We start from the raw sequence: 55,441 nt of genomic DNA, 5'->3' as shown, positions 1-55,441 counted from the left end.
CCGCCTGCGACGCCAGCGTCTGGACTGCCGCGCGCGACGGCCTGCTGCCGCGATAGGCGAGGGCACCGGCCGGAGCCGGGGGTCTCCCTGCCGCGTGCGGCAGGGCTGCTATTCGGCGCCGGTGCTCGTCGGCGCTGTGCCGGTGGCTGGCGTGTCGTATTTGGCGTCGAACAGCCGGCCTTCGGCCAGCACGACGCAGATCAGCGACGAGACCGACAGGATGATGAAGCCGACCAGCATCGGCAGCACCGTGCCGTCGTAGAAATAGCCGATCGCCGCGCCGAACAGGCCGCCGCCGAAGGTCTGCATGAAGCCCAGCACCGAGGAGGCGGTGCCGGCGACATGGCCGAGCGGGTCCATGGCCAGCGCGTTGAAGTTCGTGCCGATGAAGCCGAACAGGCAGAAATTCAGCGTCATGATGGGCACGAAGAACCACAGCGGTGCCGCACCGCCCATGGCGTAGGCGACGACGAGGTGCAGCGCGGCCAGCGACAGGAAGCCGATCAGCGCGCCGTGCGACAGGCGCCGCATGCCAAGCTTCTCGACCAGCTTCGCGTTCAGGAACGAGGCCGCCGACATGAAGACGGCGGTCGCCGAGAAGACGACGGTGAAGATCGGGCCGAGGCCGTAGAGGCCGGTATAGATCTGCTCGGCCTGGTTGATGAAGCCGAACAGGACGCCGAAGATCAGCGCCGTGGAGACCGTGTAGCCGAAGGCGACCCGGTTGGTCAGGACCATGCGGAACGCCTCGACGATGCGCTTTCCGGTGAGCTCGCGCCGGTCGTCCGGGCTCAGGGTTTCCGGCAGGCGCAGGGCGGCCCAGACCGTGACGAAGGCGCCGAAGATGGCGATGGCCACGAAGATCTCGCGCCACGAGCCGAACAGCATGATCGCCTGGCCGATATTCGGCGCGATCACCGGGATCGCCATGAACACCATCATCACCAGCGACATGACGCTGGCCATGCGGCGGCCGCCGAAGCAGTCGCGCACCACCGAGATGGCGATGACCCGGGTCGCGGCCGCGCCGATGCCCTGCAGGGCTCGCAGCGCCAGGAGGATGCCGAAGGTGGGCGAGAAGATCGCGGCGATCGAGGCGAGGATGTAGACGGCGAGGCCGAAGAACAGGATCGGCCGGCGGCCGAACCGGTCGGACAGCGTGCCGTAAAGGATCTGCGCGCCGCCGAAGCCGAGAATATAGGCGGTGATCACGAACTGGCGCTGGTTGGCGTCGTCGACGCCGAGGGCCGCGCCCATTTCCTGCAGCGAGGGAATGAAGATGTCGATCGCCGCCGCGTTGAGCGCCATCAGGCAGGCGACCATGGTGACGAGTTCCCAATAGGGAAGCCCGCGCGTTTCGGCGTTGGGGGACGCGTTGGACATCATCAGCCTCGTGGGATCGATCCGCGCAGATGTATTTCGCACTGCACAAAACCGCAAGCATGGCTTAGCAATTCGGCGGCCTGAAGCGGGCGACGCTGTGTCAACCGAAAGCGGCCCGCACGCTCAAGAACGCACGGGCCGCGGATCGGGATATGGGGCAGGCGCGCAGGATGTCCCGCGGCGCGCCGAAGGGTCAGCCGGCGGCGGGCGCCGGTGCGGTGGTGGCGATGCCCTTGTCGACCAGGAAGGTCTGCAGCTCGCCGGCCTGGAACATCTCGCGGATGATGTCGCAGCCGCCGACGAACTCGCCCTTCACGTAGAGCTGCGGGATCGTCGGCCATTCGCTGTAGGTCTTGATGCCCTGGCGCAGTTCGTCGGTGGAGAGGACGTTCACGCCTTTGTACTCGAGGCCGAGATAGTCGAGGATCTGCACGACCTGGCCGGAAAAGCCGCACTGCGGGAAGGCGGGCGTGCCCTTCATGAAGACCACGACGTCGTTGGTCTTCACTTCGTTGTCGATCCATTCGTTGATGGCGGTCATGGATGCGGTCCTTTGCTCAGGGTTCGCGGACACTGGTGCAGCGGCCTTCAGCGCTTCTGCCGTGCGTCCATTTCAATCGCCTCGCTCGTCGAAAGCAAGGTGTCGGTCAGGCGGCCGGTCGGGCCGGCACGCAAGCGCGCGGCAATCCGCGCGGGGTTTGTCCTGCATCGTGCGGCCATGTCGTCCGTTGTCAGACGGCGGGCGCGGCACGATGCGAAATCGTCGGCGACGGGAAATCTCGTCCTCGTCACCCCGACATATTACTTCGGCGCACTGGTTTGTAGGGCCAGGGCGTGCAGTTCGCCGCCCATGTTGCCCCGCAGCGCCTGGTAGACCATCTGATGCTGCTGGACGCGCGACTTGCCGCGGAAGCTCTCCGAGACGATCTCGGCAGCATAATGGTCGCCGTCGCCCGCCAGATCGCGGATCGTCACGTCGGCATCGGGGATGGCGTCCTTGATCATCGTCTCGATGTCGCGGGCGTTCATGGGCATGGGCTGGATCTCCTTCGGCCGGGTCCGGAATCGCGGCCGGGCCTGATGATAGGTATCGCCCGGTCCGCGATCAATCGGGCGGACCGGGGAGGGGCCTTCGCTCAGGCGGCGGCGGCCGGCTCGACGATCTCGCCGGACATATAGGCCGGGAACCAGGTCTCGTGGGCGATCGTCAGCTCTTCCACCGACACGTCGAGGCGCCCGGCGACGACCAGCCGGTCGCCCTCGACCGTACCGAGGGGGCGGACCGGTACGCTCGCCGCAGCCGCTTCTGCTTCCACCGCGGCGACATCCCCGGCCTTCAGCGCGACGACGTAGCGGGCCTGATCCTCGCCGAACAGGCGGGCATGGTCGGAGCCGTCGCCCGCATCGACGCTGGCGCCGCGACCGGAGGCCATGCACATCTCGGCCAGCGCGATGGCAAGGCCGCCGTCGGAGAGGTCGTGGCAGGCGGCGACGCGGCCGTCGCGGATCAGGCCGCGCACGAAGTCGCCATGGCGCTTCTCGGCGGCCAGATCGACCGGCGGTGGGGAGCCGGCCTCGCGGCCGTCGATCTCGCGCAGATAGACCGTTGCGCCCAGATGCGTGCCGTCGGCACCGATCAGCATCAGCGTCTCGCCATCCTGCATGCCGCCGATCGTGGCGGTGCGGCTGCGATCCTCGATCAGGCCAACGCCGCCGATGGTCGGGGTCGGCAGGATCGCCTGGCCGTGGGTCTCGTTGTAGAGCGAGACATTGCCCGAGACGATCGGGAAGGCGAGGGCCTCGCAGGCCGCGCCGATGCCCTCGACCGCCTTGACGAACTGGCCCATCAGTTCCGGCTTCTCGGGATTGCCGAAGTTCAGATTGTCGGTGGAGGCGAGCGGCTCGGCGCCGACGGCGGTGAGGTTGCGCCAGCATTCGGCGACCGCCTGCATGCCGCCCTGCAGCGGGTCGGCCTCGCAATAGCGCGGCGTCACGTCGGAGGAGAAGGCCAGCGCCTTGGTCGGATGGCCGTCGACGCGAACGACGCCGGCGTCGCCGCCCGGCCGCTGCAGCGAATTGCCCTGGATCAGCGTGTCGTACTGCTCGAACACCCAGCGGCGCGAGCACAGATCCGGCGAGCCGAGCAGCTTGATGAGCGCGGCGCCGTAATCGGCCGGCTCGGCGATGTCGGCGGCGGCGATCGGTGCGGCCGGCACCGGCTCGATCCACGGCCGGTCGTATTCCGGCGCCTCGTCGCCCAGTTCCTTGATCGGCAGATTGCCGACCTCGCGGCCCTCCCACATGATGCGGAAACGCAGATCGTCGGTGGTGCGGCCGACCACGGCGAAGTCGAGGCCCCATTTGACGAAGATTGCCTCGGCCTCGTCGCGCTTGTCAGGACGCAGCACCATGAGCATGCGCTCCTGGCTCTCCGACAGCATCATCTCGTAGGCGCTCATCTTCGCCTCGCGGACCGGCACCTGGTCGAGGTCCAGCTCGATGCCGAGGTCGCCCTTGGCGCCCATCTCCACGGCCGAGCAGGTCAGGCCCGCCGCGCCCATGTCCTGGATGGCGATGACGGCGCCGGTCTGCATGAGCTCGAGGCAGGCTTCCAGAAGGCACTTCTCGGTGAAGGGGTCGCCGACCTGCACGGTCGGGCGCTTCTCCTCGATGGTGTCGTCGAATTCGGCGGAGGCCATGGTGGCGCCGCCGACACCGTCGCGGCCGGTCTTGGCGCCGAGATAGACCACCGGCAGGCCGACGCCCTCGGCCTTGGAGTAGAAGATCGCGTCGGTCTTCGCGAGGCCGGCGGCGAAGGCGTTGACGAGGCAGTTGCCGTTGTAGCGCGGGTGGAAATTGACCTCGCCGCCGACGGTCGGAACGCCGAAGGAATTGCCGTAGCCGCCGACGCCCGCGACGACGCCGGCCACGACGTGGCGGGTGCGCGGATGGTCGGGGGCGCCGAAGCGCAGGGCGTTCATCGCCGCGATCGGCCGGGCGCCCATGGTGAAGACGTCGCGCAGGATGCCGCCGACGCCGGTCGCCGCGCCCTGATAGGGCTCGATATAGGAGGGGTGGTTGTGGCTCTCCATCTTGAAGACCACGCAGAGCCCATCACCGATATCGACGACGCCGGCATTCTCGCCGGGGCCCTGGATGACGCGCTCGCCCTTGGTCGGCAGGGTGCGCAGCCAGCGCTTGGAGGATTTGTACGAGCAATGCTCGTTCCACATGGCCGAGAAGATGCCGAGTTCGGTCAGGGTCGGCTCGCGGCCGATCAGGGCCAGGACGCGATCGTACTCGTCCGGCTTCAGCCCGTGCGCGGCGATCAGTTCCGGGGTGATGGGGGTCTCGGCGTTCATGGCGTGTCCTGGGGCGACGTTCCGGCAAGGTCCTGCGCGCCTGTTACCATCTGGCGCGGCGCACACAAAGGGGCTTGGCCGGTGTTCCCCCGTTGCTGGCGGACATCCGGCCCGGCGACCGGCCGGACGGCGAGACGCTCTGCCGCACCCGATGCCGGTTTCGCGCCGGTCCGATCGATGGTCTCATCCTGCCCGGGGACCGGCACAGGCAGGGAGAACCCGATGGCGACCATGGCGAGACGAGCGGCTTTGCAGCTTGCCGCATCCCTGTTCCTCGGCCTGATGGTCATGGCCGGCGCATCGCAGGACGCCGGCGCGGTGTTCTCCGGCGAGATGAGCCCCACCGTGCGCTCGGGCGACGCCGATTATGCCGATGGCGTCGAAGCCTTCGACGCGAAGAACTGGCCGGCCGCCATCACCGCCTTCGGCAAGGTCGTGGATAGGCGGCCGCATCACGACAACGCCTGGACGCTGCTGGCCTATTCGCTGCGCAAGTCCGGCAATCACGAGCGCGCCCTCGACGCCTATGGCCGGGCGCTTTCGATCAATCCGCATCACCGGGGCGCCATGGCCTATCTCGGCGAGGCCTATCTCGATCTCGGACGGGTGCGCGACGCCGGCATCCTGTTGATCCGGCTGCGCGGGGAGTGCCGGCGCGTGGCGCTGACCTTTTCGGACGGCGCCTTCGAGAATGGCTGCCGCGAATATACGGCGCTGGAGGCCTCGATCCGGTCCTACAAGGACGATCCCGCGGCGCGGGTCGAGCCGGTCAAGCAGCGCTGGTAGGATCGGCGGGCGGCCGGAGCCGCCACGGCGAGCGCCTCGCGCCTAGCGCTGGCCGGCCGGAATATAGGCGATGTCGCCGGCCCGGCAGGATGCCGTATCGGCCGGGCGGCGCAGCACCAGCGTGTCGTCGTCCACCTGCGAGATCGCATCGCCGTCGAGCCGGCGGGTGAACAGGATCAGCGCATGGTCCATGCCGCCGCCGGCAGCCGGCGAGCGCAGGCAGAGGCCATAGCCGCCGAGATCGCGGTCGGTCAGGAAGGTCGCGGACCGCTCGGCGCTGCGGCGGCGATAGATGCCGGCGGCGGTGGCGTTCGCATAGTCGATCTCGGCCGGGCCGGGACGGGCGGGACCGGCAAAGGCCGGCGCCGCGACCGGGGCGGCAAGCCCGGCCAGCGAGGTAGATTCGCCCGACAGGCAGGCGCTGAGGCCGAAGCCCGCCAGCATCGCCGCTAGGGTCCGCAGGCGTCGCATGTCAGGCCGAGCAGCCATCCGCGCCGGCACGCCAGCGGGACAGGTCGGCAGAGATGCGGGCCGCGACGGGCTCGCCCATCAGCGGACCGTAGGTGTCGATGGCGGTCGAGCCCTTGCGGCCTTCGACGACCAGAAGGGGCTTCGATTCCGGCTTGCCGCGCGGCACCAGCAGGAAGCGCGGCCGGCCCGAGAAGGACGAGAGTTCCGGCGCGAGGCTGTAGGGCGCGAAGGCGGCGTCGCCGGATTTGAACCAGCAGCGATTGGCCGTCAGGGTCAGGCGTTCCATCCGGTCGAGACCGGTGTCGTCGCCCGTGGCGGCATCGCCGATCGCAGCGCCCGGCTTGGCCGCGCAGGCGCCCAGCAGTGCGGACAGGGCGAGGGCGGCCAGAAGCGCGGCGGGCCGCAGGGCGGGCTGGCTCACGCGGCGAGACGCGAGGTGATGCCGAGCGCGCTCTCGAAGATTGCGCGGCCGTCGGTGCCGCCATGCTCGGGTTCGATGAGGTTCTCGGGATGCGGCATCATGCCGAGGATGTTGCCGTCGGCGTTGACGATCCCGGCGATGTCGCGGATCGCGCCGTTCGGATTGGTGCCCTCGGCGTAGCGGAAGACGACGCGGTTCTCGCCGTCGAGGCGGGCCAGCGTCTCGTCGTCGGCGAAGTAGTTGCCGTCGTGATGGGCGACCGGGCAGCGGATGATCTGGCCGTCGGTGTAGTTGCCGGTGAAGCGGGTGGCAGCGGTCACCACTTCGAGCTTCACGTCGCGGCAGACGAAGCGCAGCGTGTTGTTGCGCATCAGCGCGCCCGGCAGGAGCCCGGCCTCGCACAGGATCTGGAAGCCGTTGCAGACGCCCAGCACCGGCACGCCGCGCGCGGCCGCCTCGGCGACCGCCCGCATCGCCGGCGCACGCGCCGCGATGGCGCCGCAGCGCAGGTAATCTCCGAAGGAGAAGCCGCCCGGGATGACGATGAGATCGACATCCGGGATCGTCGTCTCCGTCTGCCAGACCGTCTGCGGCGCCCGACCGGTGATGGCGGTCAGGGCGGCGATCATGTCGCGATCGCGATTGAGGCCGGGGAGAAGGACGACGGCTGTTTTCATGGGTGCGGCTCGAAAGGTGAGGACGATCCGGCGGCTGCCTCAGGCGACAGCCACCGCTCTGAACGGTCGAAACGAGGCCGTCGACGCTCTCAGGCGATCTCGACGGTGTAGTTCTCGATCACCGGATTGGCGAGCAGCTTGTCGCACATGGCGTCAAGCTGGGCCTGTGCGGTCTCGCCATCGGTGCCGTGGAGTTCCACGTCGAAGACCTTGCCCTGGCGGACCGATCCGACGCCGTCGAAGCCGAGATGGCCCAACGCGCCCTCGATGGCCTTGCCCTGGGGGTCCAGAACGCCGTTCTTCAGCGTGACGACAATGCGTGCCTTCATCACGATATCCGCCTGTCTCTCGAATAGACCAGTTTCAACGCCGGTACCGGCTGCTTGACGGCACGGCGCCGCCTCACTTGACCAGTACCGGCCCCGAGGGGCGGGGTGGCTCGTTTTCGTTCATGATGCCGAGACGCCGCGCGACTTCCTGATAGGCCTCGACGAGGCCGCCCATGTCGCGGCGGAACCGGTCCTTGTCGAGCTTCTCTTGGGTCTGCACGTCCCACAGGCGGCAGGAATCGGGAGAGATCTCGTCGGCAACGATGATCCGCATCATGTCGCCCTCGTACAGGCGCCCCATCTCGATCTTGAAATCGACGAGCTGGATGCCGACGCCGAGGAAGAGACCGGAGAGGAAGTCGTTGACCCTGATGGCCAGCGCCATGATGTCGTCGATCTCCTGCGGGCTCGCCCAGCCGAAGGCCGTGATGTGCTCCTCGGAGACCAGCGGATCGTCGAGCGCGTCGGCCTTGTAGTAGAACTCGATGATCGAGCGCGGCAGCACCGTGCCTTCCTCGATGCCGAGACGCTTGGCCAGCGAGCCGGCCGCGACGTTGCGCACCACCACTTCCAGCGGGATGATCTCGACTTCCTTGATCAGCTGCTCACGCATGTTGAGCCGCTTAATGAAGTGAGTCGGGATGCCCATCTTGTTCAGGTGGGAGAAGATGTATTCGGAGATGCGGTTGTTGAGGACGCCCTTGCCGTCGACAACCTCGTGCTTCTTCTTGTTGAAGGCGGTGGCATCGTCCTTGAAGAACTGGACCAGGGTGCCGGGTTCGGGGCCCTCGTAGAGGATCTTGCCCTTGCCTTCGTAGATACGGCGGCGACGTGTCATTATGCAGCTCTATCGTGGTGGAGGCGCCGGCCCTGGCCCGGCGCGAAGACGTCTGACGACTATGCCGCTCATTAGCCCAAACGGCGGACCTTAACAATCGTCGAGGGATGGCTTGCTCGGGAAGTCGTGCGGTTGTGCGCACAAATCAAGGGCGCAGGCGCCTGTTCACGACCGAATGCGGCTTCAAAACATCGGCCGCAGCCGGTAAGGATCAGCTAGGCCGAAGGGTTTCGTCCGGCCGATTGTACAAGGAGGATACGATGTCGCTGAACGACCGCGAGCGGGACTTCGAGTCGCGCTACGCCCATGACCAGGAACTTCGCTTCCGTATCGAGGCCCGGCGCAACAAGCTGCTCGGCCTCTGGGCGGCAGAGCTTCTGGGCAAGACCGGCGACGACGCGAAGGCCTATGCACAGGAGGTCATCAAGGCGGACTTCATCGAGGCCGGCGACAACGACGTCTTCCAGAAGATCCGCAAGGATTTCGACGACGCTGGCGTGGACCAGTCGGACCATCAGATCCGGCGGCACATGGCCCAGTTCCTCGGCGAGGCCGAGACGCAAGTCCACACCGAATAGAATGGCCCTTCCCAAACTTCGCAGCCGCCTCGGCGAAGGCGGCTTCGTGCTGTCGTGCTGGCTCGGCATGCCCGAACCGCTCGTGCACGAGGCGTTCCTGCGCGCCGATTTCGACGTGGCGACCTTCGACGTCCAGCATGGCCTCTTCGATGTCGGCTCCCTGCGGGTGGCGATCGAGCGCGCCGTCCTCCTCGACAAGCCGGCGCTGGTGCGCCTGCCGATCGAGGACCGGTCGCTGGGCGCGCGGTGCCTGGATTTCGGCGCCACGGGCCTGATCATGCCGATGATCGAGACGGCCGATGATGCCCGCGCCTTCGTTGCGGCGGTGAAATATCCGCCGGTGGGCCTGCGCTCCTACGGCCCGACCCGTGCGGCGCAGCTGCACGCTTACGGGAACCGCGGCGGCTACGTGCCCGAGGCCCGCACCGAGACGCTGGCCTTCGCCATGATCGAGACCGCCGCTGCCCTCGACAATCTGCCGGAGATCCTCGCCATCGAGGGGCTCGACGGGATTTTCGTCGGCCCGTCGGATCTGTCGATCGCCCTGTCCGGGGACGGCACGCTCGATCCGGGCAGCGAGAAGACGGAAGCCACGATCCGCGATCTCGCGGCATCGGCTGCCGCGGCCGGCAAGATCGCGGCGATCTATGCGATGACGGCCGAGGACGCCAAGCGCTATCGCGGCTACGGCTACCGGATGGCCTGCGTCGGATCGGATTTCGGCGTGCTGTCGGCCGGGGCGGCTGCCCTGGCGAAGGCGGCGTCCGCCTGAGCCTGACCTGAAGTGCCTGACGCCGTTCGCGGCGTCAGGCCGGCACGGTCAGCCGCGACATGAACTTGCCGAAGGTCAGGAGACCTTCCGGCCATGGCCCATGCCCGCTGTCGGCATTGATATGGCCTGCCTCGCCGGCATCGATGAACAGCGATCCCCACGCGCCGGCAATGTCCTCGGCGCTTTCCAGCGACGAGAAGGCATCGTCGCGACTGGCGACCACGACGCTCGGAAAGGGCAGCGGGTCGCGGGGATAGGGGCCGAAGGTCATCAGATGGCGCGGCCGGATCGCATCGTTCTCGACGTCTGGAGGCGCGACCAGGAACGCGCCCGAGATCCGGTTGCGGAACTGGGGGATCGCCTGCACCGTGGCGGCGACGCCGAGCGAATGAGCGACCAGCACGATCGGCCGCGTCGATTCGTTGACGGCGTCGGCGATGGTCCGGGTCCAGTCGTCGCGCACCGGCTTGGTCCATTCGGCCTGCTGGACGCGGCGCGCGGTCGACAGCTTGCGCTCCCACCGACTTTGCCAGTGGTCTTCGGGTGAGCCCTTGTATCCGGGCACGATGAGAATATCGGCATCTGCAACTCGCATCGGACCCAGATGCGGTCGGTCGTCAGATGTGTCAAGGCGCGGCTTGCGAAACCCGTCCCGGTCCCTAACCAGTTGCTACCTTGAGAAGTTGTCGCGCCAGGGCAGGTGACAGGCCGACGAGGCGGCGCAGCAGCGCCGTCTGCCCGACCCAGATCTCCGGCTCGGCCCGGGCCAGGCCGCGCATGATCCGGTCCGCCGCCTTGTCCACCGGCATGCGGCCGCGCGGGACGCTTGCGGTCATCGGCGTCTCGACCACGGGCAGCAGGATCTCGGTGATGGCGAGCCGGCCGCCCGCCTTCTCGGCCTGGTAGCGCATCGACTGGGTGAAGCTGCGCAGGCCCGCCTTCGTGGCGCAATAGACCGGGTGGGGAACGGTCGGGGCGACGGCCAGCCCGCTGGTGTTGTTGACGATCATCGCGCTGTCCAGCCGGCTCAGCGGCGCGAAGAGACGCTGGCAGATGCGGATCGGTGCCCACAGATTGACGGCGATCTGGGCCTCGGCGTGCGCGTCCAGCGTCGCGGGGTCGCTGCGGGCGAGATCGCCGCGCTCGGATATGCCGGCGTTGTTGATGACGACGGAGAGGTCCGGATGGCGGGCGAGGAGACCGTCGAGCGCGCCGTCCAGCGCCGTCATGTCGGCCAGATCGACCGGCTCGTGAATGCGCGACGGGTGAGCGGGATCGGGCGGGCGCCGCGACCAGACGACGACTTTGCAGCCCAGCGCCGCCAGCCTTTCGGCGAGCGCGGCGCCGACGCCGCTCGACCCGCCGGTCAGGAGGATCGTCCGGCCCGAAAGGGCAAAGCGCCGCGCCATTCGGGCCGTCAGTCGGCCGGAAGGGTGACGGGCGCTTCGTCCGAGGGGGGCTCGCTGGTCTCGGTCGAGACGCCGGCCGCGTCGCGCGTGCCCTCGTCGGGGGTGGCGGTGAAGAACAGGAAATAGGCGATCGCGGCGACGACGATGACGGTCAGTGCGATCCAGAGCGTGTGATGGCGCCGGTTCGGGCGCGAGGGGCCGCGGGGTGTGGACATGGCTCTTCCTCCCGGTTGATCGGCTGCGACCGGCGGTTGCCGGATGCCGGGCGCAGCCCTCATCCTGCCAACCGCCGGTGGCGTCGATTGTTCCGGATGCGGCGCGTCAGCCGGCGCGGCCGAAGACCCGTTCGAAGATCGTGCCGACATGCTTGGTGTGGTAGCCGAGGTCGAACTTTTCGCGGATGGTCGCCTCGGGCAGCGCCTTGGTAACCTCCGGATCGGCCAGGAGCTCGGTCAGGAAGTCCTTGTCCTCTTCCCAGACCCGCATGGCGTTGCGCTGGACCAGCCGATAGGAATCCTCGCGCGACACGCCGGCCTGGGTGAGCGCCAGCAGCACCCGCTGGGAATGGACGAGGCCCTTGAACTTGTTGAGATTGGCCAGCATCCGGTCGGGATAGACCAGCAGCTTGTCGACGACGCCGGTGAGGCGGGCAAGGGCGAAGTCCAGCGTGATCGTCGCGTCCGGGCCGATATAGCGCTCGACCGAGGAGTGGGAGATGTCCCGCTCGTGCCAGAGCGCGACGTTCTCCATCGCCGGCATGGCGTAGGAACGGACCATGCGGGCAAGGCCGGTGAGGTTCTCGGTCAGCACCGGGTTGCGCTTGTGCGGCATGGCCGACGAGCCCTTCTGGCCGGGGGAGAAATACTCCTCGGCTTCCAGCACCTCGGTGCGCTGCAGATGGCGGACTTCCGTTGCGAGGCGCTCGATCGACGAGGCGACGACGCCGAGGGTGGCGAAGAACATCGCATGGCGATCGCGCGGGATGATCTGGGTGGAGACCGGCTCGACGGTCAGGCCCATCGCCTTGGCGACATGCTCCTCGACCCGCGGATCGATGTTGGCGAAGGTGCCGACGGCGCCGGAAATGGCGCAGGTGGCGATCTCGGCGCGGGCCGCGACCAGTCGCTCGCGGCAGCGCTCGAACTCGGCATAGGCGAGAGCCAGCTTGACGCCGAAGGTGGTCGGCTCGGCATGGATGCCATGCGAGCGGCCGATGGTGATGGTGTCGCGATGCTCGAAGGCGCGGCGCTCCAAGGCGGCCAGCAGCGCGTCCATGTCGGCGAGCAGGATGTCGGCCGCCTTGGTCAGCTGCACGTTGAAGCAGGTGTCGAGCACGTCGGACGAGGTCATGCCCTGATGCACGAAACGGGCGTCGGGGCCGACGATCTCGGACAGATGGGTCAGGAAGGCGATGACGTCGTGCTTGGTCTCGGCCTCGATCGCGTCGATCCGGTCGATGTCGAAGGTCGCGGCACCGCCCTTTTCCCAGATCGTCTTCGCGGCGCTCTCCGGGATCACGCCCAGCTTGGCCAGCGCATCGCAGGCATGGGCCTCGATCTCGAACCAGATCCGGAATTTCGTCTCCTGCGACCAGACGGCGACCATGTCGGGGCGGGAATAGCGAGGGATCATCGGCTGATATCTTTCGAAGACGAGCAGGAGAAGGGATGCGCGCCGTCTACCAGACGTTTCGAATCGCCTCAACGGACTCGGTGTTCAGTCCATCGGTACGGGATTGGCGATGTAGCGCAGGTCCGGGCCTTCGAAGCCGACCTGTTCGACGGCGATGATGGCGACCGCGGCGAAGCTGCCGTCGGGGCGCTCGAGCACCCGCACTTCGGCAACGCTGTAGTCGAGCGGGCAGCCGCGGCTCTGGGGAATGCTCGTATCCTCATGGACGAGGCGCGCCGTGGCGCCGGGCTCGGCGGCGATCCGCACCAGCCGGTAGCCGGCCGTCTCGCCGAAATCGCCGCAATGGCTCGGACCGGCGAGGGACAGCGTCTCGATCCGCAACTCGACGGGACGATCCGGCGAGGGGGCGATGGCGCGGGGCAGGAACTGCGCCCGGTGCGGATCGTCCGACAGTTCGGTCGCCGGCTTCGCGAAGACGAGCAGGCCTGCATCGGGCCGGGGATCGTGCTCGGCGAACAGCGGCGCGGCCCGGCTGCGGGCCTCCTCGCGCGCCATGTCGAGGGTCGCGTTCTCGTCGTCCAGCCGCACGCGGATGGGCGAGGGGACGATGAACCGGTCATCGGCGAGGTCCAGGAAGAAGATCTCGGCATAGGGAAAGCCCGATCCGTCATGGATGCCCGACTGGCCGAAGGCGTAGACCTGGCCGTCGGACGAGAAGCCGAAGGATTCGAGGCTCGCGAAATCGCCGGCCTTCGCCATTGTCGGGCCAAGGGCGAGGGCCGCCAGGACCAGCCAGCGGAAAAGACCCGTCGTGAACCGCGTCGGCATGTGGTCTCTCCCGATGTCGTTGTGTCCGGTCCGCCTAGGCCGTCGACCAGACCGGCAGCCGATCATACGCTGTCGCACGGGCCGCCGATACGCCCCGGGCGATGGCGCGCGCCATGGTCGCTGCGGCCGCGGCGGCGAGCTCCATCCGATCGATAGGGGCCGGCGCGATGCCGCTGGTGCCGGTGGCGGCGGCAAAGACCAGGTCGCCGTCGAAATCGGTATGGGCGGGCCAGATTGCTCTCGCGAAGCCGTCCTGCCCGGCGATCGCCAGGCGTTTGGCCGCGGCCTTGTCGAGCACGGCGTCGGTGACCACGATCCCGATCGTGGTGTTGCTGCCAGGGCGCGGGTCGAGCTTGGTGCGAACCGTGGCCGCATACGCCGGCAGGGGCATGGGCAGGCCGAGCCCGCCGAACTCGTCCGCCATCTCGAAGGGGGCTGCCCAGAAATGCCGGCCGGTGCCGATGGTGGGGGAGCCGACCGCGTTGACCGCGACGAGTGCCGCGACGACGATGCCGCTCGGCAGGAGCGTCGAGGCGGTGCCGAGGCCGCCCTTGAAGGTCGCGGTGGTGCAGCCGATGCCAACGCCGGCGGTGCCGATGGCGAAGTCGGCGGACGCGCTGCTGGCTGCGGCATAGCCGAAATCGCGATAGGGCGGATAGCGGTCCCAGCCGGCGCGCTTGTCGCCGCCATTGGCGAGGTCTAACAGGATCGCCGCCGGCACGATGGGTACGCGCACATCGCCGACGGCAAAGCCGCGGCCGGCCTCCCGCAGGAAGGCCTGCACCCCCGAGGCGGCATCGAGGCCGAAGGCGGAACCGCCCGACAGCACCAGCGCGTCAATGCCGGCAACGGTGTTTTCGGGCGCGAGAAGATCGGTCTCGCGGGTCCCCGGTGCGCCGCCGTGAACGGCGACGGAGGCGACCGCCGGCCGGTCGAACAGCACCGCCGTCGTGCCGCTCTTGAGGGCCGCGTCACCGCCATGGCCGACGCGCACGCCCGCGATATCGGCGAGGCTGTTGCGTGGTCCCGGACGCCAGACGCCGGACAGGGTCTCAGCTCCCGCCGGTTTCGGCGAAGCGGCCGCCGCGCCATTCGAACACCCGGTAGAGATCGAGGTCGGAATCGCCCTTGGCATCGAAGCCGATCTCGCCGAGACGCGTCGGGAAGCTGTCGGCGCTGAGGATGTCGGGCAGGGGGCGGCCAGCCTCGGCGGCGCGGCGGGCGGCCGTCACGGCGATCTCGGTCGCGGCGAAGGCCGGGCCGAAATAACCCTGCGGCGGCAGGTCCGCATTCGCCTCGTCGGCGGATGCCAGCTCGGGGAAGCTGGTGCGCGGTGCGACGGCGATGACGCCCTCGGGCAGCGGCGCGTCGAGGCTGGTCTCGTCGAGCAGTTCCTCGCCGCCGATCACCTGCAGCGCCAGGCCGTTGGCGGCTGCGTCGCGGATGATGATCGCCACGTCCGGCCGGTTGCCGGCGATGAAAAAGCGGCTGATGCCGGTTCGTTCCAGCCGGCGCACGAGGCCGAACTGCTTCTCCTCGGCCGGGCGGTAATTGTCGACGCTCTGGGGTTCGATGCCGCGGTCGCCGAGGAGTCGGCGCACCGTGTCCGCAAGGCCGCGCGCGGCGATGGAGCCGTCGTCGATCAGGCCCAGCGGCTCGCCCGCCCAGCGATCGGTCAGGGTCCTGGCGATCGCCGCGGCCTCGGCGTCGGAGCGCGGCGCGATGCGCCAGACGAGATGGCCGGTGCGCTCGCGCCGGTCGGTCAGGCGGTTTGCGCGCACGCCGACATCGATCACCGGAATGCCGGCCTCGGTCAGCACCGGCAGCGCCGCCTCGATCGCCTCGGCGCAGAGAAAGCCCACCACGGCGCTCGCATTCATCGCGACGAAGGTCTCGGCGGCCTGCCGCCCGCCCTCGGTCGAGCATTTCGTGTCGGCCTCGACGATCTCGATGCCGGCGCCCTGGCCAGTCGTGCCGGCGGCGGCCCGCGCACCGGCGACGAGCTGGGTGCCGAGAATCGCCTGGCTGTCGCTCAGCGGCGCGGCGACGCCGAGAAGGACCGGCGTCCCTGCGGTCGTGTCATCGGCCGTCTGGGCGGTCGCCGGGGACGCGGACCAGAGGCCGGCAACAGTCAGGATGGCGAGGAGGGCGGCGGGGCCGAAGGGGCCGGGACGGAACTGCAGCATGGTCATGGGACAAGCCTACAGCAGCGGGCGGTCGAGCGGAAACGGCTTTCGCCGGCAGGCGGGCGCGCACACCGCAAAGGACAGTGCGTTGCCGGCGGGAATGCGGCGCGCCCCCGTGCGAAACCGATCCGCGCGCCCTATGTTTACCCGCAAAGCTCCGGGATTCGGTCCCGCAATGTATGGACGATGGTTTGCTGACGACTTCGACAATCGACCGCGACAGCTTCCGCGACGCGATGAGCCGCTTTGCGGCGGCGGTACATCTGGTGACCACCGACGGGCCGGCCGGCCAGCGGGGCCTGACGGTCTCTTCCGCCTGCTCGGTCTCCGATTCGCCGGCAACGCTCCTGGTGTGCCTCAACATGTCGAGCCCGGAGAACGACCGCTTCGAGGCCAATGGCAATTTCGCCGTCAATCTGGTCGCCGCCGCCGACGAGCCTGTGGCCCGGGCCTTTGCCGGCGAAGGCCAGCTGGCGCCCGAAGAGCGGTTCGCCAAGGCCGAGTGGGACACGCTGCAGACCGGCGCGCCCGTCCTCACATCGGCGCTGGCAAGCTTCGACTGCCGGCTGATCGAGGCGAGCGTCGTCGCCACCCACCGTGTGCTGATCGGCGAGGTCGTGGCGGTTCGCACCAATCCAAGGGCGGCGTCGCTGGTCTATCTCGACCGGGCCTACCGCCACCTCTGAGCGGCCGCGAGCCGGCCGACGACGCCATCTGCGTGAAGGAAGCGACGTGACACATTCATTGCCGGCATCCATCGACGAGACCGAACAGCTGCTCGACAGCCAGAACTACGTGGCGGACCGGGCGCTGGCGACGGTGCTGTTCCTCGCGCTGAAGATGGGCCGGCCGCTGTTCCTGGAAGGCGAGGCGGGCGTTGGCAAGACCGAGATCGCCAAGGTGCTGGCCGCCGCGCTCGACCGGCCGCTGATCCGGCTGCAGTGCTACGAGGGGCTCGACGTCTCCTCGGCGCTCTACGAGTGGAACTACGCCGCGCAGATGATCGAGATCCGCATGCGCGAGGCCTCGGGCGACATTTCCCGCGACGCCATGCGCTCGGAGATCTTCTCCGAACGCTTCCTGATCCGCCGGCCGATCCTGCAGGCGCTGGAGGGCGAGCCCGGCCGCGCGCCGGTGCTGCTGATCGACGAGCTCGATCGGACCGACGAGGCCTTCGAGGCGTTCCTCTTGGAAATCCTGTCCGACAACCAGGTGACCATCCCCGAGCTCGGCACCATCCGCGCCGCCGAGCCGCCAATCGTCATCATCACCACCAACCGCACCCGCGAGATCCACGACGCGCTGAAGCGCCGCTGCCTTTATCACTGGGTCGATTATCCGGCCTCGGACCGCGAGCTTGACATCGTGCGCCGCAAGGCACCTCGCGCCAATGCCGAGCTGTCGGCCGAACTCGTCGCCTTCGTCCAGCGGCTGCGTGGTATCGACCTGTTCAAGGCGCCGGGCGTCGCCGAGACGATCGACTGGGCCAATGCCCTCACCGAACTGAACGCCATCGCCCTCGATCCGGCCCATGTCTCCGACACGCTCGGGGTGCTGCTGAAATACCAGGACGACATCCAGCGCATGGAGCGGGGCGAAAGCCGCGAGATCCTGACCGAGGTGAAGCGCGAACTGGCGAAGGCGTCCTGACGCCATGGCGAATGCGGACCCGGAGGATGGCGCGCCGGCAATTGCCGACCCCGAGGGCCGGCTGGCCGACAATATCGCTTATTTCGCCCGCGCGCTGCGCAAGGCGGGGCTGAAGCTCGGTCCGTCGGCCACACTGGACGCCATCGCGGCGGTGAAGGCGGCGGGCCTCTCCTCGCGCGACGATTTCTACTGGACCCTGCATGCCGTGCTGGTCTCCCGGCACGAGGACGACGCCGTCTTCAACGAGGCGTTCCGGCTGTTCTGGCGCTCGCGCGAACTCATCGAGAAGATGATCGCGATGTTCTCGCCCACCGCGCCGCCGCGGCCCTCCAAGCCCGAGAAGAAGCGCGCCGGCGAGGATCGTGCCGCCGAGGCGATGTTCGAGGGCGCCAGGGAGCGGGTGACGAAGCAGGAAAAGCCGGAGATCGAGATAGACGCGAGCCTCACCGTCTCGGGCAACGAGGTGCTGCGCCAGAAGGATTTCGCCCAGATGAGCGTCGCCGAGGTCGAGGAGGCCAAGCGGGCGATCGCCGCCCTGCGGCTGCCGCGGGACCGGGTGCGTACGCGGCGCTTCCGCAGCGATCCGCGCGGCGCCAAGATCGATCCGCGGGCGATGATGCGTGCGTCGATGCGCACCGGCGGCGATCTCGTCCTGCCGAAGTTCCGCTCGCCGCGCGAAGTGCATCCGCCGCTGGTGGTTCTGGCCGACATCTCCGGCTCGATGAGCCAGTACAGCCGGATCTTCCTGCATTTCCTGCATGCCCTGACCGAGCAGCGGCGGGGCGTGCACACCTTCCTGTTCGGCACGCGGCTGACCAACGTGACCCGCCAGATGCGCCACAAGGATCCCGACGAGGCGCTGGCCGATTGCGCCGGCGTGGTGCGCGACTGGTCCGGCGGTACGCGGATCGGCGAGGCGCTGGCCGAGTTCAACCGGGTCTGGTCGCGCCGGGTGCTGACGCAGGGCGCGGTGACGATCCTGATCACCGACGGGCTGGAACGCGACAGTGTCGACGACCTCTCGCAACAGATGGAGCGGCTGCATAAATCCAGCCGGCGGCTGATATGGTTGAACCCGCTGCTGCGGTTCGACGGTTTCTCGGCCCGGGCGAAGGGCGTGCGGGCCATGCTGCCGCATGTCGACGAGTTCCGCGCGGTACACTCGCTGGAGGCGATGAGCGCGCTTTGCGCGGCCTTGTCGGAGGGCGGCGACCGCAATACCGATCCGCGCCGCTGGATCGCGGCGGCCGATCGCGCAGCCGCGGCGGCCTGAGCCGCAGGCCGACCGGCAGGATGCTTGAAGGAAGACGCAAGATGAGCCAACCAGAATTCGACGTCCTGAAGACCGCGGAAGCCTGGGCGGGCGAGGGGCGCAGCCTCGCGCTGGCCACCGTCGTGGAGACCTGGGGCTCGGCGCCGCGTTCGACCGGCAGCCATCTGGTGATCGATGCCGAGGGCAATTTCGAGGGCTCGGTCTCCGGCGGCTGCGTCGAGGGGGCGGTGGTCGCCGAGGCCGTGGACGTGATCGAGGCCGGCGCGCCCCGCATGCTGGAATTCGGCGTCGCCGACGAGACCGCCTGGCGCGTCGGGTTGTCCTGCGGCGGCCGGATCCGGGTCTATGTCGAACGGGTGAACTGATGGACCGGGCGCTTCTTTCCGCACTCAATGCCGAGCGCGAGGCCCGGCGCGCCGCGGTCGTCGTCACCGAGCTCGCCACCGGCACCCAGCGGCTGGTGCGCGAGGCCGAGGTGGCGGCCGATCCGCTGGCCGAAGAGATCGGCCGGGTGATCCGCTCCGGCAAGTCGGGGATCGTCCAGACCGGCGACGGCGAGGCGTTTTTGAACGCCCATCTGCCGCCGGCCCACCTCGTGGTGATCGGCGCCGTCCATATCAGCCAGGCGCTGGCGCCGATCGCGCGGCTGGCCGGCTACGATATCGAGATCATCGATCCGCGCACCGCCTTCGCCACGCCGGAGCGCTTTCCCGACATCGCCCTCCATGCCGAATGGCCGGAGGACGTGCTCAAGGATCGTCCGCTCGATGCCTATACGGCGGTCTGCGTGATCACCCACGATCCGAAGATCGACGATTATCCGGTGATCGCGGCGCTGAAGGCCGGCTGCTTCTATATCGGCGCACTGGGCAGCCGGAAGACCCATGCCAAACGCGTCGACCGGCTGGTGGAGGCCGGCATCGCGCCGCATCAGATCGACCGGATCGAGGCGCCGATCGGTGCCGATATCGGCGCCGCCACGCCGGGCGAGATCGCCGTCGCCATCATGGCCTCGGTCGTCGAGGCCTTCCGCAAGCGCAAGATGTTCGCCGATCGCCGGGGCGAGACCGAGGCCGCATGATCTTCGGGGAGGTCGCTCTTGCCGATGCCGAGGGCGCGATCCTCGCCCATTCCAAGGCGCTCGACCGCAACCGGCTGAAGAAGGGCACGCGGCTGTCGGCCGACGATGTCGCGCGGCTGCGCGAGGCCGGGATCGCGACGGTGGTCGCGGCGCGGCTGGAGCCGGGCGACCTGACCGAGGACGAGGCCGCCGCCGCGATCGGCGCGGCACTGGCCGGCGCCGGCGTGCGGGCGGGAGCGGCCGCCACCGGGCGGGTCAATCTCTTCGCCGAGCCCGCCGGGCTGTTCCTGCCGGATCGCGGCGTCGTCGATGCGCTGAACGCCATCGACCCGGGCATCACGCTGGCGACACTTGCCGAACATGCCCCGGTCGGCGCCGGCCAGATGGTGGCGACGGTGAAGATCATTCCGCTCGCCGTCCCCGGCGCGGCCGTCGACAGGGCGGTGCGGCTCGTCGCGGACAGGGCGGCCTTCCGGCTGGCGCCTTTCGCGGCGCGGCGCGTGGCGCTGATCCAGACCGAACTGCCGGGCGTCAAACCGAGCGTTCTCGACAAGACGCGGCGAGCGACGGAGGCGCGGCTGGCGCTCTCCGGCTCGATCATCGGCGAGGAGATCCGCTGCGCCCACGACACGGCGGCGCTGAAGGACGCGCTCGAAGGGCTCGGGCCCGCCGACATCACGCTGGTCTTCGGCGCCTCGGCGGTGATCGACGCCGGCGATGTGATCCCGGCGGCGATCGTGGCGGCCGGCGGCGCTGTCGACCATCTCGGCATGCCGGTCGATCCCGGCAATCTCCTGCTGCTCGGCCGGCTGGAGGGGCGTCCGGTGCTGGGCGCGCCGGGCTGTGCCCGCAGCCCCAAGGAAAACGGATTCGACTGGGTTTTGAATCGCCTGCTGGCCGATCTTGCGGTGTCGGGCGAGGACATCCGCCGCATGGGCGTCGGTGGGCTCCTGATGGAGATCGCCTCGCGTCCGCAGCCGCGCGAGGCGCTGCCGAAGGAAAGCGAGACGCGAGGCCCAGCAGATGCCGGATGATGCCCGGCCGGTCGTCGACGTGGTGATCCTCGCCGCGGGCCGGTCCAGCCGCATGGGCGGGCCGAACAAGCTGCTCGCCACCTTCGACGGGGTGCCGCTGGTGCGCCGCTCGGCCGAGACCGCGCTCGCATCCGGCGCTCGCCATGTTCGCATCGTCGTCGGCCATATGCGCGCAGAGATCGGCGCGGCGCTGGCCGGGCTCGACGTGTCGCTCATCGAGAACCCCGCCTATGCCGACGGCCTGTCCACCTCGCTGAAGGCAGGCTTTGCCGCTTCCGTCGAAGCGGGGGCGGACGGCGTGCTCGTCATGCTCGCCGACCAGCCGCAACTCAGGCCCGCCGATCTCGACCGGCTGATCGCCGCGTTCGCGCCTGTGGGCAAGGGCGCGATCGTCGCCGCCTCGGATGGTGGCAGGCGGCGCAACCCGGTGCTTCTCTCCGCTGGCTTCGCCGACGAGATCGCGGCGATTGCCGGCGATGTCGGCGCGCAATCGGTGATCGCGGCGCATCCGGACGCGCTGGTCACGGTGGAGATCGGCGCGGCGGCCAGCGTCGATGTCGATACGCCGGAGGCTATGCGCGCGGCGGGCGGGGCGATCGCCTCCGGCTGACATGCCGCCTCGGCGCGCCATCGCGTCGCAGTTGATCGTTCGGCCCGCGGCGGCATCTGCCGGTCTCGACGCAATCAGGGAAGGCCGGCACGATCATGGGCAGATATCTCATCTACGGCGGCAATGGCGGTATCGGCGAAGCCATCGCCCGGCGCCTGGCGACGGCCGGTCACGACCTTGTCCTTGCCGGCCGCAACGACGAGGAACTGCAGGCGCTGGCCGGCGAGATCGGGGCGCAGACAGTGACCTGCGACGTGACCGACGACAACGCCATCGCCACCGCGGCCGAGGCGGCGGGGGAAATCCTCGACCGGCTGGTCTATGCGGTCGGGACGATCAATCTGAAGCCCTTCGCCAGGTTGAAGGGCGAGGACTTTCTTAATGATTTCAACCTGAACGCGCTGGGTGCTGCGAAAGCGATTCAGGCGTCACTGCCGGCATTGCAGAAGGCGCGGGACGGGGCGAGCGTCCTCCTGTTCTCCACCGTCGCGGTGGATCAGGGTTTTGCCGCCCATGCCTCGATCGCCATGGCCAAGGGCGCCGTCGTCGGGCTGACCCGCTCGCTCGCCGCCGAGTTCGCGCCGCAGATCCGGGTCAATGCCATTGCGCCGTCGCTGGTCGACAGCCCGCTCGGCAAGCGCGTCGCATCCAACGAGAAGATGGCCGAGGCGGTGGCGAAGATGCACCCGCTGCCGCGTCTTGGCCGGCCCGACGACATCGCGGCGATGGGCGAGATCCTGCTCACCGATGCCGGGTCCTGGATCACCGGGCAGGTCATCGGCATCGACGGCGGGCGTTCGACCCTGCGCGTCGCGCGCGGCTGACCGGGGCAGGGGCGGGGAGCCCGGTGCCGGGTTCGGTCTGCGTCACGGATGCGCGATCGGCTTGCCAGGCTTTAACGAAGCGTTAACCATAGGGGCAGAGCATCCAAGTGCCGGTTCATGCCGGCCGGCACAGCCAAGGAGCTTGCCGATGCACACCCGCAACGTCGATCCCCAGTTCGAGAACATGCTGAAGGGCTTCGGCCTGACGACCGCCGAAGTGCTTTACCGGATGCCGGACCATCCGGATTTCCTGCAGAGCTTTTCCTGGCAGTTCGAGGACATGGCCCCGAGCTATCCACGCCTGAAGCGCTTCCTTGACCATTGGGACCGCGAGATCGAGGCGGCGATCCACTCGGTCCGGGTCATGCATGCCGGCCTGATCCGGCCGCGCGAGATCCGGCTGGTCAAGGATGGCGGTCACCTGCACTGAGCGAAAGCGCGCCTGGCATCGCCGCTGCCGGACGAGGCTGCGGCGGGCCGGTGTCTCTCATCCTCAGATCAGGCGCAGGCCCTTCAGGCTGGCATGGCCGTTCTTGCCGATGATGATGTGGTCGTGGACGGCGATGCCGAGGGGCTTTGCCGTGTCGATGATGGTGCGGGTCATCTCGATGTCGGCCCGCGACGGGGTCGGGTCGCCCGACGGGTGGTTGTGGACGAGGATGATGGCGGTGGCCGACAGTTCCAGCCCGCGCTTGACCACCTCGCGGGTATAGACCGGCGTGTGGTCGACCGTGCCGGTGCCCTGCACCTCGTCGGCGATCAGGGCGTTCTTCTTGTCGAGGAACAGGATGCGGAACTGCTCGCGGGTCTCGTAGGCCATGGCGGCCTTGCAATAGTCGAGCACCGCCGACCAGGACGACAATACCTCGCGCTGCCTGACGGCCGAGCGCATGGCCCGCTGGTTGATCGCGGCGACGATGGCGATGTCGCGGGCAACGCTCTCCTTGACGCCCGGCACCTCGGTCAGCCGCCGCGGCGGGGCGTTCAGCACCTCGCCCAGCGAGCCGAAGCGAGCGATCAGCGCCTTGGCGATCGGCTTGACGTCGCGGCGCGGAATGGTGCGGAAGAGGACGAGTTCGAGGAGTTCGTAATCGGCGAGGGCATCGGCGCCGGCCTCCGTGAAGCGGGCGCGCAACCGGTCGCGGTGGCCGAGATGATGGTCGGTCTTCGCCGGATCCCGGGATTTGCGGGAGCGTCCGCCCGATGGCGCGCCGGCCTCCTGAAGACCGGTGAAACCCGGTTCGTCGTCGGAGGCCGCGGCGGTCATCGTGCCGGAACTAGCTGGCCGCGGCGGCGGTCAGCGGCTCGACCGTCAGGCCCGGCGTGTCGAAGCCACCCGGCGACAGGGTGAACACCTCGCAGCCGGTTTCCGTGACGCCGACCGTGTGCTCGTACTGGGCGGACAGCGATCGGTCGCGGGTCACGGCGGTCCAGCCGTCGGAGAGGATCTTCACATGCGGGCGGCCGATATTGATCATCGGTTCGATGGTGAAGATCATGCCGGGGCGTATCTCGGCGCCTTCGCCGCGGCGGCCGTAATGCAGGATGTTCGGCGCGTCGTGGAACAGCTTGCCGACGCCATGGCCGCAGAAGTCGCGGACCACCGAGCAGCGCTCGGATTCGGCATAGGTCTGGATCGCCTCGCCGATGTCGCCGATATGGCCGCCTGGCCGCACCGCCTCGATGCCGATCATCAGCGAGCGGTAGGTCACGTCGCACAGCCGTTCGGCGGCGCGCTTGACACGGCCGACCGGATACATGCGCGAGGAATCGCCATGCCAGCCATCGACGATGAAGGTGACGTCGATATTGACGATGTCGCCTTCCTTCAGCGCCTTGTCGTTGGGAATGCCGTGGCAGACCACGTGGTTGATCGAGGTGCAGACGCTCTTGGTGTAGCCGCGATAGTTCAGGGTCGCGGGCACCGCGTCGTTGGCGAGGCCGAACTCCATCACGTAGCGATCGATCGCATCCGTCGTCACGCCCGGCTCGACGATGCCGGCCAGCCCGTCGAGGCAGCGGGCGGTGAGCTGGCAGGCCTTGCGCATGCCGGCGAAGGCCGCTTCGTCATAGAGACGGATCGCCCCCGTGTTGCGGGTCGGATTCGCTTCGGCTTCGAGATAGGTGGTCATGGCTGGCGCGCGCTGTCGACGATCGGAAGGATGGTCGTGGGTCGGATATCTGACAGATTGATGTCGCACCGAACGGCATGGGCTTCAACCCCTCGTTCGCGGGCGAGGGCGAATGCCGCGGCATAGGCCGGGTCGAGATCGGCGGCAAAGGCCACCCGGTCGCAGTCGCCGCGCTGGACGACATAGAGCATCATCGCCCGGTCGCCGGCCGCCACGCGATCGCCGAGTTCGTCGAGATGGCGGGCCCCGCGGGTGGTCACGCAGTCGGGAAATTCGGCCAGCCCCGGCCGGCGCATCAGGTGGACGTTCTTGACCTCGACATAGATCGGCTGGCCGTCCGGCGCCTGGTAAAGCAGGTCGACGCGCGACCGGCGACCGTAGTTCACCTCGCGGCGGGCCGCGCCGAAACCGGCCAGCGGCGGCACAAGTCCGGCGGCGATGGCCTCTTCGGCAAGACGGTTCGGCAGGGCGGTGTTGATGCCGACCAGCGTGCCGTCGGCCTCGACGATCTCGAGGGTCAGCGGCAGCTTGCGCTTCAGATTGGCCGAGCGCGACAGCCAGACCCGCGAGCCCTCCGCCTTCAGCCCCATCATCGCGCCGGGATTCGGGCAGTGGACGGTGACAGGCTCGCTCTCGCCGTCGATCACCACATCGGCGAGGAAGCGCTTGTAGCGCAGGACGAGGCGCGCCGGGATGAGCGGGGAGGGGAAGCTGACCATGGCTGCCGATAGCGGCGGTGGTCGGCCGGCGTCAATGCGGCGCGCCGGTTCGGGGCCATTGACGACGACGGCGACGACGAAGGACGCCGCGCGTCGCGCCCGGCTGGGATCGCCAGCTCAGGCCTTGATCTGCACGTAGCTGCCGGGCGCGTCCTCGATCGGCTTCAGCTTGCGGCCGCCGGGCTTGCGCGCCTTGACCTTGGTGCCGGACAGGGGCGCGATCCATTCCTGCCAGTGCGGCCACCAGGAGCCGGGCGTCTCCTTCGCCGCCAGCAGCCAGTCCTCGTATGTGTCGACCTCCGTGGGGGCAGGGCCCGTCCAGTACTGGTACTTGTTCTTCTCGGGCGGATTGACGACGCCGGCGATGTGGCCCGAGCCGGACAGGACATAGGTGACGTTCGAGCCGAAGGCCCGGCAGCCGGTGAAGACGCTGCGCGCCGGGGCGATGTGGTCTTCCTTGGTCGCCAGATTGTAGATCGGGATATCGACCTGCGAGAGGTCCAGCCGGTGGCCGCCGATCTCCATCTCGCCGCGCGACAGCCGGTTCTCCAGATAGCAATTGCGCAGGTAGAACAGATGGTTCGCCTTCGGCATGCGGGTGGAATCGGCGTTCCAGTAGAGCAGGTCGAAGGGCAGCGGCTCCTTGCCGCGCAGGTAGTTGTTGACGAAATAGGGCCAGATCAGATCGCCCGAACGCAGGAGGTTGAAGGCCGTCGCCATCTGCGAGCCTTCCAGATAGCCCTTCTTCTCCATCGCCCGCTCCAGCGACTGGAGCTGCGGTTCGTCGACGAAGACCTTCAGGTCGCCGGCATGGGTGAAGTCGATCTGGGTGGTCAGAAAGGTGGTCGAGGCGATCCGTGTGTCGCCGGTCGCCTTCAGATAGGCGAGGGAGGCGCCGAGGAGCGTGCCGCCGACGCAATAGCCGATCGTGTTGACCTCTTTCTGATTGGTGGCCGCCTCGACCGTGTCGAGGCCGAAGACGATGCCTTCCTCGATATAGGCCTGCCAGTCCTTCATCGCCTGCCGGTCGTCGGGATTGACCCAGGAGATGACGAACACCGTGTGACCCTGGCCGACCAGCCAGTTGATGAAGGATTTCTCCGGCTTCAGGTCGAGAATGTAGAACTTGTTGATCCAGGGCGGCACGATCAGCAGCGGCCGCTTGAACACGGTTTCGGTCTGCGGCGCGTACTGGATGATCTGGCACACGTCGTTCTGGGCGACCACCTTGCCGGGGGTCAGCGCCATGTCGCGGCCGACCTTGAAGGTCGAGGCGTCGGACTGGCGCAGGCGCAGGGTGCCGCCGCCGGCCTGCATGTCCTCGGCGAACATCTTCATGCCGCGCACCAGGTTCTCGCCGTTGGAGGCGACGGTCTCGCGGTAGAGCTCGGGATTGGTCAGGACGAAATTCGACGGCGACAGGGCGTTGCTCACCTGCCTGAGATAGAATTCCGCCTTGTGGCGCGTATGCGGATCGAGGCCCTCGGTGCGCTCCAGGAGATCGTCGGCCCAGCGTGTCGTCAGGATGTAGACCTGCTTCACGAAGTCGAAGAACAGGTGCTCGCTCCACTGCTTGTCGGCAAAGCGCTTGTCGCCCTTGGGCGTCTCGACCGGATTGACCGGCGCCTCGCCGGCCATGCGCCGGATCGAGTTGTTCCAGACATTCATGTAGTTGGAAAAGAGCGCGGTCTGGGCTTCCACCGCCCGGGTCGGGTCGGTCAGCCAGTATTCGGACACCTTCGACAGGGTCTGGACGATCTCGCCCAGCGACACCGGATTGTCCTCGACGATCTCGCCGCGTTCGCGCGGGCCCACCCAGGCCGAGGCTGCCTTGCCGACCTCTTCCAGCACATGCGCCATGTTGCGCGCGAAGGCCTCCGGATCCTTGACGACGAAGTCCGGGTCGGGACCGGCGCCGTTTTGCGGCCCGGCGTCGTTCGGCTGCTTGGTCGTCGTCATGCGGCATCCTCCCATGCGGTGCGGGCGTGCTGGTTCCCAGTCTGGCCCGAGGTGCCCGGCCATTGTGTCGAGGATCGGCTCCCGCCACAATCGGGCACCCAAGCTTTTGTCAAAGCCCGACCTCTAGGATATGAGGTGTGACGCTGTTTCAAGAAGGCCTGATGGCTATGCTTCCGCTTTCCGTTATCCGTCCGTTCGCGATCGTGCTGGCGCTATTGCCGGCCGCCGCCTGTCAGTCGGAGAACACGTCCGTCGGCGCCCTGCGCCTCGCCGCCTCGCCGGACGTGCCGAGTTCGCAGCGGACCGACGCGGACGGTTATCCGCTGCTCGGCGCCTATCCGGGCCGCGCCGCCGAGCAGCTGACCGACGCCGAGGTGCAGGCCGAGCAGGCCCGGCTCGCCGCCACCGCCGGCCAGCATGCCAGCGCGGCGGCGCAGCCGAGCGGCTTCGACGGCAAGATCCAGCGCGCCCAGTCGGTGCGCCAACAGCAGGCCGCGGAGATGGAAGCGGTGCTGGCCACCGAGCCGACGCCGCGCGATGCCGCCGGCAAGCGGCCGGCGCGCACCGGGCCGACGCCCGAGGAAGTCTTGCGCCAGATCGAGGCCGGGCAGTAACAGGCCTTTCGCCGACTAAATTTCCGCGACCGGCCCACCCGACGACCGGCCCAATCCCCGACCGGCATTGCGCCGAGGACCGAATATCATGGAAGAATTTCACAAGATCCGCCGGCTTCCGCCTTACGTCTTCGAGGAGGTCAACCGTCTGAAGGCGGCGGCCCGCGCCGGCGGGGCCGACATCGTCGATCTGGGCATGGGCAATCCCGACCTGCCGACGCCGAAATTCATCGTCGACAAGATGTGCGAGGCGATCCGCGATCCGCGCACCCACCGCTATTCGGCCTCCAAGGGCATCGCCGGGCTGCGCAAGGCGCAGGCGGCCTATTACGCCCGCCGCTTCGGCGTGACGCTGAACCCCAACACCCAGGTGGTGGCGACGCTCGGCTCGAAGGAAGGCTTCGCCAACATGGCGCAGGCCATCACCGCGCCCGGCGACGTGGTGCTATGCCCGAACCCGACCTATCCGATCCATGCCTTCGGCTTCATCATGTCGGGTGGCACGATCCGCGCGATCCCGGCCAAGCCGGACGACGACTTCCTCGTCGCCATCGACCGGGCGGTGCGCTACTCGATCCCCAAGCCGATCGCCATCATCCTCAACTACCCGGCCAATCCGACCGCCTTCGAGGCCGATCTCGACTTCTATCGCGAGATCGTCGCCTTCGCGCGCAAGCACGAGATCGTCGTCCTGTCGGATCTGGCCTATGCCGAGATCTTCTTCGACGGCTCGCCGCCGCCCTCGATCCTCGAGGTGGAGGGCGCGATGGACGTGGCGGTGGAGTTCACCTCCATGTCGAAGACGTTCTCCATGCCGGGCTGGCGGATGGGCTTTGCTGTCGGCAACGAGCGGCTGCTGGCGGCGCTGGCGCGGGTGAAGTCCTATCTCGATTACGGCGCCTTCACGCCGATCCAGGTCGCGGCGACCGCGGCGCTGAACGCCGGCGACGAGGCGATCGAGGAGGTGCGCACCATCTATCGCCGCCGCCGCGACGTGCTGGTCGATTCGTTCGGCCGCGCCGGCTGGAACGTGCCGTCGCCGTCCTCGACCATGTTCGCCTGGGCGCCGCTGCCCGAAGCCTACCGCCACATGGGCTCCTTGGAATTCTCCAAGCTGCTGATCGAGAAGGCGGATGTGGCCGTCGCGCCGGGCATCGGCTTCGGCGAGCACGGCGACAGCCATGTGCGCATCGCGCTGGTCGAGAACGAGCATCGCATTCGCCAGGCGGCCCGCAACATCAAGCGCTTTCTTGCCACCGGCGCCGAAGCCGGGCAGAAGGTCGAACCCATCGGCGCCGGCTCCTGACCTCGCCGGCTATTTCGACGCAAACATCGACAGGGACGTCATGAACAGCCCATTGCGGCTCGGCATTGCCGGGCTTGGAACGGTCGGCGCGAGCCTTGCCCGGCTGATCGAGACCAGGGCCGAGCCACTGGCCAACAAGGCCGGTCGTGCGATCCGCACCACCGCCGTCTGCGCCCGCGACCGCAGCCGCGACCGCGGCTTCGACACTTCCGGCCTCGCCTGGTTCGACGATCCGGTGAAGCTGGCGGCGGAAGCCGACATCGACGTCTTCGTCGAGCTGATCGGCGGGTCGGAAGGCCCGGCACTGGATTCGGTGAAGGCGGCCCTGAACCGCGGCCTGCCGGTGGTGACCGCCAACAAGGCGCTGCTCGCCCATCACGGCGTGACCCTGGCGCGGCTGGCGGCCCGCAAGAAGACCGAGATCCTGTTCGAGGCGGCGGTCGCCGGCGGCATCCCGATCGTCAAGACCATGCGCGAGGCGCTGGTCGGCAACGATGTCAGCCGCGTCTACGGCATCCTCAACGGCACCTGCAACTACATGCTGACCCGCATGGAGAAGGAGGGGATCGCCTTCGACGCATGCCTCGCCGATGCCCAGCGGCTCGGCTATGCGGAAGCCGACCCGACCTTCGACATCGGCGGCTTCGACGCGGCCCACAAGCTGGCGATCCTGACCTCGCTCGCCTTCGGCTGCGAGCTCGACCTGGAATCGGTGTTCATCGAGGGCATCGAGACGGTGACCAACGACGACATCGCCGCCGCGGCCGAGCTCGGCTACCGCATCAAGCTGCTTGCCGTCGCCATGCGCACCGATACCGGCATCGAGCAGCGCGTCCATCCGGCGATGATCCCGGCCGATTCCGCCCTGGCGCGGGTCGACGGCGTGACCAATGCGGTGGCGGTCGACAGCGACTTGCTCGGCTCGATCCTTCTGGCCGGCCCGGGTGCCGGCGGCGAGGCGACCGCCTCGGCGGTGCTGTCGGACGTCATGGACGTCGCCGGCGGCACCCTGCGGCCGACGCTCGGCATGCCGGCGGCCAATCTGGCACCCTACAAGCGGGCCCGCATGCGCGCCCATGAGGGCGGCTACTACATTCGCCTGTCGGTGCTCGACCGGGTCGGCGCCTTCGCCTCGATCGCGCGGCGCATGGCCGAGAGCAAGATCTCGCTGGAATCGATCGTCCAGCGGCGGCGCGACGAGACCGCCGACGCGTCGATCGCGCCGGTCGTGCTGGTCACCCACGAGACCACCGAGGCGGCCGTTCGCAAGGCGCTGGAGATGGTGTCCAAGGACGGGCATCTGTCCGGCGAGCCGAAGATGATCCGCATCGAGGCGCTCGACTGAGCGCTTCATTCGCCGGAGGGCCCGGGAGGCGGCTTCTCCGGCACGGTGACCGGTGACATTGTGCTTTCGCACATCCGGCGCATATCAGGCCTGCACGCCCGGCACTGACAGGATTCGGGCGGCGGGGACGCGACGAGGGAGAGACGCGCGATGACCAGGGCACCTGACGAGACCGGCACGCTGGACCGGATTCTGACGCTCGAAATCGCGCGGGTCACCGAGCGAGCCGCCGTCGCGGCGGCGCATCTGCGCGGGCGCGGCGACGAGAAGGCCGCCGACCAGGCCGCCGTCGACGCCATGCGTTCGGAGCTCAACACGCTGGCCATCGAGGGCGTCATCGTCATCGGCGAAGGCGAGCGCGACGAGGCCCCGATGCTGTTCATCGGCGAACAGGTCGGCACCGGCGAGGGGCCCTCGGTGGACGTCGCGCTGGATCCGCTCGAGGGCCGCACGGTCTGCGCCAAGAACCTGCCCAACTCGCTGGCCGTCATCGCCATGACCGGGCGCGGCAGCCTCCTGAACGCGCCGGACGTCTACATGGAGAAGATCGCCGTCGGGCCGGGTTATCCGGAGGGCGTGGTCGATCTGGCCCAGCCGCCCGAGGTCAATCTGCAGGCGCTGGCGAGGGCCAAGGGCGTCGCGGTCTCCGAGATCACCGCCTGCATCCTGGACCGGCCGCGCCATGCGCCGCTGATCGAGGCGGTGCGCGAGGCCGGCGCCGCCATCCGCCTGATCGGCGACGGCGACATTGCCGGCGTCATCCACACCACAGATCCCGAGCAGACCGGCATCGACATCTATATGGGCATTGGCGGCGCACCCGAGGGCGTGCTGGCCGCTGCGGCGCTGCGCTGCACCGGCGGCCAGATCCAGGGCCGCCTGCAGCTCAACACCAACGACAAGCGCGCCCGCGCCGAGAAGATGGGCATCTCCGATCCGTACCGGATCTACTCGACCCATGAGATGGCCTCCGGCGACGTGATCTTTGCCGCCACCGGCGTGACCGACGGCAATCTCCTCGACGGCGTGCGCTTCTACAACGACCGCATCGTCACCCACACGCTGCTGATGCGCTCGCGCTCGCGCACCGTGCGTGAGATGCGCGCCTATCACCACGACAAGTCCAAGTTTCATCTGTGAGCAGTCGCGGGGACGGCCTTGCGCCGCCCCGCCGCCATCGCCACAACAGCATCCATGGCCGCACCCCTGCGCACATTTCTCGACGTCGATCGCTCGATCGGCGGTCGCCGCTGGCTGAACGCGCTCGACGAGCGGGCCGAAGGCACCGCCCTGAAGATGGCGCAGTCGCTGGGCCTGCCGGACATCGTCAGCCGGGTGCTGGCGGCGCGCGGCATCGCCGAGGCGGACGCGACCGGCTTCCTCGATCCGCGCATCCGCGACCTGATGCCCGATCCCTCGCGCCTCACCGACATGGACGCGGCCGCCGAACGCCTGGCGGACGCCATCGGCCGGCGCGAGACCGTGGCGATCTTCGGCGACTATGACGTCGACGGCGCGGCCTCCTCGGCGCTGCTCTGGCGTTACCTCAAGCATTTCGGCATCGACGCGGCGATCCGCATTCCCGACCGGATCACCGAGGGTTACGGTCCGAACCCTGCGGCGATGCGCGAACTCGCGGCCGACGGCGCCACGCTGATCGTCACCGTCGACTGCGGCACGGGCAGCTTCGAGGCGATCGAGGCGGCGCGCGCCGAGGGCGTCGACGTGGTCGTCCTCGACCATCACCAGACCGGGCCCGAGCTTCCCGACGCCAATGTGCTGGTCAATCCGAACCGGCAGGACGACCTCTCGGGGCTGGGGCATCTGTGCGCGGCCGGCGTCGTGTTCATGACGCTGGTGGCGGTGTCGCGCGAGTTGCGCCGGCGGGGCATGGCCCAGTCGAAGCTGCCGGACGTCTTCGGCCTGCTCGACCTCGTGGCGCTGGCGACGGTCTGCGACGTGGTCCCGCTGGTCGGGCTCAACCGCGCCTTCGTGGTGCAGGGACTGAAGGTCGCCCATGCCCAGCGCAATGGCGGGCTGGCCGCGCTCGGCCGGGTCTCGCGCCTGTCCGGGCCGATGGAGACCCATCATTTCGGCTTCATGCTGGGACCGCGGATCAATGCCGGCGGCCGGATCGGCGACGCCGCCCTCGGCAGCCGGCTGCTCTGCCTCGACGACGACGCGGCCTGCGACGAGATCGCCGCGCGCCTGAGCGCTCTCAACGAGGAGCGCCAGGCGATGGAGCAGACCATGCTGGCCGAGGCCGATGCCGAAGTCGCCGCCGAGATCGGCTCGGGGGAGGGCCCGGCCGTGCTGGTTGTCGGCTCGAACGACTGGCATCCGGGCATTGTCGGGCTGATCTCGGCGCGCCTCAAAGAGCGTTATCGCCGCCCAGCCTTCGCCATCGCCTTCGACGGGTCGGGCCGTGGCACCGGATCGGGCCGCTCGATCGGCGGGTTCGATCTTGGCAGGCTGGTGCGCGAGGCCGTGACCGAAGGGCTGCTGGTCAAGGGCGGCGGCCATGCGATGGCGGCCGGTGTGACCATCCAGAAGGACCGGCTCGGCGATTTCCGCGGATTCCTGGAGGAACGCGCCGCAGCGGCCGTGAGCGCGTTGCGCGAGGGCGATTCCCTCAAGGTCGACGGCACGGTCAGCGCCGCCGGGCTGACGCCGGAGCTCTATGCGACGATCATGCGGGCCGGACCCTTCGGCTCGGGCCATGCCTCGCCGATCTTCGCGCTCGCCCGGCACCGGATCGATTCCTCCTCGATCGTCGGCAATGGCCATGTGCGGGCGACTTTGCGCGGTGCCGACGGGGCCCGCGTCTCGGCCATCGCCTTCAAGACCGCGGACACCGAAATCGGCCAGAGGCTGCTCAATTCCCGCGACCGGCCGATCCACGCCGTCGGCACGCTGTCGCTGGACCGGTACCGGGGGCGCGAGGAAGTCCGCTTCCGGCTGCTCGACCTCGCCGAAGCCTTCGACTGAACTCGCCGTCACCCCTGCAACCCTGCCGTTTGCTTGTGCCGGGGGGAGAATTGGCTAGGGTCCGGCCCGAACGATTCCCCATCAGCGAGGACACGCATGAAGTACCGTCCACTCGGCCGGACCGGCCTGAGCGTCAGCGAGATCTGTCTCGGCACCATGACCTGGGGAAGCCAGAACAGCGAAGCCGAGGGCCATCAGCAGATGGACTACGCGGTGGAGGCCGGCGTCAATTTCTTCGACGCCGCCGAAATGTATCCGACGACGCCGATGACCGCCGAGACGGTCGGCCGGACCGAGGAGATCATCGGAACGTGGTTCGCCGCGTCCGGCAAGCGTGACGACGTGGTCCTCGCCAGCAAGATCACCGGCCAGGGCAACGCCAAGGTGCGCGGCGGCGAGCCGATCACCGGCGCCAGCGTCCGGGCGGCGGCGGAGGCCAGCCTGAAGCGGCTGCAGACCGACCGCGTCGACCTCTACCAGCTGCACTGGCCGAACCGCGGCTCCTACCATTTCCGCCAGTCCTGGACCTACGATCCGAGCGGCCAGGACCCCGCCGCTGTCGAGGCCAATATGATCGAGGTGCTGGAAGCGCTGGACGAACTGGTGAAGGCCGGCAAGATCGGCCATGTGGGCCTGTCCAACGAGACCTGCTGGGGCACGCAGAAATTCCTGCAGATCGCCGAGGCGCGGGGCCTGCCGCGGGTCGCCTCGATCCAGAACGAATACAGCCTGATGCACCGGCTGTTCGACCTCGATCTCGCCGAGCTGTCGGTCAACGAGAATGTCGGCCTGCTGGCCTATTCGCCGCTCGCCGCCGGCCTCCTGACCGGCAAGTACAGCGGCGGCGCCAGCCCGGAGGGCGCGCGGCTCGCGGTCAACGACAACGCGCTCGGCGGCCGCTACACGCCGCAGAACGCGGTCATCGCCGACGCCTACGGCGCCATCGCGAAGAAGCACGGCCTCGATGTCTGCCAGATGGCGATCGCCTTCTGCCTGACCCGGCCGTTCATGACGGCGGCGATCATCGGCGCGACCGACATGGACCAGCTGCGCAACAACATCGCCGCGGCGGACGTGACGCTCAGCGAGGATGTTCTGGCCGAGATCGACGCGCTGCATCGCAAGCATCCGATCCCGATGTGACCCTTTATGCGGCCGCCGTGCCTTGCCTCAAGGGGCGGCCGCACTTGACAGAAAGGCCGGCGCTGCCGACAGCGTCGACCGGGACACCCGCCGGCACCGGCGGAACGAAGATGGGAGGAATGACGATGCACGGAAATGGTCTGAAGACGTTCGCAGCCGCTGCGGCCGTACTGGTCGCGGGGCTCCATGCGGCACCGGGTGCCGCCGAGGAGCGGATCTCCTACAAATCCGCCAAGAGCGGCACCTCCTACTACCAGATGGGTGTCGAGCTCGCGAATGCGGTCAAGGGCGGCACCGATGGCGAGGTGATCGTCACGGTCGAGGAAAGCCAGGGCTCGGTCCAGAACGTGATGGAAGCGGCGGCCCGCGCCGGCAATTACGTCTTCACCGCGCCTCCGGGCCTCGTCTCGGCGGCCGCGGCCGGCACCGGTCCCTTCGCCGAGCGCCAGAACCCGCGCTTTGCCGAGATCCGCTCGCTCTTCCCGATCCCGTCGCTGACCATGCATTTCGTCATGCGCGGCGACGCCGATGCGCGCGCGCTGGAGGACATGGCCGGCAAGACCATCCTTCTCGGCAAGGGCTCCTTCGGTGCCACCGAGGGCGAGAAATATCTCGAGCTCTTTGGCCTCGCCGACAAGGTGACGGTCGCCGACGCCGAGCTCGGCAACGCCTCGGACGCGCTGAAGAACGGCCAGATCGACGGTTTCGTCACCGCCGGCTCGTTCCCGGCGCCGAACGTCATCGAGGCCTCGGCCAGCACGCCGGTGAGCCTGATCACGCTGACCGACGAGCAGGTGGCCGAGACCGGCCGCACGCGGCAGGTGATCCCGGCCGGCACCTATGCCGGTATCGACGAGGACACCGTCACCACCTCGCTGCCGGTCGTCGCTTTCACCACCACCGCCACGAGCGAGGAGACCGCCTACCTCCTGACCAAGACCTTCTGGGACGAGAAGGCGGCAATGGGAGAGAGCGCCCGCTGGTGGAACGCGGTCACGCCGGAGCTCCTGGAAGGCAGCGGCGTCAAGCTGCATCCGGGCGCGGCGCGCTACTACGAGGAAGCCGGGGTCGATCTGCCCGACGATCTGCGCTGAGACGACCGGGCCCTGAACCCACAAAGACCCTTCCGGCCCCGGTAGCGCGTGACGCTGCCGGGGCCGGCCTGCAAGTGCGACGCGCCGCGCGACGGCCCGCGCGAGGATGATGCGATGAGTACGATGGTAGCCGACGACGCGGCCGCGCGCCCTCCGATGTGGTTCGTCTGGCCGGTGCTCGGGCTGCTCTCCATCGCCTTCCATCTGGGACTGATCTTCAGCGGTCTCGTGCCGGCGCTGGTCGCCCGGCCGCTCCACATGGCGCTGGCGCTGCCCTGGCTCTTCGTCTTCCTGGCGAAGACCCGCACGCAGCTTCTTACCGGCTGGGTGCTGCTGATCCTCGGCGAGATCGGCTGCCTCTACATCGCGCTCAACGCCGAGGCGCTGTCCGACCAGTACGGCTTCATCGACAATGGCTTCCAGATGGCGGTCGCGATCACGCTGCTCGCCATCACGCTGGAGATGGCGCGCCGCGCGATCGGCTGGCCGCTGCCGCTGGTGGCCCTCCTGTGTCTCGCCTACGGCCTCCTGGGCCAGTATGTGCCCGGCGAATACGGCCATCCGGGCTTTCCCTTCGCCAGCTTTCTCGGCACCATGACCATCACCGAGGGCGGCATCTGGGGCTCGCTCACGGGCGTGTCCGTCGGCATCGTCTCGATCTTCGTCATTCTCGGCGCCGTGCTGAATGCCGGCGAGGCCGGGCAGGGTTTCATGAATGTCGCGACGCTGGCGGCAGGGCGCCTGCGCGGCGGTGCCGGCAAGGTGTCGGTGCTGTCCTCGGCGATGTTCGGTTCGATCTCCGGCTCGGCCTCGGCCAATGTCGCCTCGACCGGCGCGGTGACCATTCCGGCGATGACCCGGCTCGGCTATCCGCGGGCGCTGGCCGGCGCGGTCGAGGCGGTGGCTTCGTCGGGCGGCCAGATCATGCCGCCGCTGATGGGGGCAGGCGCCTTCGTCATGGTCGAGCTCACCGGCACGCCCTATGCGACCATCATGGCGGCGGCGCTGCCGCCGGCGATCCTCTACTTCCTGACCACCTGGATCGGCATCGACCTGTTCGCCCGGCGGTACGGCCTCGGTGCCGTCGATGCGGCGGACCGTCCCTCGGTTCGCGACGTGGTCATCACCTCCATGTTCTTCGCGGTGCCCTTCGGCATCTTGCTGGAGCGCATGTTCGTCGGCGGCTTCACGCCGCAATATGCCGCCTGCCTGGCGATCCTGGCCGCCGCGCTGCTGCTCTTCGTCAATGTCCGCGGCGAGGTGTCGCTGCACCGCTTCGTCGAGCGGGCGGGCGGGGCTGCAGTCAGCGCTGGACAGCAGATCGCGGTAATCGGCGCGATCATCATCTGCGCCTCCATCGTCATCGGCGTCCTCGGCATGACCGGGCTCGGGGTGAAGGTCACCTCGACGATCCTGTCGGTGGCCGACGATTCCCTCTGGCCGGCGCTGCTTTTGACCGCGATCGCCTGCATCCTCCTCGGCATGGAGGTGCCGACTACGGCGGCCTACGTGATCTGCGTGACCATCGCCGGGCCGGCGCTGGAACGGCTCGGCATCGAACCCTTGCTGGCGCATCTCTTCGTCTTCTGGTTCGCGCTCCTGTCGACCATCACCCCGCCGGTCTGCGGGGCCGTGTTCATCGCGGCGGGCATGGTCGGCGAGAACTGGCTGAAGGTGGCCGGGTCCGCCATGCGCCTCGGCATCGGGCTCTATGTCATCCCGCTGGCGATGATCGCCAATCCGGCGATCATCCACATCGCCGACCGTCCGGTCGAGGCCGGCCTCGCCTTCGTGAAGATCGCCATCGCGCTCTGGGCACTGTCGCTGGCCTTCATCTGGAAGGGGCCGGTATGGCTGCGGCTTGCCGCCGGCCTTGGCGGGCTGATCGTCTGCTTCGTGCCGCTCTGACGCGCGCATAAGCAGAACCCGCGGGGCGCGGATTGCCAAGCCGCCAAAGGCGATGCGACATTCCCGGCCGATCGCAGGGAGACATGCGGCGCACTGGGGAGCCTCGCCCGGCCGGATTGCACCGAAAGGCGGGGGCCGACCGGTCGTGCGCCGTTGATGCCGGTCGTCGCGGAGCAACGCGGCGGCAGGCCCGAGGGGAGGACAGACATGACGACCACCACCACGCGCGCGGCGGTGCTGCGCAGATCGCCCGTCGAGGGCCCCTATGCCACGTCGAAGCCGCTCACTATCGAGACCGTCGAGCTGGCGCCGCCCGGCTTCGGCGAGGTGCTGGTGCGCATCAAGGCTGCCGGGCTGTGCCATTCCGACCTCTCGGTGATCGACGGTGTGCGGCCGCGGCCGACCCCGATGGTGCTCGGCCATGAAGCCGCGGGCATCGTCGAAACGGTCGGTGCGGGCGTCGACGATCTGACCCCGGGCGACCACGTGGTGATGGTCTTCGTGCCGTCCTGCGGCCATTGCAGCCCCTGCGCCGAAGGCCGGCCGGCGCTGTGCGAGCCGGGTAATGCCCGCAATGGCGAGGGCACGTTGCTGTCGGGTGAGCGGCGCCTGTCCTGCGAGGGCGAACCCGTCCACCATCATCTCGGCGTGTCGGCCTTTGCCGAGCGTGCGGTTCTGTCCCGCCGTTCGCTGATCAAGATCGATCCGGAACTGCCGCTGGAGATCGCGGCGCTGTTCGGCTGCGCGGTGCTGACGGGCGTCGGCGCGGTGGTCAATACCGGCCGGGTCAAGGCCGGCGAGACGGTCGCCGTGGTCGGGCTCGGCGGCGTCGGCCTCAGCGCCATTCTCGGCGCGGTCGCGGCCGGGGCGTCGCGGATCATCGCGGTCGATCTGCAGGCCGACAAGCTGGAGATGGCCAAGACGCTGGGGGCGACGGATACCTTCAATGCCGGCGACGAGGGGGTCGCCGATGCGGTGCGCGCGGCGACCGGCGGCGGTGTCGATCATGCCTTCGAGATGGCCGGCTCGGCGCGGGCGCTGGAACTCGCCTTCGCCATCACCCGGCGTGGCGGGGCGACGGTGACGGCCGGGCTGACGCCGCCGACGGCGACCATGGCCCTGTCGCCGCTCAAGCTCGTCGCCGAGGAGCGGACCCTGAAGGGCAGCTATGTCGGAAGCTGCATCCCGAGCCGCGACATCCCCCGCTACATCGCGCTGTATCGCGGCGGCCGGCTGCCGGTGGACCGGCTGTTGACCAGCCGCGGAACGCTCGACGATATCAATGAAGGCTTCGATGCGCTCGCGGCTGGCCGCACGGTCCGCCACGTCGTCCTGCTATGACGCGGGGCCCGTTCATGCCGGCCGGCAGCGCGTGAACCCGCGCCGCCGGCCGGTCGTGTCGCTCAGCCGGTAGCGGCAAGCTCTGCCGCTTCGAGACCCGGAATGGTCTGGACGACGGTGAAGCCTTCGAACTCGGGGTGGCCGAGATACATGGGCTGGCGTTCGCCGGCACTGCGATGGGCGGCCCGGAACGCTTCCGACCTGGTCCAGCCGGTGAAGGCGGCCTCGTCGGCCCAGATGGTGTGCGAGGCGTAGAGGACGTGGTCCTCGCGCACCGGCCCACGCAGCAGGTGGAACTCGACGAAGCCCGGCACCGTCTGGAGCTGGGATTCGCGATTGCGCCAGACCGCCTCGAACTCCTCCTCCTGTCCGGGAAGCACCTTGAAGCGGTTCATTGCGATGAACATGGTCTGATCCTTGTGTTGGGGTGTCAGCTGTCGACGCCGAACTTGATGCTCACGCCGAACATCGCCTCGAAGCCGGGCGCCGGGTCGGTCTCGCTCGCCGGGAAGCCGGAATAGGCCTGGTACTGCCGGTCGAAGAGATTGCGGATGCTGGCGTCGAAGCGGGTGTTCTCGTTGGGCTCGTAGGCGACGAAGAGGTCGAAGACGTCGTAGCGGTCCGAGGCGAGGGTCGGATCGGTGACGTCGTCCTTGGCCGCCACCGCATGCCAGCGGCCGCCGAAGGTCAGGCGTTCGTCGAGCGCCCGGAAGCCCAGCGTCGTCGTCAGCTTGTCGGGATAGACCGAGTTGAGCGGATCGCCGTTGCGGCGGTTCTCGCCCTCGATGATCGCCCCGGCCAGACCCACATAGCCCCAGCGCCAGTCATAGCTGGCCTCCAGCTCGACGCCTTCCAGCCGGGCTTCCTCGATGTTCTGGTACTGCAGCGCATCGTAGGGCAGGCGCGCAAAGCAGATCGGGCCGCGGCCGGCAAGGCACGGATTGGCGACGCCGGGACGGTCCAGCGTGGCATATTCGATGTAGTCGTCGACGTCGTTGCGGAAGACCGCCAGCTTGGCGCGCAGCCCGTCGCCGCCGACGAGGACGTTGTCGTAGGAGAGGTTCACGCCGGCCTCCAGCGTGTGCCCGACTTCCGGAGACAGGCCGGCATTGGGCAGGAGCTCGAAGGCGGCGGGCGCCGGGTGGAGGCCCGACACGACCGCCTCGTTCAGGGTCGGCGAACGCAGGCCTTCGGCATAGGTGCCGTAGATCTGGAAGCCCTGGATCGGCGTGACGCCGACGCTGAGCTTCGGGGAGAAGCGGTCGCCGGTATTCTCTTCGGTCGTCGCCGTGCTGGTCAGGTCGAAATGGTCGAAGCGACCGCCGCCGATCACTTCCAGCCAGGTGTCGTATTCGAACCGGGCCTGGATGAAGCCGCCATAGACCTCACGCGTGCCGGACGGGGTGAAGAGTTCGGTGGAGCCGACATTGTCGTGGGTCTCCACTTCGTCGCGGAAATAGTCGACGCCGTAGGTAAGGGTGGTGGGCACGATGCCGAGATCGAAGCGCGAGGCGTTGTAGAGATCGAAGCCGGTCGTCGACACCTCGACATCGCGGCGCGCCGCGGCGGGATTCTGGTCGATCTGCGTGTAGTCGGTCTCGTTGCGATAGAGGTTGAAGTTGAGGTCGACCAGCGGCGTGTCGGGGCTGACGAAGGTGTAGCCGAGCCGGTAAGTGGCGTTGCGCACGTCGGTGTCGCGATCGGCGCCGGTGCCGGTCGATGAGACGAAGTCGTTGTCGTAGATGACGCCCGACAGGGTGATCTCGTGACCGTCGGCGGGGCGCAGCCGCGCCTTCAGGACGCCGGAGCGCACGTCGAAGCCGGTGTTGTCGACATCGTTGCCGTCACCGTCCCGGTAGTCGTCCTCGTCGCGGTAGACGAAGGCGCCGTAGACATCCGCGTCCTCGGTGAGACGCACGCCGGCTTCCAGCTTGCCCAGCCAGTCCGGCCCGTTGGTGCCGTAGACCGTGCCGAGGCGCGCCGCGTAGCGCTCGGATGGCGTCAAAAGGTCTTCCAGTTCCAGCGTGCGCATGGCCACGACGCCGCCGATCGCGCCGGACCCGTAGGCGTTCGCCACCGGGCCGCGGATCACGTCGATACCGCCCAGAAGCGCCGGATCGACATAGACGAGATTGTTGTCGAGATGGCCCTGCACGCCGAAATTCTGGCGGGCGCCGTCGATCATCACGTTGACCCGGCCGGAATCGCGCAGGCCGCGGACGGAAATGGACACGCCGGGATCGTCGCGGTCGCTGGTGGTGGACACGCCCGGAATCGTCGCCAGCACGTCCTCCAGGTCGCCGGCATTGTAGCGGGCGATCTCGTCACGGCCGACGACGCTGACGCCGCCAAGACTCTGGATAGGGCTCTGCGGACCGCGATTGGCGAGGATCGACACCTCGTCGAGCTGGATCGCCATCGCATCCATGTCCGGAGCGCCCGCCGGTTCCTGCGTGGTTTGCACATCCTGCGCCATGGCGACGGTCGAAAGGGCGAGGAGCGAGACGCCCGTCGCCAGGGAAAGAAGGAGGGGTGGTGTCGCGCCGCGAAGGCGCCCGTCTGGATGGGCCATGATTTCCCGCTGTCGTTTGAGAGGCGTGACGGGCTGGCTGGCTACGGTCAGGAGCGGCTGGCTGGCATCCGGAGGCGAACGGCTTGTCGACCGTGGCGCCTTGCTTGCATTCGATATTTAACCTGACTATCAGAGTCAACATTGTTGCCGAGGGGGTGGCAAGGCCCGGTGGGCTGGGGTGTCCAGCGCGGGATGACGACGATGAGGGTGCAGATGATGTGCGAAACGGCGCCGAAGCCGCAGACGGGGACCGGCCAGGAGGCGAGAGGAACCGGGGGCGGAACGCTGCCGATGCTGAATGCCGCCGAGCTGTTTTCGGCCGGGCGGGAAGTCCTGATCCGGCATGCCGGCGACATCTACCGGCTGCGGCTGACGTCCAACAACAAGCTCATCCTGACCAAGTAGGACATCCGGCATGCAAAGCCTTATCCGCCGCCTCACCATCGCCGCCGCGGCGCTGTCGCTCCTGCCGGCCCTCTCGGCTCAGGCGATGGCGGAGAGCCGCAGCGTCGTCGACGCCCATGGCCGCACGGTCGCGATCGCCGATACGGCGCGCATCGTGTCGATCGGCGGGGCGGTGACCGAAATCCTCGACGCGCTCGGCATGGCCGACAAGATCGTCGCGGTGGACACCACCAGCACCTATCCAGCGGCGATGACGGACATGCCGGATGTCGGCTACATGCGCGCCCTGGCGGCGGAAGGCATCCTGGCGCTGTCGCCGACGCTGATCGTCGCCATCGAGGGTGCTGGCCCGCCGGACGTGCTCGACGTCCTGGAAGCGGCTTCGGTGCCCTTCGTCAACATTCCCGACACGCCGACGGCCGACGGGATCGTCGCCAAGATCCGCGCCGTGGCCGACGCTGTCGGGGCAGGGGAGAAGGGCGAGGAACTGGCTGCGGCGGTCGCGGCGGACCTGGCGGCCGTGACTGCGGCGACCGCAAATGTGGACGACCGGGCGAGCGTTGCCTTCGTCCTGGCCATGCGGGGCGGGGCGCCGATGGTGGCCGGCCGCGAGACCTCGGCCGACGCCATGCTGGCGCTGGCCGGCGCCGACAACGCCTTTGCCGCCTTTACAGGCTTCAAGCCCGCAACGCCGGAAGCCGTCGTTGCCGCGGCGCCGGATGCGGTCGTCACCATGCAGTCGGGCGAGCATGCCGACGGGCTCGATCACGTGCGCGCCGACCCGGCCTTCGCAACGACGCCGGCGGTGAAGGACGACCGGCTCTTTGCCTATGACGGGACCTATCTTCTCGGCTTCGGCCCGCGCACGGCCCATGCGATCCGGGATCTGGCGGCCGATCTGTATCCCGGGCTCGATCTGCCGGCGCTGCCGCCACGCGCCTGGGTCGAGCCCCGGTGAGCGTCTCCGGCGAACTGGTGGGCGGACAAGCGAGGAGGGGCGTGCGCCTTCTGCGTTCCCGCGACCGCGCCGCGCTGGCGCGGATCGGCGTCATCGCCGCGGCGATCCTTGCGGTGCTGGTCTGCCTCGTCGCGCTGACGGTCGGGGCCGCCGGCCTGTCGCTTTCGGCCACGCTCGACGCGCTGGTCGCGGCCGCGGCCGGTCGCCGGGAGACGCTGGACCTGTCGCTGGCCACCATCGTCCTCGACATTCGCCTGCCGCGCGTTCTTGCCGGCATGCTGGTCGGGGCGGCGCTCGCTTTGTCCGGCGCGATGATGCAGGGGCTGTTTCGAAATCCGCTGGCCGATCCGTCGCTTGTCGGAATCTCCTCAGGTGCCGCGCTCGCCGCCGTAACCAGCATCGTGCTGGGGGAAATGGCCGCCGGCTGGCTGCCGGAGCTTGTCGCGCGCCATCTGCTGCCGATCGCCGCCTTCCTCGGCAGCCTCTGCACGACAATCATCCTGTACCGGCTTTCGACGGTGAACGGCCGCACCTCCGTGGCCGCCATGCTGCTCGTCGGCATCGCGCTGGCCGCGCTCGCCAGCGCCCTCATCGGCGTGCTCGTCTTCATTTCCAACGACCAGCAATTGCGCGAACTGACCTTTTGGACCATGGGCGGCCTCGGCGGCGCCACATGGCCGAAGATCGCGGCGGTGCTGCCGCTGATGCTGCCGGCCTTCATCGCCGCGCCGTTTCTTGCCCGCAGCCTCAACGCCATGACGCTCGGCCACACGGAAGCGTTTCATCTCGGCATCGACGTGCAGCGCGTCACGCGCCTCGCCGTGTTCGTCATCGCCGGGGCGATCGGCGCGGCCGTCGCCATTTCCGGGATCATCGGCTTCGTCGGCCTGATCGCGCCGCATCTCCTGCGCACGCTGATCGGCCCGGACCACCGCACCCTGCTGCCCGCGGCGGCGCTCTTCGGCGGCAGTCTCGTCGTTGCCGCCGACACCGCGGCGCGGACCATCGTCGCCCCCGCCGAATTGCCGATCGGCATCCTGACCGCGCTGGTCGGGGCGCCGTTCTTCCTCTGGCTGCTGCTGCGGCGGCGCGGCGGGCTGGTGGTCTGATGCTGGAACTCGCCGACATTTCGGTCTCCCTTGGCGGCCGGACCATCCTCGACGGCGTCAGCCTTGCCGTCACTCCCGGCGAATGCGTCGCGGTAATCGGTGCCAACGGGGCCGGCAAGTCGACGCTGTTGAAGGTGCTGAGCGGGCAGATGCGGCCGGATCGCGGTGCGGCGCGCCTCGACGGGTGCGCGATGGGAGACATCGGTGCTGCCGCGCTGTCGCGGCGCCGCGCGGTGGTCGCCCAGAGCGTGGCGCTCGCCTTTCCCTTCACCGCCGCCGAGATCGTCGGCTTCGGCGCCGAGGCGGGCGGGGCGCTCGGCCGGCGGCGCGAAGCCATCGCCGCCGCGGCGCTGGCGCAGGTGGACATGTCCGGCCATGCGGCGCGGCTGGTGCCGAGCCTGTCCGGCGGCGAGGCCCAGCGCGTGCATCTGGCCCGGGCCATCGCCCAGCTCGAAGCGGCGATGGAACCGCCGGCCGGCGACGGCGCGGACGGCCATTACCTGCTTCTGGACGAACCCACCGCCAGTCTCGATCTGCGCCACCAGGTCGAGACCCTCTCGCTGGCCCGGCGGCTGGCGGGGCGGGGCATCGGGGTCGTCGTGGTGCTGCACGACCTCAATCTCGCAGCGCTTGCGAGCGACCGCATCGTCGCGCTCAAGGACGGGCGCGTCCTGGCCAACGGGCCGGTCGGCACTGTCGTCGACGACGCGCTTGTCAGTGCGGTCTACGGCATCGCCCTGCCGGTTGGCCGGACACCACCAAATCTGCCCTTCGTCCTGCCCCAGACCGCGCCGATCAATGCCGCCTGATCGCATTCCAGTCGCCGCTTCCATTGCCCTTGCGACAGCTCTGCCGTGACGTCCCGTTCCGGCTAACAATCGGCTGCCCGGAATTATCCGCAATGTAGCAATGGGTTAAGCAGGCGCGTGTCAGGTTGCCGCGTGAGCAACTGGCAGGAATCCCGCAATGACCAGACCTGACGACAGGCGCGCCAACGCCCTGATTCGGCGCGCGGCAGCCGTTCTTGCAGTTTCGACGGCATTGTTCGGCGCCGCACCCGCGCTTGCCGAGGACAAGCCGGCCGGCAGCAGCCAGACCCAGCTCGCCCGGGACATCGTCGCCGGGCTCGACAAGGTTTTCGGCGGACCGCACAAGGGCTACCGGACGGCCCATTCCAAGGGCATTCTCCTTGACGGGACGTTCCGCCCGTCGAAGGACGCGGCATCGCTGACCCGCGCCGAGCATCTCACCGGGGGCGATGTGGATGTGACGGTCCGCTTCTCGAATTTCGCCGGCGTGCCCCATGTCGGCGACAATACCGGTGACGCGAACCCCAAGGGCATGGCGATCAAGTTCCTGCTGCCGGACGGCGGCTCAACCGACATCGTCGCCCATTCCTTCGACGGCTTCGCCGCCCAGACGCCGGAGGAGTTCCGCCGCTTCGTCCAGGCGCTCGGCTCGTCCGATCCGCAGGATTTCGCCGATCACCTGGCCGCGCATCCGGCCGCCAAACGCTTCATCGACGCGCCGAAGCCGGCACCGGTCAGCTTCGCCACCGAGGCCTTCTACGGCGTCAACGCCTTCTCCTTCACCAATGCGGCCGGCGACTCGCGCTTCGGCAAGTATCGGCTGGTGCCGGTCACGGGCGTCGCGCATCTGAGCGCGGCCGAAGCGGCGGCAAAGGACCCCGACTACCTGTCGCAGGACATGGCCGAGCGGCTGGAGGACGGGCCGGTGCAATTCCGCCTGCTGGTCCAGCTCGCCGGCGAGGGCGATCCGATCACCCGGGCGGCCTTTCCCTGGCCCGAGGACCGCGAACAGGTGGAGCTCGGCGTCCTGTCCCTGACGACGCTGGCTGCCGATTCGGTCGCGCGGCAGCGCGAGCTCGTCTTCACGCCGCTCAGCCTCGTCGGCGGCATCGCGCCGTCCGACGACCCGATGCTGATCACGCGCACCCGCAGCTACCGCATGTCCTATAGCCGACGACTGACCGCCGGCGCAGCGGCGACGGACAGCCACTAGCCCCGACACGGAAAGGACGTCCCGGATGCTCCGTCTCGTCATCTGCGCCGCCCTGTGCGGCTTCACCCTGCCGATCGTCGTCGCCATGGCGGCAGGGCACATGGTCGTCATCGACCAGATCGACCGCATGTTCGACCGCAAGGTGGTGGCGATCGAGGAGGGTGACACGTTGCGCTTCACCAATCGCGACGAGTTCCTGCACCAGATCTATGTCGAGACCGACGGCTTCAGCTTCGATTCCGACGAACAGGCGCCCGGCGAGATGATCGAGGTCACCTTTCCGCGACGGGGCGACTACGAAGTCCGCTGCGGCATTCACCCGCGCATGAGCCTCGCCGTTTCGGTCGAATGATACCCGGCAGATACCGCCCCTCCTAACGCTCCGAGATTACGACACCGCATGCCCCTCCGGTTGAAACTTCTTGTCGGCTGCCTGTGCCTGACGCTCGTCACGCTCGGTCTCGGCGTCTTTGCGCAGCACTCGCAGCGTGGGGCCGGTGACCTCGCCACCCGCATCTACGACGAGGCGCTTCTGTCGCTGAGCTATCTGCGCTCGGCGCAGAACTCGCTCCTGCAGATCGAGATGGACGATCTGCAGCTGCGTTCGGGCGAGGTGCGGGGCGATGGCGAAGCGTTCCTGTCGGCGCAGACGGCGCTGTCGACATCCCTGCCGGACATCATGGCGGATCTCGACGTTGCCTCGGAGCGGGCGATGTCGCCCGGGGGCCGCCGCAAGATCGGCGAAATCCGCACCGGGCTGCAATTGCTGCAGCAGGATTTCAGCACGCTGGACAACACGCAGCTGCGGGCGCGGTTTTCCGCCCTCGACGGCGAATTCGACACGGCGGTCGAGATCCTCGCCGGCGACGGCTACCGTTTCCGCCGGGAAGTCGGCGAGCTGATCGAAGCCTCGATGCACAGCACCCAGGGCGCGATGGCGGCGGCCGTGGTGCTCGCCGTGATGATCTCGCTGATGCTGGCGCGGATGATCGTGCCGCCGCTGAACCGGGCCGTGCAGGTGGCCGAATCGATCGCCCGCGGCAAGCTCGACAACGAGATCGTGCCACATGGTCACGACGAGACGGCCCAGCTGATGCGCGCCCTGGCGACGATGCAGCGCAGCATCGGCGAGCATATCGGCCGCATCCGCGAGCTGATGGCCGAGCAGGCCGACAGCTACGACAGCCATATCGCCATCCAGAACAGCCGCTTCGAGGCGGCGCTCAACAACATGACCCAGGGCCTGTGCCTGTTCGACGTCAACGAGCGGCTGGTGATCTTCAACCGGCGGTTCGCGGAGATGTTCGGCGGTCTGCAGATCGGCGTGTCGGCGCGGCAGGTGCTGCTCGATCCGGAGATCCAGCATCTTCTGGCGCCCGGTCCGGACGGCAGCTTCACCCACGAACTTCCCGACGGCCGGATGATCGCGACCTCCCGGCAGGCGATCGAAGGCGGTGGCTGGCTCGACACGTTCGAGGACGTCACCGACCAGTATCGGGCGCAGGCGAAGCTCTCCCACATGGCGCTGCACGACGCGCTCACCGGACTGCCCAACCGGGTGCAGTTCCGCGACCGGCTGGAGACGGCGACGCGGACCCCGGCCGGCATCGCCAACACCAGCGTGCTCTGCCTCGACCTCGACGGCTTCAAGGCGGTCAACGACACGCTCGGCCATCCGACCGGCGACGCGCTGCTGCGCGCCGCAGCCGCAAGGTTGCTGTCCTGCGTCAGGCAGGGCGATCTCGTGGCCCGCGTCGGCGGCGACGAGTTTTCGATCATCCAGTCGGCCAGCGATCCGCATCTTGGCGCCGCAGCCCTGGCGCAGCGCATCGTCGATGCCTTCGTCGAGCCGTTTCCCATCGACGAGCGGCCGATCTGCGTCGGCGTCAGCGTCGGCATCTTCGTCACGGCGGAAATGGCCGAGGCCGGCCGGGCGATCGACCCGGACACCATCATCAAGAATGCCGACGTGGCCCTCTACCGGGCCAAGAGCGAGGGTCGCGGCACCTTCCGCTTCTTCGAGCCGGACATGGATGCCGGTCTGGAGGCGCGGCGGCAGCTCGAACTCGACCTGCGGCTGGCCGTCGAGAACGAGGAATTCGCGCTGTTCTACCAGCCCTTCGTGGATGTCGAGCGCCAGGTCGTCACCGGGTTCGAGGCTTTGTTGCGCTGGCACCATCCGCAGCGCGGCCTGGTCTCGCCGGCCGAGTTCATCCCGGTCGCCGAGGATTGCGGGCTGATGGCGCCGCTCGGCGTCTGGGTTCTGGAGACCGCCTGCCGGCAGGCCGCCGAATGGCCGTCGGACCTGGCCATCTCGGTCAATCTTTCGCCGGTGCAGTTCCGCGACCCGGGCCTCGCCGATATCGTCGAGGCGGCACTGGAGCGCGCCGGCCTCGCCCCCGAACGGCTGCGGATCGAGGTCACGGAATCGCTGCTGCTGCAGGACAGCGCCACGGTGCTGGCGACGCTGAAGCGGTTCCGCGACCATGGGATCGGCATCTCCATGGACGATTTCGGCACCGGCTATTCCTCGCTCGGCTATCTCAGCCGGTTCCCCTTCGACAAGATCAAGATCGACCAATCCTTCGTCCGCCACATCGACGATCGCGAGAACATGGCGATCATCCGCGCCGTGATCGGCCTCAGCCGGGCCATGGACCTGTCGGTGATCGCCGAGGGCGTCGAGACGGCGGCCCAGCGCGATATCCTGTTGCGCGAGGGCTGCCGCGAGATGCAGGGCTATTTCTTCTCGCCTCCGAAGCCGGCCGACGAGCTTGCGCGCATGCTCCTGACCTGCGGGCGCGGGACGGTGGAGGACAACGACGCCGTGTCGGCCGAGCTGGTCTGCCTGCCGCCTTCGCCGACGGCCGATGCCGTACCGCGCAGCCAGGCGCTGCCGGGGTGACGGATCACGATGGCTGGCGGGCCGGTTCCGGCGGGATCGCCGGGGCTGTCGCATGGCGCAGGGCCGACCGGTAGCAGGCCAGCCCGACAAGGGTGAGCAGCGCCACCACCGCCAGCGCGACGTCGTAGCCGCCGGCCGCCCAGAGCAGCGAGCCGACAAAGGGCGACAGGGCGTAGGCGCACAGATACGGCACGGCCATGGCGCCGCTGATCGCGCCGAACCGGGCCTGGCCGAGAATCTCCCGCGTCATCACCGGCCGCATGATGCTGAGGACGCCGTAGCCGCTGCCCTGCAGGACGACGAAGGCGATCACCAGGAGGGGCGCGAACTCCGCCGCGATCAGGCAGAGCGTTGCCGTGATCACGAAGGCGAAGGACAGCGTCGTCACCCATGCGTTGGACAGGCGGGCACCGCCGAGCATCAGCGCCAGCCGCCCGGCGACCTGCATCGGCCCGATCATCGCCGCGGCGAGCACCGCCAGGTCGAGACTGACGCCCCGGTCGGCGAGGATCGGCAGCAGATGGTTCAGCACCACCCCGTGATTGAAGCCGAGCAGCGAAAAGCCGGCGGCGAGATACCAGAACAGCGGACGGCGCAGGAGGGCGGGGGCCGGCGCGGACGACGCGGTCGTGGCCAACGCCGGCGCGGCAACGGCCGGACTGGCGGTGGCCTCGCCAGAGCCGCCAGCCCCGTGGGCTTCGCTCGAAAGGCCGGCGGAGGCTTCGAGCGCCCGGGCGCCGAGGACGATCAGCGGCACGCCCAGGCATCCGACAAGCGCGGCGAACAGCCAGACGGCGCCCTGCCAGCCGGCCGTCTCGGCCATGACGTGATTGAGCGGAAAGGACAGGGTGCCGGCAAAACCCGCCACCAGCGTGACGCGGGTGATCGCCGGGCGGGCATCGGCACCGAGCGCCCGCGTGACCAAGGCGAAGCAGGGCTCGTAGAGGCAGCCGCCCATCGCGGCACCGATCCCGAGCCAGAGCAGCGCGAAGGCGGGCAACGTGTCGGCGAAGGGCAGCAGCGCCAGAAGGATCGCCCCCGCCAGAGCGGAGCCGCCCATTACCAGCGGACCGTGGCCGCGGTCGATCAGGCGGCCCGCCGTCGGCGAGACGATTGCCGAGACGATGATGGCCGCCGCGAAAGCCGCGGTCAGCCAGGTCTTGGACCAGCCGGCATCGGCCTCCCAGCGCAGGAGGAGCGCCGGAAAGAGATAGTAGAAGCCGGCCCAGACTATGGTCTCGCCGAAGGCCAGGCAGAGGACGGCGTGAGCCGCACGCATCCGGGCTGTCCCGGCGGGCCTAGCTGCCCAGATGCGTCTTCAGGAAGTCGACGGTGCGGCCCCAGGCCAGCCCGGCGGCAACCTCGTCGTAGCGGGCCTGAGAGGTGTCGTTGTTGAAGGCGTGGTTGACGCCCGCATAGACATGGACCTGATGCTCGGTTCCGGCGGCCTCCAGCGCGTCGCGATAGGCGTCGATGCCGGCATTGATGCGCTCGTCGAGGCCGGCGTAATGCAAGAGCATCGCCGCCTTGATGTCGGCGACCTTGTCCGCATCCGGCTGGCGGCCGTAATAGGCGACACCGGCGGCAAGGTCCGGATCGGCGACGGCGAGGTCGTTGACGAGGCCGCCGCCCCAGCAGAAGCCGACCGCCCCGACGTGGCCATTGCCGTCCTCGCGGCCGGCGAGCCATTTGCGGGATGCCTTGGCATCGGCGATGCGGGTCTCGGCATCCAGCGCGCCGATCATCTCGCGGGCCTTGTCCTCGTCCGGCGGCGTGCCGCCGGCCGGCGACAGGAAGTCGGGCGCCACGACCAGGAAGCCTTCCAGCGCCAGCCGCCGGGCGACGTCCTGGATATGGGCGTTGAGGCCGCGGTTCTCGTGGATCACCAGCACGGAAGGCAGGGCATCGGTCGCATCGGCGGGCCGGGCCACATAGGCCTTCATCTCGCCGCTGGCGCCGGGATAGGTGGCCCAGACGCCGGCGAGACGCGGATCGTCCGGTGCGACGATGGCGGCGCGGGCGCTGGATGCGGCCATCAGCGGCGCGATGGCGGCCGCCGCGGTCGCCGAACCGGCCAGTGCCGTCAGCCGGCGCATGAAGCCGCGGCGATCGAGCGTCAGGTGCGTGTATTCGTCATAGGCATCGATCATCGCCTGGGTGATCGTCGGGGTCCTGTCGTCCATGATCGCCTGCTCCATCACCGTTCGCAGGGCATACTAACTTGTTGCGGCCCCGGCGCAATGCGGCGGCAATCGCGCATCGCGGCGGCGCCATGCCGGCTTCCGGCGACCGCTTCCCTAGTGTTCCGCGCGCGAAGTCTTACATTGGCGCGGATGACTGATTTCGACGAATCAACCGGGGTCCCGGCGGCCCGTCCCGGCGGCATCGCCGCCCGTGCGCTGTCGGCCCGCGGGGTGGCCCGCAATGCCGGCGCGCCGGACTATCTCTCCGGCCTCAATGCCGAGCAGCGCGCCGCCGTGGAGACCACCGAGGGCCCGGTGCTGGTGCTGGCCGGCGCCGGTACGGGCAAGACGCGCGTCCTGACGACGCGCATCGCCCATATCCTCGCCACCGGCCGGGCCTGGCCGTCGCAGATCCTCGCCGTGACCTTCACCAACAAGGCCGCGCGCGAGATGAAGCAGCGCATCGGCCTTCTGGTCGGGGAGCAGGTCGAGGGCATGCCGTGGCTCGGCACCTTCCACTCGATCGGCGTGAAGATCCTGCGCCGCCACGCGGAACTCGCCGGGCTGAAGTCGAACTTCACCATTCTCGACACCGACGACCAGATTCGGCTGATCAAGCAGCTCATCAAGGCCGAGAATCTCGACGACAAGCGCTGGCCGGCCCGCACCTTTGCCAACATGCTGGATGGCTGGAAGAACAAGGCGCTGACGCCGAAGGACATTCCCGAGGGCGACGCGCGGGCCTTCGCCAACGGCAAGGGGCGGGAACTCTACGCCGCCTATCAGGCGCGGCTGCAGTCCCTCAACGTCTGCGATTTCGGCGATCTCCTGCTGCATCCGATCGCCATCTTCCGGGACAACCCGGACGTCCTCGCGGAGTACCACGACCGCTTCCGCTACATCCTGGTGGACGAGTACCAGGACACCAATGTCGCCCAGTATCTCTGGCTGCGGCTTCTGGCCCAGCGTTCGCAGGTGCGAGGCGAGGCGGGGCGCAGCCCCGCGCTTCGGCAGGCGGCAGGCGCCGGCGCCGTGACGCAGGCAGGCACCGCCGAGGCGGGCGCGGCCGAGCGGCCGCCGGTCAACATCTGCTGCGTCGGCGACGACGATCAGTCGATCTATGGCTGGCGCGGCGCCGAGGTCGACAACATCCTGCGCTTTGACCGGGACTTTCCCGGCGCGACGGTGATCCGGCTGGAGCGCAATTATCGCTCCACCGCCCACATCCTCGGCGCTGCCTCGCATCTGATCGCCCATAACGAGGACCGGCTCGGCAAGACGCTGTTCACCGACTATTCCGACCCCGAGCACCAGAAGGTCGAGGTCAATGCCGGCTGGGATTCGGAGGAGGAGGCGCGGGCGATCGGCGAGGCGATCGAGGATCTGCAGCGGCGCGAGGACCACAATCTCAACGACATGGCGATCCTGGTGCGCGCCTCGTTCCAGATGCGCGAGTTCGAAGACCGCTTCGTCACCATGGGGCTGAACTACCGGGTGATCGGCGGTCCGCGCTTCTACGAGCGGATGGAGGTGCGCGACGCGCTCGCCTATTTCCGCTGCGTCTGCCAGCCGGCCGACGACCTGGCCTTCGAGCGGATCGTCAACACGCCCAAGCGCGGGCTCGGCGACGCCACCATGCGGCTGCTGCACGATTATGCCCGCGCCCGCGGCGTGCCGCTGATCGCGGCGGCGGTGGAGATGGTGGAAACCGAGGAGCTGAAGCCCAAGCCGCGCAACGCGCTGCGCCGGGTGGTCACCGATCTGGTGCGCTGGGCCGAGCAATTATCGACCGCCAAGCACACCGATCTCGCCGAGCAGATCCTCGAGGAATCCGGCTACACCGAGATGTGGCAGAACGACCGCTCGGCCGAGGCGCCGGGCCGACTGGAGAATTTGAAGGAACTCATCCGCTCCATGGAGGCCTATGACACGCTGCCCTCCTTCCTGGAGCATGTGGCGCTGGTCATGGACACCGAGCAGAACGCCGAGATGGACGCCGTCTCGATCATGACGCTGCACGCGGCCAAGGGGCTGGAGTTCGAGACCGTCTTCCTGCCCGGCTGGGAGGAGGGGCTGTTTCCCCATCAGCGCGCCCTCGACGAGGGCGGCCGCTCCGGCCTCGAGGAAGAACGCCGGCTGGCCTATGTCGGCATCACTCGCGGCAAGCAGCGGGTGAAAATCTGGTTCGTCTCCAATCGCCGCATCCACGGCATGTGGCAGTCGACCATCCCGTCGCGCTTTCTCGACGAACTGCCCGAGGCGCATGTCGAGGTGATGGAGGCCAACACCTCCTATGGCGGCTACGGCGCCAGCCGCTGGGACGGCGCGGCGGCCTTCCAGGAAGGCGCCTATACGACGCCGGGCTGGCGCCGCGCCCAGGCGGCCAATGCCGGCTTTGCCGGTGGCAATGGCGGGCGCGGCCGGGGCGGCGACGGCTGGTCGGGCGGGCGCACCCGCGAGATCAGCTATGACGAGGGCGGCGTCGGCGCCCGCAGCGGCCAGCACGGCGGCAAGGGCCACAACCAGCCGCCGCGCACCGGCTTCGGCCTCAATGCCGCGGCCCGCAAGGGCGGCCCGCGCGATATCGAGGGCGAACTGGTGGCGAAATCGGTGGCAACCGAAGCCAGCCGCTTTGCCTCCGGCGACCGGGTCTTCCACCTGAAGTTCGGCAACGGCACCGTCGCCAGCGTCGAGGGCAACAAGCTGACCGTCGATTTCGACAAGGCCGGCCAGAAGCGCGTGCTCGAAGGCTTCGTGGAGCCGACCTGAGCATCGGCCGGCCGCCGCCTGTCTGACGGCCGGACCGGATGACGGGCCAGGCTCCCGCCTCTCACCGCAAAGAGCGATGATGGATTACGACGCGATCATTCTGGGTGCCGGCGGCGCCGGGCTTCTGGCGGCGGCGACCGCCGGGCAGGCGGGGGCGCGCGTCCTGGTCCTCGACCATGCCGACGCGCCGGGAAAGAAGATCCTGATCTCCGGCGGCGGGCGCTGCAATTTCACCAATCGCGAGACCGAGCCGCACTGCTACCTGTCGGAGAACCCGCATTTCGCCAAGTCGGCGCTCAGCCGCTACACCCAGTGGGACTTTCTCGCCCTGGTCGAGCGCTACGGCATCGCCTGGCATGAAAAGACCCTTGGGCAGCTGTTCTGCGACGGATCGGCGAAGCAGATCGTCGACATGCTCCTGGCCGAATGCCGGGCGGGCGGCGTCGAGATCCGCCTGTCGACGCCGGTGGGCGAGATCGCCCATGCCGACGGTCGCTTCCGGGTCGCCGGCGCATCCGCCCCGGCGCTGGTCATCGCCACGGGCGGGCCGTCGATCCCGAAGATGGGCGCCACCGGCAAGGCCTACGAGATCGCCGAACGCTTCGGCCTCAAGCTTGTCACCCCGCGCCCGGCGCTGGTGCCGCTGACGCTCGGCAAGGACGAGATGCTGTTCCGCGAGATTTCGGGCGTCGCCTGCCCGACCATCGCGCGGGTGCGCGACATCGCCTTCGAGGAGGCGTCGCTGTTCACCCACAAGGGCCTGTCGGGCCCGGCGATCCTGCAGGTCTCCTCCTACTGGTCGCCGGGTGAGACCATCGAGCTGACCCTGGTCAAGGATGCCGCCGAGATGCTGCGGGCGGCGAAGCGGCGCATGCCGCGCGCCCACATGAAGGCGGCGCTCGCCGAGCGGCTGCCCAACCGTCTCGCCGACGCCCTGGCCGAGCGCATCGGCGAGACGCGGCCGCTGGGCGCCATCACCGATGCCGAGCTGGATCTGGCCGCCGACACGCTGACGCGCCTGCGCTTTCGCCCGACCGGCACCGAGGGCTTTGCCAAGGCCGAGGTGACCGCCGGCGGCATCGATACGGCGGAACTGTCGTCGAAAACCATGGAAGCCCGGCACGTTCCCGGCCTCTACGCTATCGGCGAGGCCGTCGACGTCACCGGCTGGCTCGGCGGCTACAATTTCCAATGGGCCTGGGCCTCGGGCGTCGCCGCCGGCAAGGCGATCGCCGCGCGGCTGGGATGAGGCGCGGCGGGCGCGCGATGCTGTGGCGTGGTGACACGCCGACGTGGTGGTACAAACCCTCAAACACGGGCGTCATCCTCGGCTTGACCCGAGGACCCATGCCAAACCCTTCGCGCCGCCGCGACGTTGCCGAACAGCGGTTCCGCAAAACGGCGGCTCATCTCATGGCAATCGCCACCCGCATTGATAGGCCCCGCCAACGCTTGAAGCAGCGGATGGTGAAGTTGCGGCGGTCTGCCGCAATGCGGCTGGCCGTTATGGCGAAGTTGCCGGTCGTTACCGTCGCGGCGGTGTCGGCGCTGAGGCATGGGTCCTCGGGTCAAGCCCGAGGATGACGCCGGGAGGAAGGCTGGGGCCAATCGCGGACGCTGGCGCGCCAGATGTCGTCCGTCGCTGTGCCGCATCGAGGGTGGCGAGGGGCAACACTGACGCGTGAGTTCGGCGGACCCGTAAGAGGCCGCCCGCGACACCGAGCGAGCGCGCGCGACACGAGCTGTCTGCGTTGCAGGATGATCGCGTCCCTCAAAGACGGGCGTCATCCTCGGGCTTGACCCGAGGACCCATGCCAAGCCCTCC

At 68.8% G+C, this 55,441-nt stretch carries 55 protein-coding genes (1 of these 55 only partly in view); 31 read left to right on the top strand and 24 right to left on the bottom strand.

The genetic code is table 11. From position 1 onward, the window contains the following. Window positions 1-56 carry the 3' end of an inositol monophosphatase gene (locus ACEQX1_RS06730; RefSeq protein WP_370192843.1) on the top strand. It extends 769 nt beyond the left edge of the window, so the window shows 56 of its 825 coding nt (coding positions 770-825); the start codon falls outside the window, past its left edge; its stop codon occupies window positions 54-56. Between the two features lie 52 nt (window positions 57-108). On the opposite strand, the gene ACEQX1_RS06725 is transcribed toward ACEQX1_RS06730, so the two are convergent. The 4 genes from ACEQX1_RS06725 to purL form a co-directional block, all read right to left on the bottom strand. Continuing rightward, window positions 109-1,383, bottom strand: a complete 1,275-nt coding sequence (locus ACEQX1_RS06725) for a multidrug effflux MFS transporter (protein ID WP_370196640.1) — start codon at window positions 1,381-1,383, stop codon at window positions 109-111. 193 nt (window positions 1,384-1,576) lie between these two features. Continuing rightward, window positions 1,577-1,924: a Grx4 family monothiol glutaredoxin gene (grxD, locus tag ACEQX1_RS06720; RefSeq protein ID WP_024348599.1), complete on the bottom strand. Its 348-nt coding sequence runs from the start codon at window positions 1,922-1,924 to the stop codon at window positions 1,577-1,579. A 260-nt stretch (window positions 1,925-2,184) separates the two neighbouring features. Continuing rightward, the gene (locus ACEQX1_RS06715) at window positions 2,185-2,418 is read right to left on the bottom strand and encodes a BolA family protein (RefSeq protein WP_024348598.1); all 234 of its coding nucleotides are present in this window, start codon (window positions 2,416-2,418) and stop codon (window positions 2,185-2,187) included. 101 nt (window positions 2,419-2,519) lie between these two features. Then, the gene (gene purL, locus ACEQX1_RS06710) at window positions 2,520-4,745 is read right to left on the bottom strand and encodes a phosphoribosylformylglycinamidine synthase subunit PurL (protein ID WP_370196639.1); all 2,226 of its coding nucleotides are present in this window, start codon (window positions 4,743-4,745) and stop codon (window positions 2,520-2,522) included. A gap of 222 nt (window positions 4,746-4,967) precedes the next feature. Here purL and ACEQX1_RS06705 point away from each other — a divergent pair, with 222 nt between their 5' ends. Next, the gene (locus ACEQX1_RS06705; RefSeq protein ID WP_370194805.1) at window positions 4,968-5,531 is read left to right on the top strand and encodes a tetratricopeptide repeat protein; all 564 of its coding nucleotides are present in this window, start codon (window positions 4,968-4,970) and stop codon (window positions 5,529-5,531) included. Window positions 5,532-5,573: 42 nt separating this feature from the next. Here the strand turns inward: ACEQX1_RS06705 and ACEQX1_RS06700 are convergent, their stop codons facing one another. From ACEQX1_RS06700 to purC, 5 genes are all read right to left on the bottom strand, one after another. Continuing rightward, a complete protein-coding gene (locus tag ACEQX1_RS06700; protein WP_370194806.1) occupies window positions 5,574-6,002 on the bottom strand; it encodes a hypothetical protein in 429 nt (142 codons plus the stop codon). A 1-nt stretch (window position 6,003) separates the two neighbouring features. Continuing rightward, window positions 6,004-6,423, bottom strand: a complete 420-nt coding sequence (locus ACEQX1_RS06695; RefSeq protein WP_370194808.1) for a hypothetical protein — start codon at window positions 6,421-6,423, stop codon at window positions 6,004-6,006. Further along, a complete protein-coding gene (gene purQ, locus ACEQX1_RS06690; protein WP_024348593.1) occupies window positions 6,420-7,100 on the bottom strand; it encodes a phosphoribosylformylglycinamidine synthase subunit PurQ in 681 nt (226 codons plus the stop codon). Before purQ ends, ACEQX1_RS06695 begins: the two co-directional genes overlap by 4 nt. A gap of 89 nt (window positions 7,101-7,189) precedes the next feature. After that, complete coding sequence (gene purS, locus ACEQX1_RS06685) at window positions 7,190-7,432, bottom strand: phosphoribosylformylglycinamidine synthase subunit PurS (RefSeq protein ID WP_024348592.1); 243 nt, start codon at window positions 7,430-7,432, stop codon at window positions 7,190-7,192. A gap of 70 nt (window positions 7,433-7,502) precedes the next feature. Then, entirely contained in the window at window positions 7,503-8,267 is a 765-nt protein-coding gene (gene purC, locus ACEQX1_RS06680; protein ID WP_370196638.1) for a phosphoribosylaminoimidazolesuccinocarboxamide synthase, read from the bottom strand. A gap of 260 nt (window positions 8,268-8,527) precedes the next feature. Between purC and ACEQX1_RS06675 the strand changes: the two genes are divergently transcribed. Together ACEQX1_RS06675 and ACEQX1_RS06670 are read left to right on the top strand one after the other, a co-directional pair. Next, complete coding sequence (locus ACEQX1_RS06675; protein WP_024348591.1) at window positions 8,528-8,845, top strand: DUF1476 domain-containing protein; 318 nt, start codon at window positions 8,528-8,530, stop codon at window positions 8,843-8,845. Window position 8,846: 1 nt separating this feature from the next. After that, complete coding sequence (locus ACEQX1_RS06670; protein ID WP_370194811.1) at window positions 8,847-9,617, top strand: HpcH/HpaI aldolase/citrate lyase family protein; 771 nt, start codon at window positions 8,847-8,849, stop codon at window positions 9,615-9,617. A 34-nt stretch (window positions 9,618-9,651) separates the two neighbouring features. Here the strand turns inward: ACEQX1_RS06670 and ACEQX1_RS06665 are convergent, their stop codons facing one another. The 7 genes from ACEQX1_RS06665 to ACEQX1_RS06635 all read right to left on the bottom strand — a co-directional run bounded on the left by ACEQX1_RS06665 (window position 9,652) and on the right by ACEQX1_RS06635 (window position 15,678). Next, complete coding sequence (locus tag ACEQX1_RS06665; protein ID WP_009209039.1) at window positions 9,652-10,212, bottom strand: alpha/beta hydrolase; 561 nt, start codon at window positions 10,210-10,212, stop codon at window positions 9,652-9,654. 64 nt (window positions 10,213-10,276) lie between these two features. Continuing rightward, a complete protein-coding gene (locus tag ACEQX1_RS06660) occupies window positions 10,277-11,026 on the bottom strand; it encodes an SDR family NAD(P)-dependent oxidoreductase (RefSeq protein ID WP_370196637.1) in 750 nt (249 codons plus the stop codon). A gap of 8 nt (window positions 11,027-11,034) precedes the next feature. Continuing rightward, window positions 11,035-11,241, bottom strand: coding sequence for a hypothetical protein (locus tag ACEQX1_RS06655; protein ID WP_370193168.1), 207 nt, complete (start codon window positions 11,239-11,241; stop codon window positions 11,035-11,037). Between the two features lie 106 nt (window positions 11,242-11,347). Beyond that, the gene (gene purB / locus ACEQX1_RS06650; protein ID WP_188077344.1) at window positions 11,348-12,658 is read right to left on the bottom strand and encodes an adenylosuccinate lyase; all 1,311 of its coding nucleotides are present in this window, start codon (window positions 12,656-12,658) and stop codon (window positions 11,348-11,350) included. A gap of 84 nt (window positions 12,659-12,742) precedes the next feature. After that, entirely contained in the window at window positions 12,743-13,486 is a 744-nt protein-coding gene (locus ACEQX1_RS06645; RefSeq protein ID WP_370193166.1) for a DUF2259 domain-containing protein, read from the bottom strand. Between the two features lie 34 nt (window positions 13,487-13,520). Further along, a complete protein-coding gene (locus ACEQX1_RS06640) occupies window positions 13,521-14,534 on the bottom strand; it encodes a P1 family peptidase (protein WP_370193174.1) in 1,014 nt (337 codons plus the stop codon). A gap of 4 nt (window positions 14,535-14,538) precedes the next feature. Further along, window positions 14,539-15,678, bottom strand: coding sequence for an ABC transporter substrate-binding protein (locus tag ACEQX1_RS06635; RefSeq protein WP_370193164.1), 1,140 nt, complete (start codon window positions 15,676-15,678; stop codon window positions 14,539-14,541). Between the two features lie 185 nt (window positions 15,679-15,863). On the opposite strand from ACEQX1_RS06635, the gene ACEQX1_RS06630 reads away from it, so the two are divergent. The 9 genes from ACEQX1_RS06630 (at window position 15,864) to ACEQX1_RS06590 (ending at window position 22,574) form a co-directional block, all read left to right on the top strand. Beyond that, window positions 15,864-16,358, top strand: a complete 495-nt coding sequence (locus ACEQX1_RS06630) for a flavin reductase (RefSeq protein WP_338083199.1) — start codon at window positions 15,864-15,866, stop codon at window positions 16,356-16,358. Window positions 16,359-16,404: 46 nt separating this feature from the next. After that, complete coding sequence (locus ACEQX1_RS06625; RefSeq protein ID WP_187391496.1) at window positions 16,405-17,322, top strand: MoxR family ATPase; 918 nt, start codon at window positions 16,405-16,407, stop codon at window positions 17,320-17,322. A gap of 4 nt (window positions 17,323-17,326) precedes the next feature. Beyond that, complete coding sequence (locus tag ACEQX1_RS06620) at window positions 17,327-18,595, top strand: VWA domain-containing protein (protein ID WP_370193162.1); 1,269 nt, start codon at window positions 17,327-17,329, stop codon at window positions 18,593-18,595. A 41-nt stretch (window positions 18,596-18,636) separates the two neighbouring features. Continuing rightward, window positions 18,637-18,960, top strand: a complete 324-nt coding sequence (locus ACEQX1_RS06615) for an XdhC family protein (protein WP_370193160.1) — start codon at window positions 18,637-18,639, stop codon at window positions 18,958-18,960. Then, window positions 18,960-19,676, top strand: coding sequence for an XdhC family protein (locus ACEQX1_RS06610; RefSeq protein WP_370193158.1), 717 nt, complete (start codon window positions 18,960-18,962; stop codon window positions 19,674-19,676). The genes ACEQX1_RS06615 and ACEQX1_RS06610 overlap by 1 nt, the downstream gene beginning before the upstream one ends. Next, window positions 19,673-20,710 (top strand): molybdopterin-binding protein, encoded by a 1,038-nt coding sequence (locus ACEQX1_RS06605; RefSeq protein WP_370193156.1) that lies wholly within the window; start codon window positions 19,673-19,675, stop codon window positions 20,708-20,710. The genes ACEQX1_RS06610 and ACEQX1_RS06605 overlap by 4 nt, the downstream gene beginning before the upstream one ends. Then, entirely contained in the window at window positions 20,700-21,320 is a 621-nt protein-coding gene (locus ACEQX1_RS06600) for an NTP transferase domain-containing protein (RefSeq protein ID WP_370193154.1), read from the top strand. Before ACEQX1_RS06605 ends, ACEQX1_RS06600 begins: the two co-directional genes overlap by 11 nt. Window positions 21,321-21,415: 95 nt before the next feature. After that, window positions 21,416-22,144 carry an SDR family NAD(P)-dependent oxidoreductase gene (locus tag ACEQX1_RS06595; protein WP_370193152.1) on the top strand — a complete coding sequence of 243 codons (729 nt, stop codon included), beginning with the start codon at window positions 21,416-21,418 and terminating at the stop codon, window positions 22,142-22,144. Window positions 22,145-22,292: 148 nt separating this feature from the next. After that, window positions 22,293-22,574: an usg protein gene (locus ACEQX1_RS06590; protein ID WP_051141474.1), complete on the top strand. Its 282-nt coding sequence runs from the start codon at window positions 22,293-22,295 to the stop codon at window positions 22,572-22,574. A 63-nt stretch (window positions 22,575-22,637) separates the two neighbouring features. Here ACEQX1_RS06590 and radC read toward each other — a convergent pair whose 3' ends face one another. From radC to phaC, 4 genes are all read right to left on the bottom strand, one after another. Beyond that, the gene (radC, locus tag ACEQX1_RS06585; RefSeq protein ID WP_370193150.1) at window positions 22,638-23,411 is read right to left on the bottom strand and encodes a DNA repair protein RadC; all 774 of its coding nucleotides are present in this window, start codon (window positions 23,409-23,411) and stop codon (window positions 22,638-22,640) included. 10 nt (window positions 23,412-23,421) lie between these two features. Next, on the bottom strand, window positions 23,422-24,276 hold the full coding sequence (gene map, locus ACEQX1_RS06580) for a type I methionyl aminopeptidase (RefSeq protein ID WP_024348573.1): 855 nt from the start codon (window positions 24,274-24,276) through the stop codon (window positions 23,422-23,424). Further along, window positions 24,273-24,995 (bottom strand): DNA/RNA nuclease SfsA, encoded by a 723-nt coding sequence (gene sfsA / locus ACEQX1_RS06575; protein WP_370193147.1) that lies wholly within the window; start codon window positions 24,993-24,995, stop codon window positions 24,273-24,275. Before sfsA ends, map begins: the two co-directional genes overlap by 4 nt. 117 nt (window positions 24,996-25,112) lie before the next feature. Next, entirely contained in the window at window positions 25,113-26,954 is a 1,842-nt protein-coding gene (gene phaC, locus ACEQX1_RS06570) for a class I poly(R)-hydroxyalkanoic acid synthase (RefSeq protein WP_370193145.1), read from the bottom strand. 161 nt (window positions 26,955-27,115) lie between these two features. On the opposite strand from phaC, the gene ACEQX1_RS06565 reads away from it, so the two are divergent. From ACEQX1_RS06565 to ACEQX1_RS06525, 9 genes are all read left to right on the top strand, one after another. Continuing rightward, entirely contained in the window at window positions 27,116-27,568 is a 453-nt protein-coding gene (locus tag ACEQX1_RS06565) for a hypothetical protein (protein WP_188077354.1), read from the top strand. 88 nt (window positions 27,569-27,656) lie between these two features. Further along, the gene (locus ACEQX1_RS06560; RefSeq protein ID WP_277025159.1) at window positions 27,657-28,874 is read left to right on the top strand and encodes an LL-diaminopimelate aminotransferase; all 1,218 of its coding nucleotides are present in this window, start codon (window positions 27,657-27,659) and stop codon (window positions 28,872-28,874) included. Window positions 28,875-28,914: 40 nt separating this feature from the next. Next, window positions 28,915-30,219, top strand: a complete 1,305-nt coding sequence (locus ACEQX1_RS06555; RefSeq protein WP_370193141.1) for a homoserine dehydrogenase — start codon at window positions 28,915-28,917, stop codon at window positions 30,217-30,219. Window positions 30,220-30,369: 150 nt separating this feature from the next. Then, window positions 30,370-31,359 (top strand): class II fructose-bisphosphatase, encoded by a 990-nt coding sequence (gene glpX, locus ACEQX1_RS06550; protein ID WP_187391485.1) that lies wholly within the window; start codon window positions 30,370-30,372, stop codon window positions 31,357-31,359. 54 nt (window positions 31,360-31,413) lie between these two features. Next, window positions 31,414-33,207, top strand: coding sequence for a single-stranded-DNA-specific exonuclease RecJ (gene recJ / locus ACEQX1_RS06545; protein ID WP_370195950.1), 1,794 nt, complete (start codon window positions 31,414-31,416; stop codon window positions 33,205-33,207). A gap of 96 nt (window positions 33,208-33,303) precedes the next feature. Then, window positions 33,304-34,350 (top strand): aldo/keto reductase, encoded by a 1,047-nt coding sequence (locus ACEQX1_RS06540; protein ID WP_370195951.1) that lies wholly within the window; start codon window positions 33,304-33,306, stop codon window positions 34,348-34,350. Window positions 34,351-34,460: 110 nt separating this feature from the next. Continuing rightward, window positions 34,461-35,444 (top strand): TAXI family TRAP transporter solute-binding subunit, encoded by a 984-nt coding sequence (locus tag ACEQX1_RS06535; RefSeq protein ID WP_370196636.1) that lies wholly within the window; start codon window positions 34,461-34,463, stop codon window positions 35,442-35,444. 114 nt (window positions 35,445-35,558) lie between these two features. Next, on the top strand, window positions 35,559-37,352 hold the full coding sequence (locus ACEQX1_RS06530; protein WP_370196635.1) for a TRAP transporter permease: 1,794 nt from the start codon (window positions 35,559-35,561) through the stop codon (window positions 37,350-37,352). A gap of 207 nt (window positions 37,353-37,559) precedes the next feature. Continuing rightward, window positions 37,560-38,693 (top strand): zinc-dependent alcohol dehydrogenase family protein, encoded by a 1,134-nt coding sequence (locus ACEQX1_RS06525; protein ID WP_370195956.1) that lies wholly within the window; start codon window positions 37,560-37,562, stop codon window positions 38,691-38,693. Between the two features lie 62 nt (window positions 38,694-38,755). Here the strand turns inward: ACEQX1_RS06525 and ACEQX1_RS06520 are convergent, their stop codons facing one another. Next, on the bottom strand, window positions 38,756-39,100 hold the full coding sequence (locus ACEQX1_RS06520; protein ID WP_370195958.1) for an antibiotic biosynthesis monooxygenase: 345 nt from the start codon (window positions 39,098-39,100) through the stop codon (window positions 38,756-38,758). A gap of 23 nt (window positions 39,101-39,123) precedes the next feature. Next, on the bottom strand, window positions 39,124-41,265 hold the full coding sequence (locus ACEQX1_RS06515; protein ID WP_370195959.1) for a TonB-dependent hemoglobin/transferrin/lactoferrin family receptor: 2,142 nt from the start codon (window positions 41,263-41,265) through the stop codon (window positions 39,124-39,126). 201 nt (window positions 41,266-41,466) lie between these two features. Between ACEQX1_RS06515 and hemP the strand changes: the two genes are divergently transcribed. The 7 genes from hemP (at window position 41,467) to ACEQX1_RS06480 (ending at window position 48,664) form a co-directional block, all read left to right on the top strand. Beyond that, window positions 41,467-41,670, top strand: coding sequence for a hemin uptake protein HemP (gene hemP / locus ACEQX1_RS06510; RefSeq protein WP_277027619.1), 204 nt, complete (start codon window positions 41,467-41,469; stop codon window positions 41,668-41,670). A 10-nt stretch (window positions 41,671-41,680) separates the two neighbouring features. Beyond that, window positions 41,681-42,628 carry a hemin ABC transporter substrate-binding protein gene (locus ACEQX1_RS06505; protein WP_370195960.1) on the top strand — a complete coding sequence of 316 codons (948 nt, stop codon included), beginning with the start codon at window positions 41,681-41,683 and terminating at the stop codon, window positions 42,626-42,628. Next, window positions 42,625-43,737: a FecCD family ABC transporter permease gene (locus ACEQX1_RS06500; protein WP_370195961.1), complete on the top strand. Its 1,113-nt coding sequence runs from the start codon at window positions 42,625-42,627 to the stop codon at window positions 43,735-43,737. Before ACEQX1_RS06505 ends, ACEQX1_RS06500 begins: the two co-directional genes overlap by 4 nt. Next, on the top strand, window positions 43,737-44,546 hold the full coding sequence (locus ACEQX1_RS06495) for a heme ABC transporter ATP-binding protein (RefSeq protein ID WP_370196634.1): 810 nt from the start codon (window positions 43,737-43,739) through the stop codon (window positions 44,544-44,546). Before ACEQX1_RS06500 ends, ACEQX1_RS06495 begins: the two co-directional genes overlap by 1 nt. A gap of 157 nt (window positions 44,547-44,703) precedes the next feature. Further along, a complete protein-coding gene (locus ACEQX1_RS06490) occupies window positions 44,704-45,759 on the top strand; it encodes a catalase family peroxidase (RefSeq protein WP_370195963.1) in 1,056 nt (351 codons plus the stop codon). A gap of 25 nt (window positions 45,760-45,784) precedes the next feature. Continuing rightward, window positions 45,785-46,111, top strand: a complete 327-nt coding sequence (locus tag ACEQX1_RS06485) for a plastocyanin/azurin family copper-binding protein (RefSeq protein ID WP_370195965.1) — start codon at window positions 45,785-45,787, stop codon at window positions 46,109-46,111. 60 nt (window positions 46,112-46,171) lie between these two features. After that, window positions 46,172-48,664: a putative bifunctional diguanylate cyclase/phosphodiesterase gene (locus tag ACEQX1_RS06480; protein ID WP_370196633.1), complete on the top strand. Its 2,493-nt coding sequence runs from the start codon at window positions 46,172-46,174 to the stop codon at window positions 48,662-48,664. 4 nt (window positions 48,665-48,668) lie between these two features. Here ACEQX1_RS06480 and ACEQX1_RS06475 read toward each other — a convergent pair whose 3' ends face one another. Then, entirely contained in the window at window positions 48,669-49,943 is a 1,275-nt protein-coding gene (locus tag ACEQX1_RS06475) for an MFS transporter (protein WP_370196632.1), read from the bottom strand. Between the two features lie 19 nt (window positions 49,944-49,962). Next, window positions 49,963-50,847, bottom strand: a complete 885-nt coding sequence (locus ACEQX1_RS06470; RefSeq protein ID WP_370195969.1) for a dienelactone hydrolase family protein — start codon at window positions 50,845-50,847, stop codon at window positions 49,963-49,965. 150 nt (window positions 50,848-50,997) lie between these two features. Between ACEQX1_RS06470 and ACEQX1_RS06465 the strand changes: the two genes are divergently transcribed. Both ACEQX1_RS06465 and ACEQX1_RS06460 read left to right on the top strand, forming a co-directional pair. After that, the gene (locus ACEQX1_RS06465) at window positions 50,998-53,616 is read left to right on the top strand and encodes an ATP-dependent helicase (RefSeq protein WP_370196631.1); all 2,619 of its coding nucleotides are present in this window, start codon (window positions 50,998-51,000) and stop codon (window positions 53,614-53,616) included. A 79-nt stretch (window positions 53,617-53,695) separates the two neighbouring features. Then, window positions 53,696-54,865, top strand: a complete 1,170-nt coding sequence (locus tag ACEQX1_RS06460) for an NAD(P)/FAD-dependent oxidoreductase (RefSeq protein ID WP_370196630.1) — start codon at window positions 53,696-53,698, stop codon at window positions 54,863-54,865. The last annotated feature ends 576 nt before the right edge of the window (window positions 54,866-55,441 follow it).

Source organism: Aurantimonas sp., assembly GCF_964217435.1.
Lineage (GTDB): Bacteria > Pseudomonadota > Alphaproteobacteria > Rhizobiales > Rhizobiaceae > Aurantimonas > Aurantimonas coralicida.
This window is presented reverse-complemented; position numbering and strand designations above follow the sequence as displayed.

Excerpts from the sequence above, each read along its gene's own strand:
- ACEQX1_RS06470 (WP_370195969.1), bottom strand. The coding sequence starts at position 50,847 with ATGGACGACAGGACCCCGACGATCACCCAGGCGATGATCGATGCCTAT.
- ACEQX1_RS06635 (WP_370193164.1), bottom strand. The coding sequence starts at position 15,678 with ATGACCATGCTGCAGTTCCGTCCCGGCCCCTTCGGCCCCGCCGCCCTC.
- ACEQX1_RS06725 (WP_370196640.1), bottom strand. The coding sequence starts at position 1,383 with ATGTCCAACGCGTCCCCCAACGCCGAAACGCGCGGGCTTCCCTATTGG.
- purL (WP_370196639.1), bottom strand. The coding sequence starts at position 4,745 with ATGAACGCCGAGACCCCCATCACCCCGGAACTGATCGCCGCGCACGGG.
- sfsA (WP_370193147.1), bottom strand. The coding sequence starts at position 24,995 with ATGGTCAGCTTCCCCTCCCCGCTCATCCCGGCGCGCCTCGTCCTGCGC.
- ACEQX1_RS06615 (WP_370193160.1), top strand. The coding sequence starts at position 18,637 with ATGAGCCAACCAGAATTCGACGTCCTGAAGACCGCGGAAGCCTGGGCG.
- ACEQX1_RS06660 (WP_370196637.1), bottom strand. The coding sequence starts at position 11,026 with ATGGCGCGGCGCTTTGCCCTTTCGGGCCGGACGATCCTCCTGACCGGC.
- ACEQX1_RS06530 (WP_370196635.1), top strand. The coding sequence starts at position 35,559 with ATGAGTACGATGGTAGCCGACGACGCGGCCGCGCGCCCTCCGATGTGG.
- ACEQX1_RS06555 (WP_370193141.1), top strand. The coding sequence starts at position 28,915 with ATGAACAGCCCATTGCGGCTCGGCATTGCCGGGCTTGGAACGGTCGGC.
- ACEQX1_RS06525 (WP_370195956.1), top strand. The coding sequence starts at position 37,560 with ATGACGACCACCACCACGCGCGCGGCGGTGCTGCGCAGATCGCCCGTC.
- ACEQX1_RS06475 (WP_370196632.1), bottom strand. The coding sequence starts at position 49,943 with ATGCGTGCGGCTCACGCCGTCCTCTGCCTGGCCTTCGGCGAGACCATA.
- ACEQX1_RS06610 (WP_370193158.1), top strand. The coding sequence starts at position 18,960 with ATGGACCGGGCGCTTCTTTCCGCACTCAATGCCGAGCGCGAGGCCCGG.
- ACEQX1_RS06645 (WP_370193166.1), bottom strand. The coding sequence starts at position 13,486 with ATGCCGACGCGGTTCACGACGGGTCTTTTCCGCTGGCTGGTCCTGGCG.
- ACEQX1_RS06705 (WP_370194805.1), top strand. The coding sequence starts at position 4,968 with ATGGCGACCATGGCGAGACGAGCGGCTTTGCAGCTTGCCGCATCCCTG.
- ACEQX1_RS06665 (WP_009209039.1), bottom strand. The coding sequence starts at position 10,212 with ATGCGAGTTGCAGATGCCGATATTCTCATCGTGCCCGGATACAAGGGC.
- hemP (WP_277027619.1), top strand. The coding sequence starts at position 41,467 with ATGAGGGTGCAGATGATGTGCGAAACGGCGCCGAAGCCGCAGACGGGG.
- ACEQX1_RS06485 (WP_370195965.1), top strand. The coding sequence starts at position 45,785 with ATGCTCCGTCTCGTCATCTGCGCCGCCCTGTGCGGCTTCACCCTGCCG.
- ACEQX1_RS06600 (WP_370193154.1), top strand. The coding sequence starts at position 20,700 with ATGCCGGATGATGCCCGGCCGGTCGTCGACGTGGTGATCCTCGCCGCG.
- ACEQX1_RS06505 (WP_370195960.1), top strand. The coding sequence starts at position 41,681 with ATGCAAAGCCTTATCCGCCGCCTCACCATCGCCGCCGCGGCGCTGTCG.
- ACEQX1_RS06620 (WP_370193162.1), top strand. The coding sequence starts at position 17,327 with ATGGCGAATGCGGACCCGGAGGATGGCGCGCCGGCAATTGCCGACCCC.
- phaC (WP_370193145.1), bottom strand. The coding sequence starts at position 26,954 with ATGACGACGACCAAGCAGCCGAACGACGCCGGGCCGCAAAACGGCGCC.
- ACEQX1_RS06515 (WP_370195959.1), bottom strand. The coding sequence starts at position 41,265 with ATGGCCCATCCAGACGGGCGCCTTCGCGGCGCGACACCACCCCTCCTT.
- ACEQX1_RS06465 (WP_370196631.1), top strand. The coding sequence starts at position 50,998 with ATGACTGATTTCGACGAATCAACCGGGGTCCCGGCGGCCCGTCCCGGC.
- ACEQX1_RS06460 (WP_370196630.1), top strand. The coding sequence starts at position 53,696 with ATGGATTACGACGCGATCATTCTGGGTGCCGGCGGCGCCGGGCTTCTG.
- grxD (WP_024348599.1), bottom strand. The coding sequence starts at position 1,924 with ATGACCGCCATCAACGAATGGATCGACAACGAAGTGAAGACCAACGAC.
- ACEQX1_RS06495 (WP_370196634.1), top strand. The coding sequence starts at position 43,737 with ATGCTGGAACTCGCCGACATTTCGGTCTCCCTTGGCGGCCGGACCATC.
- radC (WP_370193150.1), bottom strand. The coding sequence starts at position 23,411 with ATGACCGCCGCGGCCTCCGACGACGAACCGGGTTTCACCGGTCTTCAG.
- recJ (WP_370195950.1), top strand. The coding sequence starts at position 31,414 with ATGGCCGCACCCCTGCGCACATTTCTCGACGTCGATCGCTCGATCGGC.
- ACEQX1_RS06655 (WP_370193168.1), bottom strand. The coding sequence starts at position 11,241 with ATGTCCACACCCCGCGGCCCCTCGCGCCCGAACCGGCGCCATCACACG.
- glpX (WP_187391485.1), top strand. The coding sequence starts at position 30,370 with ATGACCAGGGCACCTGACGAGACCGGCACGCTGGACCGGATTCTGACG.
- map (WP_024348573.1), bottom strand. The coding sequence starts at position 24,276 with ATGACCACCTATCTCGAAGCCGAAGCGAATCCGACCCGCAACACGGGG.
- ACEQX1_RS06560 (WP_277025159.1), top strand. The coding sequence starts at position 27,657 with ATGGAAGAATTTCACAAGATCCGCCGGCTTCCGCCTTACGTCTTCGAG.
- ACEQX1_RS06535 (WP_370196636.1), top strand. The coding sequence starts at position 34,461 with ATGGGAGGAATGACGATGCACGGAAATGGTCTGAAGACGTTCGCAGCC.
- ACEQX1_RS06565 (WP_188077354.1), top strand. The coding sequence starts at position 27,116 with ATGGCTATGCTTCCGCTTTCCGTTATCCGTCCGTTCGCGATCGTGCTG.
- ACEQX1_RS06675 (WP_024348591.1), top strand. The coding sequence starts at position 8,528 with ATGTCGCTGAACGACCGCGAGCGGGACTTCGAGTCGCGCTACGCCCAT.
- ACEQX1_RS06490 (WP_370195963.1), top strand. The coding sequence starts at position 44,704 with ATGACCAGACCTGACGACAGGCGCGCCAACGCCCTGATTCGGCGCGCG.
- ACEQX1_RS06595 (WP_370193152.1), top strand. The coding sequence starts at position 21,416 with ATGGGCAGATATCTCATCTACGGCGGCAATGGCGGTATCGGCGAAGCC.
- ACEQX1_RS06715 (WP_024348598.1), bottom strand. The coding sequence starts at position 2,418 with ATGCCCATGAACGCCCGCGACATCGAGACGATGATCAAGGACGCCATC.
- ACEQX1_RS06540 (WP_370195951.1), top strand. The coding sequence starts at position 33,304 with ATGAAGTACCGTCCACTCGGCCGGACCGGCCTGAGCGTCAGCGAGATC.
- purQ (WP_024348593.1), bottom strand. The coding sequence starts at position 7,100 with ATGAAAACAGCCGTCGTCCTTCTCCCCGGCCTCAATCGCGATCGCGAC.
- ACEQX1_RS06670 (WP_370194811.1), top strand. The coding sequence starts at position 8,847 with ATGGCCCTTCCCAAACTTCGCAGCCGCCTCGGCGAAGGCGGCTTCGTG.
- ACEQX1_RS06605 (WP_370193156.1), top strand. The coding sequence starts at position 19,673 with ATGATCTTCGGGGAGGTCGCTCTTGCCGATGCCGAGGGCGCGATCCTC.
- ACEQX1_RS06520 (WP_370195958.1), bottom strand. The coding sequence starts at position 39,100 with ATGTTCATCGCAATGAACCGCTTCAAGGTGCTTCCCGGACAGGAGGAG.
- ACEQX1_RS06590 (WP_051141474.1), top strand. The coding sequence starts at position 22,293 with ATGCACACCCGCAACGTCGATCCCCAGTTCGAGAACATGCTGAAGGGC.
- purB (WP_188077344.1), bottom strand. The coding sequence starts at position 12,658 with ATGATCCCTCGCTATTCCCGCCCCGACATGGTCGCCGTCTGGTCGCAG.
- ACEQX1_RS06700 (WP_370194806.1), bottom strand. The coding sequence starts at position 6,002 with ATGCGACGCCTGCGGACCCTAGCGGCGATGCTGGCGGGCTTCGGCCTC.
- purC (WP_370196638.1), bottom strand. The coding sequence starts at position 8,267 with ATGACACGTCGCCGCCGTATCTACGAAGGCAAGGGCAAGATCCTCTAC.